The 57,523-nt window shown below is 53.2% G+C and carries 56 protein-coding genes and 1 pseudogene (1 of these 57 cut by a window edge); 48 read left to right on the top strand and 9 right to left on the bottom strand.

The genetic code is table 11. From position 1 onward, the window contains the following. From fliD to AC3WJN_RS14300, 4 genes are all read left to right on the top strand, one after another. Nucleotides 1–252: the 3' portion of a flagellar filament capping protein FliD gene (fliD, locus tag AC3WJN_RS14315; protein ID WP_492329284.1), read on the top strand. 1,302 nt of this gene lie to the left of the window's left edge; only the last 252 of its 1,554 coding nucleotides appear in the window; its start codon lies beyond the left edge, outside the window; its stop codon occupies nt 250–252. A gap of 22 nt (nt 253–274) precedes the next feature. Further along, nucleotides 275–655 (top strand): flagellar export chaperone FliS, encoded by a 381-nt coding sequence (gene fliS / locus AC3WJN_RS14310; RefSeq protein ID WP_005829829.1) that lies wholly within the window; start codon nt 275–277, stop codon nt 653–655. 93 nt (nt 656–748) lie between these two features. Further along, nucleotides 749–1,045: a flagellar protein FliT gene (locus AC3WJN_RS14305; RefSeq protein ID WP_005829831.1), complete on the top strand. Its 297-nt coding sequence runs from the start codon at nt 749–751 to the stop codon at nt 1,043–1,045. A gap of 89 nt (nt 1,046–1,134) precedes the next feature. After that, the gene (locus tag AC3WJN_RS14300) at nt 1,135–1,380 is read left to right on the top strand and encodes a helix-turn-helix domain-containing protein (protein ID WP_429779375.1); all 246 of its coding nucleotides are present in this window, start codon (nt 1,135–1,137) and stop codon (nt 1,378–1,380) included. 54 nt (nt 1,381–1,434) lie between these two features. Here the strand turns inward: AC3WJN_RS14300 and AC3WJN_RS14295 are convergent, their stop codons facing one another. Further along, a complete protein-coding gene (locus tag AC3WJN_RS14295; RefSeq protein ID WP_025844255.1) occupies nt 1,435–1,626 on the bottom strand; it encodes a putative motility protein in 192 nt (63 codons plus the stop codon). A 150-nt stretch (nt 1,627–1,776) separates the two neighbouring features. Here AC3WJN_RS14295 and AC3WJN_RS14290 point away from each other — a divergent pair, with 150 nt between their 5' ends. From AC3WJN_RS14290 to AC3WJN_RS14270, 5 genes are all read left to right on the top strand, one after another. Continuing rightward, entirely contained in the window at nt 1,777–2,586 is an 810-nt protein-coding gene (locus tag AC3WJN_RS14290) for a motility protein A (RefSeq protein WP_007778019.1), read from the top strand. Beyond that, the gene (locus AC3WJN_RS14285) at nt 2,579–3,388 is read left to right on the top strand and encodes an OmpA family protein (protein ID WP_007778016.1); all 810 of its coding nucleotides are present in this window, start codon (nt 2,579–2,581) and stop codon (nt 3,386–3,388) included. The genes AC3WJN_RS14290 and AC3WJN_RS14285 overlap by 8 nt, the downstream gene beginning before the upstream one ends. 303 nt (nt 3,389–3,691) lie before the next feature. After that, nucleotides 3,692–4,513, top strand: coding sequence for a basic amino acid ABC transporter substrate-binding protein (locus AC3WJN_RS14280; protein ID WP_007778013.1), 822 nt, complete (start codon nt 3,692–3,694; stop codon nt 4,511–4,513). A gap of 81 nt (nt 4,514–4,594) precedes the next feature. Continuing rightward, nucleotides 4,595–5,269, top strand: coding sequence for an amino acid ABC transporter permease (locus AC3WJN_RS14275; RefSeq protein ID WP_007778010.1), 675 nt, complete (start codon nt 4,595–4,597; stop codon nt 5,267–5,269). A 92-nt stretch (nt 5,270–5,361) separates the two neighbouring features. Then, the gene (locus AC3WJN_RS14270) at nt 5,362–5,559 is read left to right on the top strand and encodes a cold shock domain-containing protein (protein WP_005829843.1); all 198 of its coding nucleotides are present in this window, start codon (nt 5,362–5,364) and stop codon (nt 5,557–5,559) included. A gap of 59 nt (nt 5,560–5,618) precedes the next feature. Here the strand turns inward: AC3WJN_RS14270 and AC3WJN_RS14265 are convergent, their stop codons facing one another. Continuing rightward, nucleotides 5,619–6,671, bottom strand: coding sequence for an HD-GYP domain-containing protein (locus AC3WJN_RS14265; RefSeq protein ID WP_007778004.1), 1,053 nt, complete (start codon nt 6,669–6,671; stop codon nt 5,619–5,621). A 206-nt stretch (nt 6,672–6,877) separates the two neighbouring features. Here AC3WJN_RS14265 and hpf point away from each other — a divergent pair, with 206 nt between their 5' ends. The 4 genes from hpf to prfB all read left to right on the top strand — a co-directional run bounded on the left by hpf (nt 6,878) and on the right by prfB (nt 12,180). Beyond that, nucleotides 6,878–7,432, top strand: a complete 555-nt coding sequence (hpf, locus tag AC3WJN_RS14260) for a ribosome hibernation-promoting factor, HPF/YfiA family (protein WP_005829846.1) — start codon at nt 6,878–6,880, stop codon at nt 7,430–7,432. A 194-nt stretch (nt 7,433–7,626) separates the two neighbouring features. Next, entirely contained in the window at nt 7,627–10,146 is a 2,520-nt protein-coding gene (secA, locus tag AC3WJN_RS14255; protein ID WP_025844270.1) for a preprotein translocase subunit SecA, read from the top strand. 334 nt (nt 10,147–10,480) lie between these two features. Further along, nucleotides 10,481–10,930: a hypothetical protein gene (locus AC3WJN_RS14250; RefSeq protein ID WP_005829851.1), complete on the top strand. Its 450-nt coding sequence runs from the start codon at nt 10,481–10,483 to the stop codon at nt 10,928–10,930. A 136-nt stretch (nt 10,931–11,066) separates the two neighbouring features. Beyond that, nucleotides 11,067–12,180 (top strand): peptide chain release factor 2 gene (gene prfB / locus AC3WJN_RS14245; RefSeq protein WP_100228543.1). Its coding sequence is split into 2 segments (ribosomal slippage): nt 11,067–11,147 and nt 11,149–12,180, totalling 1,113 coding nucleotides; the frame shifts between segments, so codons are not numbered across the junction. A 6-nt stretch (nt 12,181–12,186) separates the two neighbouring features. On the opposite strand, the gene AC3WJN_RS14240 is transcribed toward prfB, so the two are convergent. The 3 genes and pseudogenes from AC3WJN_RS14240 to AC3WJN_RS14230 all read right to left on the bottom strand — a co-directional run bounded on the left by AC3WJN_RS14240 (nt 12,187) and on the right by AC3WJN_RS14230 (nt 13,182). After that, a complete protein-coding gene (locus AC3WJN_RS14240) occupies nt 12,187–12,471 on the bottom strand; it encodes an ATP-binding protein (protein ID WP_483072923.1) in 285 nt (94 codons plus the stop codon). 139 nt (nt 12,472–12,610) lie between these two features. Further along, nucleotides 12,611–12,991: pseudogene (locus tag AC3WJN_RS14235) on the bottom strand (histidine kinase dimerization/phospho-acceptor domain-containing protein); the annotation flags it as partial. A gap of 38 nt (nt 12,992–13,029) precedes the next feature. Beyond that, nucleotides 13,030–13,182 carry a PAS domain S-box protein gene (locus AC3WJN_RS14230; protein WP_007777994.1) on the bottom strand — a complete coding sequence of 51 codons (153 nt, stop codon included), beginning with the start codon at nt 13,180–13,182 and terminating at the stop codon, nt 13,030–13,032. Nucleotides 13,183–13,321: 139 nt separating this feature from the next. Between AC3WJN_RS14230 and AC3WJN_RS14225 the strand changes: the two genes are divergently transcribed. From AC3WJN_RS14225 to AC3WJN_RS14160, 14 genes are all read left to right on the top strand, one after another. Next, nucleotides 13,322–13,591, top strand: a complete 270-nt coding sequence (locus AC3WJN_RS14225; protein ID WP_005829860.1) for a YciI family protein — start codon at nt 13,322–13,324, stop codon at nt 13,589–13,591. An 81-nt stretch (nt 13,592–13,672) separates the two neighbouring features. Further along, on the top strand, nt 13,673–14,038 hold the full coding sequence (gene cccB / locus AC3WJN_RS14220; RefSeq protein ID WP_005829862.1) for a cytochrome c551: 366 nt from the start codon (nt 13,673–13,675) through the stop codon (nt 14,036–14,038). A gap of 189 nt (nt 14,039–14,227) precedes the next feature. Further along, nucleotides 14,228–15,268 (top strand): N-acetyl-gamma-glutamyl-phosphate reductase, encoded by a 1,041-nt coding sequence (gene argC / locus AC3WJN_RS14215; protein ID WP_007777988.1) that lies wholly within the window; start codon nt 14,228–14,230, stop codon nt 15,266–15,268. 13 nt (nt 15,269–15,281) lie between these two features. Further along, nucleotides 15,282–16,082, top strand: a complete 801-nt coding sequence (argB, locus tag AC3WJN_RS14210) for an acetylglutamate kinase (protein WP_005829867.1) — start codon at nt 15,282–15,284, stop codon at nt 16,080–16,082. 13 nt (nt 16,083–16,095) lie between these two features. Beyond that, nucleotides 16,096–17,277 carry an aspartate aminotransferase family protein gene (locus AC3WJN_RS14205; RefSeq protein WP_327953451.1) on the top strand — a complete coding sequence of 394 codons (1,182 nt, stop codon included), beginning with the start codon at nt 16,096–16,098 and terminating at the stop codon, nt 17,275–17,277. 205 nt (nt 17,278–17,482) lie between these two features. Further along, entirely contained in the window at nt 17,483–18,589 is a 1,107-nt protein-coding gene (locus AC3WJN_RS14200; protein ID WP_005829871.1) for a carbamoyl phosphate synthase small subunit, read from the top strand. Continuing rightward, nucleotides 18,582–21,824: a carbamoyl-phosphate synthase (glutamine-hydrolyzing) large subunit gene (carB, locus tag AC3WJN_RS14195; RefSeq protein ID WP_007777977.1), complete on the top strand. Its 3,243-nt coding sequence runs from the start codon at nt 18,582–18,584 to the stop codon at nt 21,822–21,824. The genes AC3WJN_RS14200 and carB overlap by 8 nt, the downstream gene beginning before the upstream one ends. Continuing rightward, entirely contained in the window at nt 21,769–22,740 is a 972-nt protein-coding gene (gene argF / locus AC3WJN_RS14190) for an ornithine carbamoyltransferase (RefSeq protein WP_005829874.1), read from the top strand. Before carB ends, argF begins: the two co-directional genes overlap by 56 nt. 434 nt (nt 22,741–23,174) lie before the next feature. Beyond that, the gene (locus tag AC3WJN_RS14185; RefSeq protein ID WP_007777975.1) at nt 23,175–23,726 is read left to right on the top strand and encodes a DUF5317 domain-containing protein; all 552 of its coding nucleotides are present in this window, start codon (nt 23,175–23,177) and stop codon (nt 23,724–23,726) included. Continuing rightward, a complete protein-coding gene (locus tag AC3WJN_RS14180; RefSeq protein ID WP_007777973.1) occupies nt 23,710–25,047 on the top strand; it encodes an HD-GYP domain-containing protein in 1,338 nt (445 codons plus the stop codon). Before AC3WJN_RS14185 ends, AC3WJN_RS14180 begins: the two co-directional genes overlap by 17 nt. 114 nt (nt 25,048–25,161) lie before the next feature. After that, nucleotides 25,162–25,458 (top strand): hypothetical protein, encoded by a 297-nt coding sequence (locus AC3WJN_RS14175; RefSeq protein ID WP_141333637.1) that lies wholly within the window; start codon nt 25,162–25,164, stop codon nt 25,456–25,458. Between the two features lie 54 nt (nt 25,459–25,512). Then, the gene (locus AC3WJN_RS14170; RefSeq protein ID WP_005829883.1) at nt 25,513–26,772 is read left to right on the top strand and encodes an argininosuccinate synthase; all 1,260 of its coding nucleotides are present in this window, start codon (nt 25,513–25,515) and stop codon (nt 26,770–26,772) included. Continuing rightward, a complete protein-coding gene (gene argH, locus AC3WJN_RS14165; RefSeq protein ID WP_005829884.1) occupies nt 26,769–28,214 on the top strand; it encodes an argininosuccinate lyase in 1,446 nt (481 codons plus the stop codon). The genes AC3WJN_RS14170 and argH overlap by 4 nt, the downstream gene beginning before the upstream one ends. Nucleotides 28,215–28,381: 167 nt before the next feature. Further along, complete coding sequence (locus tag AC3WJN_RS14160; protein WP_005829885.1) at nt 28,382–29,494, top strand: GerAB/ArcD/ProY family transporter; 1,113 nt, start codon at nt 28,382–28,384, stop codon at nt 29,492–29,494. A 52-nt stretch (nt 29,495–29,546) separates the two neighbouring features. Here AC3WJN_RS14160 and AC3WJN_RS14155 read toward each other — a convergent pair whose 3' ends face one another. After that, the gene (locus AC3WJN_RS14155; protein WP_005829886.1) at nt 29,547–30,704 is read right to left on the bottom strand and encodes an iron-containing alcohol dehydrogenase; all 1,158 of its coding nucleotides are present in this window, start codon (nt 30,702–30,704) and stop codon (nt 29,547–29,549) included. A gap of 349 nt (nt 30,705–31,053) precedes the next feature. Here AC3WJN_RS14155 and ftsE point away from each other — a divergent pair, with 349 nt between their 5' ends. The 6 genes from ftsE to AC3WJN_RS14125 all read left to right on the top strand — a co-directional run bounded on the left by ftsE (nt 31,054) and on the right by AC3WJN_RS14125 (nt 38,648). Further along, nucleotides 31,054–31,740 (top strand): cell division ATP-binding protein FtsE, encoded by a 687-nt coding sequence (gene ftsE / locus AC3WJN_RS14150; protein ID WP_007777963.1) that lies wholly within the window; start codon nt 31,054–31,056, stop codon nt 31,738–31,740. Further along, nucleotides 31,730–32,626, top strand: coding sequence for a permease-like cell division protein FtsX (gene ftsX / locus AC3WJN_RS14145; RefSeq protein ID WP_025844303.1), 897 nt, complete (start codon nt 31,730–31,732; stop codon nt 32,624–32,626). Before ftsE ends, ftsX begins: the two co-directional genes overlap by 11 nt. A gap of 25 nt (nt 32,627–32,651) precedes the next feature. After that, on the top strand, nt 32,652–33,851 hold the full coding sequence (locus AC3WJN_RS14140; protein WP_007777956.1) for a murein hydrolase activator EnvC family protein: 1,200 nt from the start codon (nt 32,652–32,654) through the stop codon (nt 33,849–33,851). A 97-nt stretch (nt 33,852–33,948) separates the two neighbouring features. Beyond that, nucleotides 33,949–35,418 carry a S41 family peptidase gene (locus AC3WJN_RS14135; protein ID WP_007777953.1) on the top strand — a complete coding sequence of 490 codons (1,470 nt, stop codon included), beginning with the start codon at nt 33,949–33,951 and terminating at the stop codon, nt 35,416–35,418. Between the two features lie 110 nt (nt 35,419–35,528). Then, on the top strand, nt 35,529–36,797 hold the full coding sequence (locus AC3WJN_RS14130; protein WP_007777949.1) for a PDZ domain-containing protein: 1,269 nt from the start codon (nt 35,529–35,531) through the stop codon (nt 36,795–36,797). Nucleotides 36,798–36,956: 159 nt separating this feature from the next. After that, complete coding sequence (locus tag AC3WJN_RS14125; RefSeq protein WP_007777947.1) at nt 36,957–38,648, top strand: hypothetical protein; 1,692 nt, start codon at nt 36,957–36,959, stop codon at nt 38,646–38,648. Nucleotides 38,649–38,715: 67 nt separating this feature from the next. Here the strand turns inward: AC3WJN_RS14125 and AC3WJN_RS14120 are convergent, their stop codons facing one another. Then, nucleotides 38,716–39,648 (bottom strand): flagellar hook assembly protein FlgD, encoded by a 933-nt coding sequence (locus tag AC3WJN_RS14120; protein WP_007777943.1) that lies wholly within the window; start codon nt 39,646–39,648, stop codon nt 38,716–38,718. 178 nt (nt 39,649–39,826) lie between these two features. Between AC3WJN_RS14120 and uvrB the strand changes: the two genes are divergently transcribed. The 4 genes from uvrB (at nt 39,827) to AC3WJN_RS14100 (ending at nt 45,858) form a co-directional block, all read left to right on the top strand. Beyond that, nucleotides 39,827–41,803, top strand: a complete 1,977-nt coding sequence (gene uvrB, locus AC3WJN_RS14115; protein WP_005829898.1) for an excinuclease ABC subunit UvrB — start codon at nt 39,827–39,829, stop codon at nt 41,801–41,803. 14 nt (nt 41,804–41,817) lie between these two features. After that, complete coding sequence (uvrA, locus tag AC3WJN_RS14110; RefSeq protein WP_005829900.1) at nt 41,818–44,685, top strand: excinuclease ABC subunit UvrA; 2,868 nt, start codon at nt 41,818–41,820, stop codon at nt 44,683–44,685. Nucleotides 44,686–44,826: 141 nt separating this feature from the next. Further along, the gene (locus AC3WJN_RS14105; RefSeq protein WP_035316758.1) at nt 44,827–45,456 is read left to right on the top strand and encodes an HD domain-containing protein; all 630 of its coding nucleotides are present in this window, start codon (nt 44,827–44,829) and stop codon (nt 45,454–45,456) included. Between the two features lie 33 nt (nt 45,457–45,489). Next, the gene (locus AC3WJN_RS14100) at nt 45,490–45,858 is read left to right on the top strand and encodes a phage holin family protein (RefSeq protein ID WP_005829904.1); all 369 of its coding nucleotides are present in this window, start codon (nt 45,490–45,492) and stop codon (nt 45,856–45,858) included. 213 nt (nt 45,859–46,071) lie between these two features. Here AC3WJN_RS14100 and AC3WJN_RS14095 read toward each other — a convergent pair whose 3' ends face one another. After that, a complete protein-coding gene (locus AC3WJN_RS14095) occupies nt 46,072–46,680 on the bottom strand; it encodes an accessory gene regulator ArgB-like protein (protein WP_005829905.1) in 609 nt (202 codons plus the stop codon). Nucleotides 46,681–46,695: 15 nt separating this feature from the next. After that, nucleotides 46,696–48,039, bottom strand: a complete 1,344-nt coding sequence (locus tag AC3WJN_RS14090; protein WP_005829907.1) for a sensor histidine kinase — start codon at nt 48,037–48,039, stop codon at nt 46,696–46,698. A gap of 250 nt (nt 48,040–48,289) precedes the next feature. Here AC3WJN_RS14090 and hprK point away from each other — a divergent pair, with 250 nt between their 5' ends. From hprK to AC3WJN_RS14035, 11 genes are all read left to right on the top strand, one after another. Next, the gene (gene hprK, locus AC3WJN_RS14085; protein ID WP_005829909.1) at nt 48,290–49,225 is read left to right on the top strand and encodes an HPr(Ser) kinase/phosphatase; all 936 of its coding nucleotides are present in this window, start codon (nt 48,290–48,292) and stop codon (nt 49,223–49,225) included. 15 nt (nt 49,226–49,240) lie between these two features. After that, on the top strand, nt 49,241–49,738 hold the full coding sequence (locus AC3WJN_RS14080) for an acyltransferase (RefSeq protein ID WP_007777925.1): 498 nt from the start codon (nt 49,241–49,243) through the stop codon (nt 49,736–49,738). Between the two features lie 295 nt (nt 49,739–50,033). Beyond that, nucleotides 50,034–51,209, top strand: coding sequence for an ATP phosphoribosyltransferase regulatory subunit (locus AC3WJN_RS14075; protein WP_007777922.1), 1,176 nt, complete (start codon nt 50,034–50,036; stop codon nt 51,207–51,209). A gap of 3 nt (nt 51,210–51,212) precedes the next feature. After that, nucleotides 51,213–51,860: an ATP phosphoribosyltransferase gene (hisG, locus tag AC3WJN_RS14070; RefSeq protein ID WP_005829913.1), complete on the top strand. Its 648-nt coding sequence runs from the start codon at nt 51,213–51,215 to the stop codon at nt 51,858–51,860. 23 nt (nt 51,861–51,883) lie between these two features. Continuing rightward, a complete protein-coding gene (gene hisD, locus AC3WJN_RS14065) occupies nt 51,884–53,179 on the top strand; it encodes a histidinol dehydrogenase (RefSeq protein WP_005829915.1) in 1,296 nt (431 codons plus the stop codon). Beyond that, on the top strand, nt 53,179–53,778 hold the full coding sequence (gene hisB / locus AC3WJN_RS14060; RefSeq protein ID WP_007777917.1) for an imidazoleglycerol-phosphate dehydratase HisB: 600 nt from the start codon (nt 53,179–53,181) through the stop codon (nt 53,776–53,778). Before hisD ends, hisB begins: the two co-directional genes overlap by 1 nt. A gap of 1 nt (nt 53,779) precedes the next feature. Then, on the top strand, nt 53,780–54,394 hold the full coding sequence (hisH, locus tag AC3WJN_RS14055) for an imidazole glycerol phosphate synthase subunit HisH (RefSeq protein WP_007777914.1): 615 nt from the start codon (nt 53,780–53,782) through the stop codon (nt 54,392–54,394). After that, nucleotides 54,391–55,140 (top strand): 1-(5-phosphoribosyl)-5-[(5-phosphoribosylamino)methylideneamino]imidazole-4-carboxamide isomerase, encoded by a 750-nt coding sequence (gene hisA / locus AC3WJN_RS14050; RefSeq protein ID WP_005829919.1) that lies wholly within the window; start codon nt 54,391–54,393, stop codon nt 55,138–55,140. The genes hisH and hisA overlap by 4 nt, the downstream gene beginning before the upstream one ends. Beyond that, nucleotides 55,130–55,888, top strand: coding sequence for an imidazole glycerol phosphate synthase subunit HisF (gene hisF / locus AC3WJN_RS14045; protein WP_007777911.1), 759 nt, complete (start codon nt 55,130–55,132; stop codon nt 55,886–55,888). Before hisA ends, hisF begins: the two co-directional genes overlap by 11 nt. Continuing rightward, complete coding sequence (hisIE, locus tag AC3WJN_RS14040; protein WP_005829923.1) at nt 55,885–56,568, top strand: bifunctional phosphoribosyl-AMP cyclohydrolase/phosphoribosyl-ATP diphosphatase HisIE; 684 nt, start codon at nt 55,885–55,887, stop codon at nt 56,566–56,568. Before hisF ends, hisIE begins: the two co-directional genes overlap by 4 nt. Nucleotides 56,569–56,739: 171 nt before the next feature. Then, on the top strand, nt 56,740–57,300 hold the full coding sequence (locus AC3WJN_RS14035; RefSeq protein WP_007777898.1) for a GNAT family N-acetyltransferase: 561 nt from the start codon (nt 56,740–56,742) through the stop codon (nt 57,298–57,300). Nucleotides 57,301–57,523 lie beyond the last annotated feature (223 nt).

Here is a 57,523-nt window from a genome sequence, read left to right as displayed (position 1 = left end):
TATAACAGTCTGACTGGCATTATGTCTAAAATTACAGACATTGCCGGTTCTTCTTCCATGGGCGATATCTCCGACAGTTACTCCATGGGCCGACAAATGAAAACTCTCACGAAAAACATCAGCACTCTGGAACTGCGCATGAAGAACATGGAAGAGCGCTACTACCGCCAATTCACCGCTATGGAAAAAGCGATGAGCAAGGCAAACTCCCAGAGCAGTTGGCTCGCTCAGCAATTCAGCAGTGGCAGGTAGGATCGAAAAGGAGCTGGATATGATGGCCTATCAACAATCGTTACAGGCATACCAAACGAACTCAGTGAATACAGCCAATCCAGGAGAATTGACGTTGATGCTCTACAACGGAGCGCTGAAATTTCTGAAGCAGTCAAAAGCAGCGATTGCCGAAAAAAAATTCGACAAAGCCAACGAGTACAACAAACGCGTGCAAGACATCGTGGGCGAACTGATGGTTACGCTGGACCAAAAATACCCGATCGCCCAACAAATGATGTCGTTGTACGAATATATGCAAACAAGACTGATTGAAGCCAACCTCAAAAAGGAAACCTCCATTCTGGATGAGGTAGAAGGACTTCTCACCCAATTCCGCGACACATGGAAGCAAGCCATGGTCTTGGCAAAAACGCAAGGGTAGCGGATGGAGATGTCATTTCAACTAACGAAAGAGACAGTCGAGCTGCTATTTCAACAGCTATTGCTTCATTCTCATGATTTGGAGAAAGCCGTCTTGAAGGAAGAAGCAGAGCCGGAGGAATGGCTCGAGCTGTTGGACAAACGCGAAGAGGTACTGGGGCAAATTGCTGATGCAATCGATCGGGGATTTGTTCTGCCGCCAGAATGGAATCTGCAGTACGCCACGCCATTTTTGGAGATTGACCAGCGCTTGCTTCCGGTTATGCAGGAGAAGCAGGACGAACTGTCCGAAAAAATCAACCAGATCCAACGCGGTCGAACGGCTAACAAACAGTACGGAGGCTATAGCGGATCTCCGGCATATGGCGCTTTTTTTGACACCAAGAAATAACGGTCATGATACATTTGGATAGGCTCCCTCTTGACTGAATAGGTGCGTGCGTCAATTAGCCGTACTTGTTCGATTCAGGAGGGATTTTTATGCCTGTAAAAGGCCAGAAATTTACGAGTTACACAACCGAATTCAAGCTGAAAGCGGTAACCATGTACTTGGAAGAAGGAATGGGCTACAACCGGGTGACGAAAGAGCTGAATTTAATCAGTAGCTCTTATATCAGAAGATGGGTCAAAAATTACCGGGAGCATGGGATCGAGGGGCTCACAGAGCGCAGAGGAAAAGCAGCAAGGCTCTCCAATGAAAAACCTCACCCCGAAAGAAAGGGATGAGGTCTGGTTAAAGCCGATGGCGAAGAAGGGATTCTTCGCTTTTTTCTTGCCTAATTACACGCTGATATCAATCTGTTTCCCGAGTGTAGGGTGGGGAGCCTGTGTCGTTGCTTGGGCATTGGTAAAATCCTGGATCATTACCATCGCGCCTGCTGCCTGGGTAGCTTGCGCCATTTTCAGCATGCTCAGGCCTACGGTTTGCTGGAGCTGGCTTACTTGCGCGCCCATAATGGAACTGATATCCATATCGAATTTCCTCCTCTCCTGCCATGTCCATTCTTTACATTTATCGGCAGAGCGAACCTCTGCTATAATAATGGAATTCAAATCAACCGATACACCAATAGAAAACCTCAACCCGCTTTACCAGGAAAGAACGTTAGGAAGGTGACACCATTGTCCACAAAACGCCGCTCACTCGCCTTGATCGGAGCCGTCGTCCTCATTTTCATACACGCGGTTTACATGAACGGCAACCTCGCCGACCTCTTGAACGTGACCGCCATCGAGCTGGTCGCGCTCTCCGTCGTGGTTTCCTACGCGATCAAGCGCAAGCACCTCGACCTGAAAAAAATGATCCGCCTGCTGATTCACGGGCGGGACAGCAACGTCGAGGAGACGATCAAGCGCTTCTACTACTACGCGCTCGTCCAGAAAGAACAGGGATATATCGCGCTCGAACGCGAGTTGCAGCAGGAGCGGGACTCGTTCGTGCAGCGCGGCAGCTTGCTGGCGATCGAGGGTGTGCCTGAGGAAGAACTGCGAATGATCCTGGAGAACGAGCTGAAAGGCGAGCAGTATCGCTACCAACAGGCAGCAGGCTTCTTTCGGCTCATCAGCTTGCTGGCGCCAGGGATGGGGCTGGTCGGGACGCTGCTCGGGATGACAGGGGTGCTCAAATCGCTGGAAGACATGGCACTCACAGGGCACAGCCTGAGCGCAGCCGTTGTCGCCACGCTCTACGGTGCGCTCCTTGCCAACTTGTTCGCGCTGCCGTGCTACTACCGGATGATGGATTTGTATGACCGGGACATGTTTGAAAAACGGCTGTATATCGAGGGCTGCGTCGGTTTGCAGCGGATGGAGACGCCGCGCCTGCTGTTTGAAAAGCTCAACTCGTTTTTGCCAGGCGACCAGAAGCTGGTGCTCGTCAAAGAGCCTGGTAGCATGAAGGGCACGATTGAAAGGCAGGATCGCTATGCATGACGATCGGTTGTACGATGAGAAAGAGCTGGAGAAAAGCTGGCTCATCAGCTACAGCGACTTGATTACGCTACTGTTCGTCATCGTCATTATCATCGCGGCGACGCAAATGACGAAGATTCAGACCCAGCGCGAAGCCGCCAAAAAGGAGCAAGCTGAACAGCAGGCCAATCTGAAGCAGGTGCATGAGAGCCTCGATCTGTTGAATTTGCAAAAGCTGGAGCTGGAACGCGAGATTCATCAACTGGAGGGGCAAAAAAAGGCGCTCACAGGCACCATGGATGAAAAAGGCACACAGGAGCAAGAGCAGGCGCAAAAGAGCGTGCCAAAGCCGCCTGTCGGCATGCCGGACACGGGTGAGCGCGATATGGAGACGGTGCACAACCAGCTCTCGTCCGCTTTGGCCGAGCTGAATCTGGACTACGAGGAGACCGAAGAGGGATTGCGCATCCGCCTTCCGGAGAAAATTTTGTTCGCCAGTGGCTCTGCTGATCTCCAGGAGCAGGGGAAAGAGGTCGTAGGCACTGTAGCACGTGTGTTGCAGCGCTACGAGTACAAAGTGAGGATCGAAGGCTACACAGACGACGTGCCGATCTCGCGCAGCGCATACAAGTCCAACTGGGAGCTGTCCTCTGCCCGCGCTATTGCGGTGATGCGGGAAATGGTTGATGCATATTCCTTGCCGGCGTCGCGCTTTACGGTGGCAGGATTGGGAGAATACAGGCCACTCGTGGACAATTCGAACGAAGAGAACCGCGCGCGCAACCGCCGGGTAGAGGTTATTATTTTGGCGGAAAAAGAATAATTCGTATTTTTCAGATAAATAAATCGTTTTCAGGCAGGATTTTTATATACAGGATAGAAGTATATCCGGTGTATACGAATCCTGCCTTTTTGCTGCTAATTCCAGTTCTATACCAAAACTCGACTCCGTAACCATAGTACCAGAGCCGCAGAACGCGCAGGAAAATAGTTATGCACAGCTTGTGCACAACGTCATGTGGATAATGTGGATAACTTTGTGGAGAACGCAAAAAACACATGATTTCCATGTGGACAGTGCTGGGGAAAAGTAAGCATACACAGAGAGAAACAAGGGGGATTTTTAATGCGTATCGGGAAAAAGTGGTTCAAGTCTCTTGTGCTGGTCGTAGGCGTGGGGCTTTTGGTCTCAGCCTGTGGATCGGGTGGCCAGCAAAGCTCGGGAAGCGGAACTGGCGCGAGCGGCTCAGGGTCAGGCTCCGGCTCGGGTGAAAAAGTGTACGTGGTAGGAACAGATGCAGCTTATCCGCCGTTCCAGATGCTGGAGGCCGACAAAATCAGCGGCCATGACATTGACGTGATGAATGCGATCGCAGAAGCGGGAGGATTCAAGATCGAGTGGAAAAACACAGGCTGGGACCCGCTGTTCGACGGATTGGACAAAGGGACGGTGGACATCGGGATTTCGTCGATCACGATCACGGACAAGCGCAAGGAAAAATACGATTTCTCGGATTCGTACTTCGAAGCGAATCAGCTCATTCTCGTAGCGGAAGACTCTCAGGTGACCAAGCTGGCCGATCTGAAAGGCAAAAAGATCGGGGTACAGGCCGCGACTACAGGGGAAGAAGTGGTCAAAAAGGCGTTTGGCGATACGTATCAAGGCTTGATGGGCTATGACGACATGCCTTCGTCCGTGGACGATTTCTTCAATGGCCGTGTCGATGCAGTTGTCGGGGATAATGGCGTGCTGCAATATTACGTAAATAAAATCAAAGACAAGAAGTTCAAGCTGATAAAAGACGACTCGTTTGAAAAAGAATACTACGGAATCATGGTGAAAAAGGGCAACACGGACGCGCTGAACAAAATCAACGACGGCTTGAAGAAAATCAAGGAAAACGGCAAGCTCCAGGAAATCTACAACCAGTACTTTGGCAGCAATTAGTCATCAGTAGCCGGGTGCGTCGCGGGACGTGCCCGGTGTTTGTGACTCCAGTGCTGACATACACGAAGGGAGGACTTGCCATTGGACTGGAGCGTCATCTATGAATATCGCGAGCTGTTTATCCGAGGCATTATCAATACCATTTTACTAACGGCGGTTGCTACCGTTTGCGGGACCTTTTTGGGGTTGTTTATCAGTTTGGGCAAAATGTCGTCGAACCGCTTTTGGCGGTGGACATGCTCGATCTACGTGGAGCTTTTTCGGGGGACGCCGATGCTGGTGCAAATTTTGCTGATTCACTTCGCCGTCATCCCGTCTATCTGGGGACTGTTTTTTTCGGGAGAGAGCAGTCCGGAAGCGATCTACTCCGGATTCGTGGCGCTGTCGCTCAACGCAGCGGCCTACATCGCCGAGATTTTTCGCGCAGGGATTCAATCGATCGATCCGGGACAGATGGAAGCGGCACGCTCGCTCGGGATGACGAAGGGGCTGGCGATGCGGCTGATTATTTTGCCGCAGGCGTTTACCCGGATGCTTCCTGCCATCGGGAACGAATTTATCGCCCTTTTAAAAGACTCCTCCCTCTGCGCCGTTATTGCGACACCGGAGTTGAATTACGCCGCCATGAACGTGGCGAAGAGCACGTTTGAGCGCTACCCGCCGTATTTGACAGAGGCGGCTGTGTACCTGGTGCTCACGTTGTTCCTGTCGCGGGTAGTCGTAAGAGGATTGGAGAAAAAATATTCAACGAGATAGAAGAATGCAGCTTCTGATTTTGGAGAAACTAGAGGTGTACACACAAAGATTTGTAATCCAAATTTTTACAAGAGAAAGGGTTGTGCTGTTTCATGCAAGGCAAAGTAAAATGGTTTAACGCAGAAAAAGGTTTTGGTTTTATCGAGCGAGAAGGTGGCGACGACGTATTTGTCCACTTTTCCGCGATTCAGTCGGATGGTTTTCGGACATTGGAAGAAGGACAAGCTGTAGAATTTGATATTGTGGAAGGCGACCGCGGGCCGCAAGCAGCCAATGTCGTCAAACTGTAAATCATATCGCTGACAGCAAATCCCCCTGGCCAACATCAGGCTCGGGGGGATTTTTACGTCTAGCTAATCATTCGGGTGATGGTAAGCGCGCGATGCTCGCGCAAATCCAAAAACTCGTCTCCTCGGCGAACGAGTGGACGCATCGGTTCATCGGTATGAATCATAATGATTTCGACGTGGTCTCCATTGCTGAGCAACGCCTGAGAGCCGACGTAGAGCAAAATAATGTACTGGATAAAACGCGAAACGATCAAAGGGTTCAGTTGGCCTTGGCATGCCAGCTCCCACAATACGTTGGCAGCGTGAAAGGGAGAGGTACCGCGGCGGTAGACGCGGTCTGTGCAGATAGCGTCGAACACGTCAGCAACGCTGATGATCTGGCACTCCAGAGGGATGTCTTCCTTTTGGCAGCCATGAGGATAGCCGCTGCCATCCAGGCGCTCGTGATGCATGAGAGCGCACCTGGCGATCCACTCGTCAGCGTCCTCCATCGACAGGAGCAGCTCGCTGCCGTAGAGGGTGTGCAGCTTCATGATCTCGTACTCTTCATCGCTCAAGCGATCGGGTTTGGACAAAATCTCGTCGGGAATCATCATCTTCCCTACGTCATGCAAGAGACCGGCTTGTCCCAAGCGGTAGATTTCGTCCTGGGGTCGTCCTGCGATTTTACCGATCAGGGCAGCTACGATTCCGACATTGAGAGAATGGCGATAGGTGTAATTTTCCGTGCCTTCCTTGATGTAGAGGAACCGGAGGAAGCCCATTCGCTGGAGCACTTGGTCCAGCAGAGGATAAAATGTGCTGTTGAACTGATGCAGGGGAGGAACAGAACCTGTAGCGATCTGTTTGAAAAGGTGCTCGGTTTCTCTGACTGCTGCAATGTACTCGCGGGCAGCTTCTGCCTCGTTCCAATGCAGAATGGGCAAAGGCTGCTCGGGAGCTTCCGACGCAGAAGTGACGTGCACAGCTTGAATGTGGTGTGCCTCCAAAAGTCGAATGTCACTCAGGTGAAGGACTGCCCCGGCGGGCAAAAGAAGCAGGCCGTACTCATTGTAGACGTCTTGCGCGAGCGTAGTACCAATAATGGAATGAGAAGGTTTCACCTCTGCCATGAGGATTCCTCCAGTGCGATGACGACCGCGATATAGGATTGAGTGACTACCCTCTCTATTATAACATAGGGAAACTAGCGAGTATTGGTAAAATTCTGTCGATTATTGCCGGATTGTAAAAATTTCACTAAGATTTTTTTAGCTTGGAGCAGGATTAATTACAGGGGTGCCGAATACCTATATATAGACGGAAGGAGGTTGGAACCATGAAATTTAATATTCGTGGAGAAAACATTCAAGTCACCGCAGCACTGAAAGAGTATGTGGAAAAGAAAGTCGGCCGTCTCGAAAAATATTTCGAAACTACACCTGCAGATGTACAAGTTACCATGCATGTACATCGTGGAGAAGGCACAATCGAGGTAACAATCCCGCTTGCCGGGGTGATTATCCGAGCAGAAGAAACACACGAGGATATGTATGCCGCTATTGACCTGGTGGCAGAAAAGCTGGAGCGTCAAGTTCGCAAGCATAAAACGAAACTGATGCGCAAGCTGCGGGTTGATTCCGCTGCGAAAGTCGGACAGCGCGATAGTCAGCCAGTAGCTGTGATGATACCAGATGTCGATGAGGAAGATGTTGACATTGATATTGTCAGAACGAAGCGTTTTGACCTGAAACCGATGGATGCGCAGGAAGCCGTCATGCAGATGGATATGCTGGGACACAGCTTCTTCGTTTTCCAAAACAGCGATACCAACGACGTCAGCGTGGTGTACCGCCGCAACGATGGACGCTATGGTTTGATTGAACCGAAATAACGAAACTTTACATTTCTTTACTCGTACAAGACTAGGGAGTTGCTTTTGGCAACTCCCTTTACTTGTGTATATGAGCTTCTATTTGTTAAAATAGCTTTTTAGAAAGTATTATTTTCGTAGAATCGGTATCCTTTTTTCTGGCGCGCCAGGTGGTGCGATATTTTTGTCCGGAAGCATATGGAAGGGGTGTCCTCATGTTAGGACTCGTTAAAAAGATATTTGGCGACAGCAATGAACGTGAAGTGAAAAAGATGTTTAAGCGCGTGGAAGCGATCAACGCGCTCGAACCAAGCATAGCAGCGCTTTCCGACGAGCAACTGCGGGAGAAGACCGCAGAGTTCAAAGCCCGGCTGGCCCAAGGGGAGCAGTTGGACAAAATTTTGAACGAAGCATTTGCCGTTGTGCGCGAAGCATCGAAGCGGGTTTTGGGCATGCGCCACTTCGATGTCCAGTTGATTGGCGGTATGGTGTTGCAGGAAGGCCGCATTTCCGAAATGAAAACCGGTGAGGGGAAAACCTTGGTGGCTACCTTGGCGACCTACCTCAACGCTCTACTTGGCAAAGGCGTTCACGTCGTAACAGTGAACGAATACTTGGCAGAGCGCGACTCGCGGATCATGGGCCAACTGTACAACTTCCTCGGTCTGACAGTCGGCCTGAACAAAAACGGACTGAGCCCGGAAGAAAAGCGGGCCGCTTATGCTTGTGACATTACGTATGGTACGAACAACGAGTTCGGCTTTGACTATTTGCGCGACAACATGGTTCTGTACAAGGAACAGATGGTGCAGCGCCCGCTCTTTTTCGCCATCATCGACGAGGTGGACAGCATCCTGATCGACGAGGCGCGGACGCCGCTGATTATTTCCGGATCGGCAAACAAATCGACAGAGCTCTACTACATCTGCTCGCACTTTGTGAAGCGGCTGGAGCCGGAAAAAGACTTTACGATTGACGAAAAGCTGAAGATCGTCAACCTGACAGACGAAGGTGTGGGCAAGGTCGAGAAAGCTTTCAACATCGACAACCTGTACGATACGGCACACATCACCTTGAACCACCACATTACAGCGGCATTGAAAGCCCAGGTCCTGTTCAAGCGCGACGTAGACTACGTGGTGCAAGAGGGCGAGGTTGTGATCGTCGACGAGTTCACGGGCCGTCTGATGGTGGGACGCCGGTACAGCGACGGTTTGCATCAGGCGATTGAAGCCAAGGAAGGTCTGCGCGTGCAGAGCGAGAGCATGACGCTCGCTACGATCACCTTGCAAAACTACTTCCGTATGTATGAAAAGCTTGCCGGTATGACCGGGACGGCGAAAACAGAGGAAGAAGAGTTCAAAAAGATTTACGGTCTGGACGTTGTCGTCATTCCAACGAACAAGCCGGTCATTCGCCAAGACTTGCCGGACCTGGTTTTCAAAACCGAAGCTGCCAAGTACCGTGCGGTTGTGAACGACATCGTCGAACGTCATAAAAAAGGCCAGCCGATTCTCGTCGGTACGATTTCCATTGAAAACTCGGAGCGGCTGTCGCACATGCTGAAGCAAAAAGGCGTTCCGCACAGCGTGTTGAATGCGAAGCATCACGAGCGCGAGGCGGAAATCGTCGCGCGCGCAGGTCAATACGGTGCGGTGACGATTGCTACCAACATGGCCGGTCGCGGTACGGACATCCAGTTGGGCGAAGGCGTAGCGGAATTGGGCGGCCTGCACATTATCGGTACAGAGCGTCACGAGAGCCGCCGGATCGACAACCAGTTGCGCGGTCGTGCCGGGCGTCAAGGGGACCCTGGTTCCTCCCAGTTCTTCCTGTCGATGCAGGATGAGCTGATGCGCCGCTTTGGTGCCGACAATATCATGAACATGATGGATCGTCTGGGCATGGAAGAAGACATGCCGATCGAGAGCCGTCTGGTTACCCGTGCGGTAGAATCTGCGCAAAAACGTGTCGAAGGAGCCAACTTCGATGCACGGAAAGGCGTACTCCAGTACGACGACGTGATGAACCAGCAGCGCCTCGTCGTTTACAAACAGCGCAAAGACATCCTGGAGCAAGAAAACCTCAGCGATGTTGCGCTCAACATGATTTACAGCGTGCTGGAGCGTGCTGTCGAGCAGCATTGCCCAAAAGAAGAGGTACCGGAGGATTGGGACCTGCAAGCATTGGCCGATGCGGCGAACAACGGCTTCCTGCACGATGAAACCATTACCGTCTCCATGCTGAAAGGCAAGGAAGCAGAGGAAATCGTCGAGTTGCTGAAAGCCGAAGTCGTCAAACAGTACAAAGAGCGCGAAGCTCAAATCGGCGAGATGATGCGCGAGTTCGAAAAAGTGGTCATTCTGCGCGCTGTCGACAGCAAATGGATGGATCACATCGACGCGATGGATCAACTGCGCCAAGGGATTCACCTGCGTGCTTACGCGCAAAACGATCCGCTGCGCGAGTACCAGTTCGAAGGCTACGAGATGTATCAAGCGATGCTGGCTTCCGTACAGGAAGAGGTGGCCATGTACATCATGAAGGCCGAAGTGAGCCAAAACCTGGAGCGCCAGGATGTCATCCGCGGCCAGGGCATCGACCCGAACCAACTGCAGACGTCAGGCCCATCCGACCGTCCGGACCCTGAGACGTCTGGCGATGCCGACCCGAAAAACCGCGCGCAGCGCCGTGCCCAGGAGCAGGAGCGCCGTCGCCAAAACAAAAAACAGTAAGGCATAGCCTACATTAGCCAGCAATCAAAGCATTCCTCTGCACAGCGGCCATTTCGCTGCGGGAGGGATGCTTTTTCTTTTCCAATCGACAGCAGATGCTCCGTTGCAGCGCGGTTGCGCCGTTTGTGTAGACCTGCCCAAGAGATTTTCTTACTGTTTCCTGACGCCTAGACAGTATTCGTCCCGATCTGTTCTTCCTCGTCTGTTATGGTCGGTCTATTTGTCTAACACTGGTAAAAGTCATCGAACGATTCAGGTGGAAATGTTCGGAAAAATCCATAGAATCATAAGTACAACACTTTTTACCAAATACACGGGGACGGGGGAATGAACAATGAAAGCGTCAGTCAACGTGATGGGCATACAAACCAAAAACATGATGGAGAGAATCGGGAAGACATTGAAAGCTGTACTGAAAGCGGCAGCGGAGCATAAAAAAGTAAAATGGATTACCAAAGAAGAAAGAGGGGAGGAGCCTAAAGTATTCACAGCCGAAGACCCTGTCTTCTATGAAGAACGACTGAAAACGGAGATACCGGAGCCGAACTGGACGCCAGGCGTGCTGATCTCGCCGAAAGGCATGCTGGATCAGCCGCAGCAAAGTCCGGCGGCTGCAGGGGAGCGGAGGCTCAGGCAAGCGCGAATGAAGCAAAACATCCGCAAGCGTGAGGCGCGGATTCGCCAGTCGCATCTGTCCGTGGTTGCGGCGCCGCAGACGGAGAGCAAACAACCACATGAAATCCGAGACTTGAGATCCTCGCCATCACCGCCAATGGCTACATAGGCGCTACATAGGCAGGACAGATGCCAGGCAAGCGGCGAATCACGCTTTTTACGCACGGCAGGTTGCCAGGTTTGCGGATCTGGCGAATTACGTTACAATAAACTTAGCTTACGTAAAGAGAAGGTGACTCGCAAAAATGGCATTGATCGATATTGCGGACGTCAAACAAGAGATGTCCAGTATGGCTAAACGTTTAGCGGATATCAGGGGGTCTCTTTGACCTCCCTGTAAAACAGGAGCGGATCGGCGAGCTGGAAGAGCGCATGCTGGCTCCGGACTTCTGGGATGACAACGAGGCTGCGCAGAAAACAATCAGCGAGCTGAACGCCATCAAAAGTCTCGTCGAAACGATGAGCAAGCTGGATTCCCAGTACGAAGACCTCCAGTTGATGCTGGAGCTGGTCATCGAAGAAGGTGACTCGTCGCTCATCCAGGACTTGTATGACAGTACCCAGGAGCTGAAAAAGTCGTTTGAACGCTTCGAGCTGGAGCTGCTTTTGAGCGATCAGTACGACAAAAACAATGCGATTCTTGAGCTGCATCCGGGAGCGGGTGGAACCGAATCACAGGACTGGGCTTCCATGCTCTTGCGAATGTACACACGATGGGGGGATGCCAAAGGCTTTAAAGTCGAGACCTTGGACTATTTGCCCGGGGATGAAGCAGGCGTAAAAAGCGTGACCCTCCTGATTAAAGGGTACAACGCCTACGGATATCTGAAATCGGAAAAAGGCGTGCACCGCCTCGTGCGCATTTCTCCATTCGACGCGTCCGGGCGCCGTCATACATCTTTTGTATCATGCAACGTTCTCCCCGAAATCGAGGACGACAATGCCGTAGACATCCGCACGGAAGACCTCAAGATCGACACCTACCGTTCCAGCGGTGCGGGTGGTCAGCATATCAACACGACCGACTCCGCTGTCCGGATTACCCACTTGCCGACGGGCATTGTGGTTACATGCCAAACCGAGCGCTCGCAAATTAAAAACCGGGAGCGAGCCATGAAAATGCTGACGGCTCGGCTGTTCGAGAAAAAGCGGGAGGAACAGGAAAAAACATTGGCTGCCATCCAGGGTGAACAAAAAGATATCGCCTGGGGAAGCCAAATCCGTTCCTACGTCTTCCACCCGTACAGTCTGGTGAAGGATCACCGGACCAACATGGAGGTAGGAAACGTTCAGGCAGTGATGGATGGCGAGATCGACGTCTTCATCGACGCGTATCTGCGCGCGCAGATCAAACGCTAGAGCGGTTTACAGCCCCTCTCTGCTGCAAGGCTTTTGCTTTTGCAAAGAAATGACGACCGTCGTGCCCTCGCCAAGCTCGCTCGTGATGTCGAGCGAGCCGCCGTGGTCGCGAATGATTTTGGTGCTAACCAATAGCCCCAGACCTGTTCCGGTTTCTTTTGTACTGTAAAATAGCTTTCCCAATCGCGGAAGCAGCTCCTCGGGTATCCCGTCGCCTTGATCGGATACCCGAATGAGGACGTTCTGATCGTTCTCGACTACCGCGATCGTGAGAATCCCACCTGACGGCATGGCTTCCATGCCGTTTTTTATGATGTTGATAAACACTTGCTTGATCTGGTATTCCTCGCAAGAAATAAGCGAAGTAGCCGTGGGAAATTCGTTCAATTTCGGAAAGCATAATTTGCAAGTAATGACGGTTGGTAATCGGCTCGCTCTCCATGAGCTGGAGAAACCCTTTCAGCGAGGTGAGCGGATTGCGGATTTCATGCGCGATCCCTGCCGCCAGCTCGCCAAGGGCGGAGAGCTTGTCCGAGTAGCGCAGCAGCTCCTCGGAATGGCGCCGTTCTATAATGTCGCGGGCGACGATCACTGTATTTTTCACTTCGCCATCTGCTCCGATGTCGAGCGTTCCTTTGAACTCGAACAGAAGCATGCGGCCGTCCGGGTGAGGGTAGATGTATTCAGCGTCCAAAGGTGTTTTTTCCACAATCATCTGCAAAAAGTCACGTCTGGCAGCCTCTCTCTGCTCAGGCTGAATCAGGATGGAAAAATGCCGGAGCAAAATATGAGAGGCTGGCAAGCCGAGCACGGATTGGATCGAGGGCGAAGCGTATGTAATGTGGCCGTTCAGATCATGCGCAACAGCTCGGAAGCTGCATAGCCCAGTAATTGCTCGGCTGCGGCGTTGACGCCAGTATGGTTGCCATGCATGTCGATAATGTAAACAGCATCGGGGTTATTCTGGAAGAGAGAAGTGTATAACTGCAACTGTGTACCCATACGTGACCACCTTTCTGTCGCTTCTTGCTTCATTTCAAACGTTCGCTGTAGATCGGAAAAATCCTACCTGTGCCAAAGTCCCGATTGGCAAATATGTTATACTGCAAACAAATACGCAAAATAAGGAGAGGACGCACACATGTTGTATGTCGCTTTGTTGCCGATTGTCGATCAGGAATTGAACGCGAAAATCAGACCGGCTCATTTAGAGTATATCAACGATTTGTACAAGCAAGATAAAGTGTTTATGGCAGGGCCGTTCACGGACAAGCAGGGAGGCATGGTCATCTACAAGGCCGCGTCCCTGGAGGAAGCGCGCAAGCTGGCGGAAGGCGATCCGGTTGTGGTGGAAGGCGCACGGACACTGGAACTGCGGGAGTGGAATCCGCTTGAGCTGCCCTTGACCTAAAATTCGCAGGGCCACAGGAATGAATAGCCTGCTGCGGAGGCATACTGAGCGAAGAATTTCTACAACAAGGAGGGAACCGCTTTGAAACGCATCCCACTGTTTACGGTTGCGGCTGTACTCGCATTCTCGCTCAGTGCCTGTGGCGGCGGCAATCAGCAGACGCAGCCCCCTGCTGAAAAGCCGGCTACGGAGACACCTTCGACAACCGCTCCATCTGGTAGCTATGACGCGGCTACGGCAGAGGCGTTGTTTAAAAACACCTGTGCAGGCTGTCATGGACAATCGCTGGAAGGTGCTGTCGGGCCGAATTTGCAAAAAATTGGCAGCCAACTGAGCAAGGAGCAGATTTTGGAAGTGCTGAATAACGGAAAAGGTTCGATGCCGCCTGGCCTGGTAAAAGGGACAGACGCGGAAAACATCGCTGCTTGGCTGGCCGACAAAAAATAAAGGTGAGTTGGACAAAAGACGCTCGGGTATGGAACCCGGCGTTTTTTTGTATAAAAGGGCCCCTTGCTAGCGACTTCCCGCTTTGCCAAATGAAGCAGAAACAGATTTGCTAGTTGTATTCCGTTTGAATTTTTATTATTATTCATGTATAAAAATACAAACGAATGATGGGAAGAAGGGGAGAGGTGCATGGTTCGGGTCGGAATCGTTGGGGCAACCGGGTACGGCGGTGCGGAGTTGATCCGTCTGCTGGCTGGCCACCCTCAGGTTGAAATAGCGAATGTTTATTCAAGTTCAGCAGATGGAGAGGGGCTGGAGAAAACCTTTCCTCACGTAGCGGGACTGGGACTGCCAAAGCTTTTGCCGATTGACGCTGACAGCATGAGCGCCGCAAATGATCTGATTTTTCTCGCGACGCCTGCTGGCGTAAGTGCCGGGTTGTCTCCGCAACTGGTAGCAAACGGCGTGAAGGTCATTGATCTATCCGGCGATTTTCGCCTGGAAAAAGGCGAGGTGTACAAGGCGTGGTACAAAAAAGAGCCTGCGCCCGCCAACTTTGTCGAACAGGCGGTTTACGGCCTGACGGAATGGAATCAGGAGCAGGTGGCAGGCGCCAGCCTCATTGCCAATCCGGGCTGCTATCCGACAGCGACCTTGCTTGCCTTGATCCCTTTGCTGAAAAGCGGATGGGTGCAACCGAACAGTTGGATCGTCGACGCCAAGTCGGGCGTGTCCGGAGCGGGACGCGGCGTATCGCTTGGCGTGCATTACAGCGAAATCAATGAAAGCATTCACGCATACAAGGTGGGAAGCCATCAGCATACGCCAGAGATTGAGCAGGAGTTGCAAAAGCAGAGCGGCGTGGAGACGGTCGTCCAGTTTACGCCGCATCTGGTGCCGATGACGCGCGGGATTTTGGTCACTGCTTACGGACAGTTGTCCGCAGAGGTGACGCAGGCGCAAATTCAGGAGCTGTATGAAGCGACTTATGCCGACAAGCCGTTTGTCCGTGTGCGCCCAGCCGGAAGCCATCCGCATACAAAAGAGGTTTACGGTTCGAATTACTGCGACATTGCGATTCATGTGGATCAGCGCACTGGCCGCGTTGTTTTGCTGTCGGTGATCGACAACATGATGAAGGGCGCAGCAGGCCAAGCTGTGCAAAACATGAACGTCATGTACGGACTGCCCGAGAAAACGGGGCTGCCGCTCGTTCCGGTATATCCGTAGAGGAGGAGAAGCGATGCAGGGGATAGTAGTCATCAAGTGCGGCGGAAGCACGATGGATCAGTTGCCGGATTCTTTTTTTCAGGCGATCGCGAAGCTGCAGCAGGAAGGCAGGCAGATCGTCATCGTGCACGGAGGCGGACCGGCGATTAACGGCATGCTCGACCGCGTTCAGATTACTCCGCAGTTTGTCGACGGGCTGCGCGTGACTTGCGAGGATACGCTGCGCGTCGTGGAAATGGTTTTGTGCGGCAGCATCAACAAGGTGCTGGTGAGACGGCTGACGCAGGCAGGCGCCAAGGCATGGGGCGTGAGCGGAATTGACGGTCAGACGCTGATCGCGCAGAAAACGGCGAAGCCGCTTGGCTGGGTAGGGGAAATTACGAAAGCAAATACGGCGATACCGCAAGCGATTCTGGCGCAAGGCTACGTCCCGGTGATCGCGCCGCTTTCCGTAAGCGAGGATGGGGCGAATACGTACAACATCAATGCCGATGTGGCCGCAGGAGCGATTGCAGCGGCGCTCGCGGCGGAAAAGCTCATCATGGTCACGGACGTTCCCGGCATTCTGCGCCCGCAAGCAGACGGCACGAAGGCAGTCGTTGCGCAAACGAGCGCAGAGGAGATTCAGGACATGATCCAGTCCGAGATCATTACGGGCGGAATGATTCCGAAGGTTCAGGCCGCGCTGGACGCGCTCGGCCAGGGAGTGGACCAGGTGGTCATTTGCCGGGGGACGGCCGAGGATCTGCTCGGCGTATGCACAGGGGAAGCAGTCGGAACGACCGTCAGAATGAACGTGAATCACGCGAACTAAGGAGGGAATGGACATGAGTATAGTGACAGCGCCTATGCATGTGATGAATAACTATGCGAGATGGCCGATCAGTCTGGTAAAAGGCCAAGGAAATCAGGTGTGGGACGACCAGGGGAAACAGTATCTCGATTTTACTTCAGGGATTGCGGTGACGTCTTTGGGGCATGTCCCGCCAAAAGTGACAGCCAAGCTGCACGAACAGCTCGATACGCTGTGGCACTGCTCCAACCTGGTGCACATTCCGCAGCAGGAGATTTTGGCGGAAAAGCTGAGCCGCTTGTCCGGGCTCGATCAGGCGTTTTTTTGCAACAGCGGGGCGGAAGCCAATGAGGGCCTGATTAAGCTGGCCCGACGCTACGCGCAAAAGGTGAAAGGAGAGGACCGCTTCGAAGTCATCACGTTCGAGCAGTCTTTTCACGGACGGACGCTGGCGACATTGACGGCGACCGGGCAGGAAAAGGTCAAGGATGGCTTCGCGCCGTTGCCGCCGGGCTTTGTCACCGTGCCGTACAACGATCTCGCAGCGGTCAAGTCGGCGATTACAGACAAGACGTGCGCGATCATGCTGGAGCTGGTTCAGGGCGAGGGCGGCGTGCATCCGGCAGAGGAAGCGTGGGTCAAAGCGCTGCGCGACTTGTGCGACGAGCACGGCTTGCTGCTTTTGGTGGACGAAATTCAGACAGGGATTGGCCGCACCGGCACGTGGTTCGCTTTTCAGCAATACGGGGTGAAGCCGGACGCGATCTCGCTGGCAAAAGGATTGGGCAGCGGGTTCCCGATTGGCGCTGTAGTCGCCACGAAGGAAGTGGCCGCAGCCTTTGCGCCAGGGACGCACGGAACGACGTTTGGCGGCAATCCTTTGGCAGCGACCGCGGGAATCGCTACCTTGGCGACAATGGAAGAGGAGCAGATTTTGCAGCAGGTCGCCCATATTCACGACGTGCTGATGCAGGAGCTGGAAAAGCTGCATGCTGAGCATCCCGACAAGGTCGTCGCGGTTCGGGGCAAAGGACTTCTTCTGGGCGTGGAGCTGACGATTCCGGCAGGCGACGTGGTTGCTTATGCACGGGAAAAAGGCGTGATTCTGCTCACGGCTGGTCCGCAAGTAGTGCGCCTGCTGCCATCCTTCGTCACGACGGATGAAGAAGTAAAGCAGGCAATGGCCGTGTTCGGCGAAGCGTTGGCCCAGGCGTAACGGCAAATATTCCATGATTTGTGAAAATGCAACGAGTGCGGAAAGTCAAAAAACTCGTTGCATTTTTATAATGTTGAATGTATATTAATACAAAGAGTTGCATAAATTCTCGGTATGAACGGCATGAACGTGAATGACTTATTCACCTAAACAGATGCGCCAAATGGCGTTGGCTCTTGCCTATTGGAGAGGAGTGGCTTCATAGATGGATAGAGATAAGCAATCGCTGGGAACGGGCTACCTCACGCTGGAGAGCGGGGAGGTATTTGCAGGGCAGCTTTACGGAGCGCCTATTAACGGTTTCGGCGAAGTGGTTTTTCATACAGGCATGACCGGCTATCAGGAAGTAATGACAGACCCTTCCTTTGCAGGTCAGATCGTGACTTTTACTTATCCGTTGATCGGGAACTACGGAATCAACGAAAACGACTACGAGGCGGCAAAGCCGGCTCTGACGGGGATGATCGTCAGCGAGCTGTGCACAGAGCCGAGTCACTACGAATCGACGAAAACATTGGCCCAGGCGGCGGAAGACTTTGGCTTCCCGATTTTGGCCGGAATCGACACCCGAACCATTACGAAGCGAGTTCGCCAAAATGGTCCGGTTTTCGGGGTGATTTCCGATCAGCCTATGCAGGCGGCGGAGGTTGCGTCACTGCGCTACAAGCACGCGAAAAAATCGCTGGTAGCGAATGTATCCACCCAACAGATCGAGCGTTACCCGGGAGCCGGGGAGCATGTCGTCCTGGTCGACCTCGGGATGAAAAAATCGATTCTGGATGCACTTTTGGAGCTGGGCTGCCGTGTGACCGTCGTGCCGTTCGACACTTCTTTTGCGCAAATTAACGCGCTCGCACCGGACGGCCTGCTGTTTTCCAACGGCCCTGGCGACCCGGAGCACCTGCTGGCGTATTGCAGCGAATGGCGAAAAGCGGTTGAGCAGTACCCGACTTTGGGCATCTGTCTGGGACATCAGGTGCTGGCGCTGATGTACGGCGGCAAAACAGAAAAGCTGGCGTACGGTCACCGCGGCAGCAATCACCCGGTGAAAGACCTGGTGACAGGCAAGGTGTACATGACCTCGCAAAACCACGGGTACGTCGTCAAGGAAGAGTCTTTGGACAAACGGCAGCTCGCCGTCTCGTACCGCAATGTAAACGACGGCTCTGTCGAAGGGCTGCGCCATGTGAGCCTGCCCGTTTTCAGCGTGCAGTACCACCCGGAGGCACATCCCGGACCGAGCGATACTTCCCATATATTCCACCAATTCTTGCAATCGATGCGTGTAGTAGGAGCGAAGAGATATGCCTAAATTGCCACACATTCATAAAGTTCTGGTGATCGGCTCCGGCCCGATCGTCATCGGCCAGGCGGCAGAATTTGACTACGCCGGAGCGCAGGCTTGCCTTTCGCTGAAGGAAGCGGGCGTGCAGGTCGTACTGGTGAACAATAACCCGGCGACGATCATGACAGATGAGCAGGTTGCAGACAAAGTTTATCTGGAGCCGCTCACGGTCGAATCCGTGACGGCGATTATCGCCAAAGAGCGTCCCGACGGACTTTTGCCCACGCTTGGCGGGCAGACGGGGCTGAATCTTGCGGTTGCTCTGGCAGAGGCAGGCGTGCTGGAAGCGTACAACGTTCAACTGCTGGGCACGCCGCTTGCTGCCATTCAAAACGGGGAAGACCGTGAGCTGTTCAAGCAGTTGATGCAGCAAATCGGCGAGCCTGTTCCCGAGAGCGATACCGTGGAATCAGTCGAGGCGGCTATCCAGTTCGCCAACACCATCGGCTATCCCGTCATCGTCCGTCCTGCTTACACGCTGGGCGGCGCAGGCGGCGGTATCGCTGAAGACGAGGCAGCCTTGCGCAAGGTCGCGGCAGGCGGAATTGCGGCCAGCCCCATCGGGCAAGTCCTGATCGAGCGCAGCGTAAAAGGCTGGAAAGAGATCGAATACGAAGTCATGCGGGATGCGAACGACACCTGCATCATCGTCTGCAATATGGAAAATCTCGATCCTGTAGGCATTCACACGGGAGACAGCATCGTCGTCGCGCCGTCGCAGACGCTGACAGACCGCCAGTATCAAATGCTGCGCAGCGCCTCGACAAAAGTGATTCGCTCGCTCGGTGTCGTCGGCGGCTGCAACATTCAGTTTGCGCTCGATCCGCACTCAGATCGCTACGTGCTGATCGAAGTCAATCCGCGGGTGAGCCGCTCCAGCGCGTTGGCTTCCAAGGCGACCGGCTATCCGATCGCGCGGATTGCGGCCAAGCTGGCATTGGGCTACGGGCTGGACGAGGTCATCAACCCGATTACAGGCTACACCTACGCCAGCTTTGAGCCGGCTCTGGACTATATCGTGGTGAAAATTCCACGCTTCCCGTTTGACAAATTCCCACATGCCGATCGCAGGCTGGGCACGCAAATGAAGGCGACAGGCGAAGTCATGTCGATTGCCCGCAATCTGGAAGCGGGACTGTTGAAAGCCGTTCGCTCACTGGAGCAGGGCTGCACGCACCTGTCCCGTCCGGAGCTTGCTTCCTGGACGCGCGAGCAGCTTGCGCAGTCGTTGCAGGACGCTACCGACATCCGCCTGTTCGTTTTTGCCGAAGCGATCCGCAAAGGCTTCACAGAAGCAGAGCTGCACAGCCTGACAGGCGTCGATCCGTTTTTCCTGCGCAGCTTGCGCAAAATCGTCGATCTGGAAGCGGAGCTGTCCGCACACGACAGCAGCACGCTATCCAGAGAGCTGCTGCTTGCCGCAAAGCGCAGCGGCTTTGCGGATGAAACGATTGCTTCGCTGGTGGGAACCACTCCGCTTGCCATCAAAAAACAGCGCGAGCAAGCAGGCATCACGCCAACTTACAAAATTGTCGATACGTGCGCAGCCGAATTTGATGCGCAGACTCCATACTACTACTCGGATTGGCAAGGAGTAGACGAAGTAGAGACGCTGGCCGGGCGAAAAGTGCTCGTGCTCGGCTCCGGGCCAATCCGCATCGGGCAAGGAATCGAGTTTGACTACTGCTCCGTGCATGCCGCCAAAGCGCTGCAAGCAAGCGGAATCGCGGCCATCGTGGTGAACAACAACCCGGAAACGGTGAGTACGGACTACGAAACAGCCGACCACCTTTATTTTGAACCGCTGCATGTAGAAGACGTGCTGCATGTCGCCGAGCGCGAACAGGTAGAGGGCGTCATGGTCCAGTTTGGCGGACAGACGGCGATCAATCTGGCGGCAAAGCTGGAGCAGGCCGGACTGAAGGTCATGGGCACGACGCTGACCGCGATTGAGCGGGCAGAGGACCGCGAGCTGTTTTACGCGATGCTGCGCAAGCTGAACATCCCGCATATCCCGGGCAAAGGCGTATCGTCCCTGGAAGATGCGACAGCGATAGCGGAGGAAATCGGCTTCCCGGTTCTGATGCGGCCTTCCTACGTCATCGGCGGGCAAGGCATGGTAGTCGTACACAACATCGAGGAGCTGACAGCGACGATCAACGACTGGCTCCACCACCCGCAGAGCGAAGCGTTTTTCCCGCTTCTCGTGGACAAATACGTCCCGGGCCGGGAAGCAGAGGTCGATGCGGTCTGCGACGGGCAGTCTGTCATTATCCCGGGCATTTTCCAGCACGTGGAGAAAGCGGGCATTCACTCTGGCGACAGCGTGGCGCTGTTCCCGGCTCCGGCGCTGTCGGATGAGATCAAGCACAAAATTGCCAGCTACACAGAAGCGATCGCACGGGAAATGGAAGCGGTCGGCCTAATCAACATTCAGTTTGTCATCGACACCGATACCGTCTATGTGCTGGAGGTTAACCCGCGCGCATCGCGGACAGTGCCGATCACGAGCAAAGTGACGGGCATCCCGATGGTCCAGTTGGCTGTGCGCGCCCAGTTGGGGGAAAAGCTGGCGGACATGGGGTACGGAACCGGGCTGCTGCCTGAGATTCCTTTTGCAGTCGTCAAAGCTCCTGTCTTCTCGACCATCAAGCTGAACGGCGTCGACCCGGTACTCGGACCGGAAATGAAGTCGACCGGAGAAGTGCTCGGACTTGGACGGACGTTTGAGGAAGCGGCCGGAAAAGCGTTTGCCTTCAAAGACAACCTGTACGGCGACTGGAAAAACGGTCAGCTTGTCATGATCTCCCTGGCGGATGCGGACAAGAAGGAAGAGATCGGCCAACTGATCGGGCAGCTTCAGGCAGATGGTGCTACTCTCGCAGCGACGGCGGGCACGGCCAGTTGGTTGGCAGCAGCCGGCGTTGCGGTCAAGCATGTCGTGGAAGATGAAGCAGCCTGGAACCAATTGCTGCAAAAAGAGCGGGCAGCCTTTGCGCTGGTCACCGCAACAAAAGGAAATCAACAGGGCAGAAGAGGGTTTGCCTTGCGCAGCCGGATGGTGCAGCAAGGAATCCCGCTGTTCTGTGCAACGGATACATTCTCGTTATATGTGAAGTCCATTATGATGAAAAGAGGTGGCTCTCATGCAGCCAGTGAAGATATTGGAACACTTTCAAAACTTGCCCCTGCAAAAGCATAAAGGAAAAGATTTTCTGCGTGTCGACGAATTTAACGGCGACGAACTGATGGAGTTGCTCCATCTCGCCGCTCACATCAAGCAACTGCAAAAGCTGGGACAGCCGTTCCAGCCTTTGCAGGGCAAGACGCTGGGAATGATTTTTGACAAGGCGTCGACGCGCACGCGCGTCTCCTTCGAAGTAGGGATGCACCAGCTCGGCGGGCTTGGCATGTTCATGAGCGGAAAAGAGCTGCAACTGGGCCGCGGAGAGCCGATCAGCGACACGGCAAAGGTGTTGTCCCGCTACGTGGACGCGATCATGATCCGCACGTTCTCCCACTCTTATGTGGAAGAGCTGGCCGAGCACGCCTCCATCCCGATCATCAACGGCCTGACCGACCTGTACCATCCATGTCAGGCTTTGGCTGACATGCTGACCATCTGGGAGCACAAAGGCAAGCTCAAAGGCGTCAAGCTCGCCTACGTGGGCGACGGGAACAACGTAGCCAACTCGCTCGTTCTCGCTGCCGTTTTGCTCGGCCTGGAAGTGCGTGTGGCGACGCCTGTCGGCTATGAGATGGATGCTGCCATCGTGGCAAAAGCTGTCGAGTACGCGAAAAAGAGCGGCGGAAAAATGATGGTGACGCATGATCCAAAAGAAGCAGTCGCGGGGGCCGACGCTGTTTACACAGATGTTTGGACCAGCATGGGCTTCGAGGAGGAAAACGAAGTGCGCCTGAAAGCATTCGCGAATTACCAGGTAAACGAGCAACTGGTGGCACAGGCAGACCGCAACTACCTTTTCCTGCACTGCCTGCCGGCGCATCGCGGCGAGGAAGTGACCGCAGGCGTCATCGACGGACCAAGCTCCGTCATTTTCGATCAGGCTGAAAATCGCTTGCATGCCCAGAAGGCGATTCTGGCAGCGCTGGTATGAACAAGGTTCTAGTCAAATAGAACTAACCGGAATTAAATCCAATAGACTATGAAACTGTGATTGCCGAATTTTGTCACTTATGTGTAAAATATAGCTAGGAAAGTCGCAAAGAAGTACAGACTGTATCTGGTCGCTTGGTCTGTATGGAGCCAGTAGCGAATCCGCCCTTCTCGCAACCAGTGCGAAAGGAAAGACGGTGCAGAGGCTGTACCTGGTCGCTTGGCCTCTGATTGAAAACCAGTAGCGAAGCCAGCTTTCTCCACTATGCGCGTAAGGAGGGGAAATCGAGATGAAAAAATGGTTCGCAGCGATCTTGATGGTGGTAGCGATTGTTGCTGCTACTTCTGCAAACTTCCATGTCGGATAATAAATTTTTCGAGGAAACACCGCTTGCTTGAGTGGTGTTTTTTCTTAAATCTTTGGAGGCAAGCGGCATGCTTTTGGATGTAATTTGTTTATCTTTTATTGTTGCTTTAATACGAGGGGGGAGAATAAAGGAATTTCCTAAGTTTAAGAAAGTTGTGTTGCTCGTCATTACGATTGTTCTCCAAGTTTGCGCTGCATTTTTTCCTACAGTGGGAGGCATTTTCGTTTCGATCGCGTATGTATTTATATTAGCGTTCCTGATATGTAACAGAGAGTTCGAAGACATGCGCATATTTTTGATCGGATGGTTTCTAAATGCTATTGCTATTTGGACAAACAATGGAAAAATGCCTATAGATTTGGAGCAAGCAAAAAAGTTACCATATGATTTAGAGCCTGTTATCAACGGAACGAATTTTAAGCACAGTGTCTTGACGGAAAGTTCGAATTTGCCATTTTTAACCGACGTAATTTACATGCCCTTGATTATTCCAAGGGTAATCAGTATTGGGGATATCTTTATTATGTTAGGAGCCTTTTTGCTAGTTCAGCGTTTGATGAATAAACCTATCTCGCTATTACAGCTTCATGAAGGTAAAAGATATGCGACAAAAAATTAATCTCTCTAATCTGATAAAGGGCATTGTAGTGCAGTTTGGCTTTGTTATAGCTGCAATCTGTATTTTTTACAGCTCAATATCGGAATGGGAGCCCAGAGAACATTGGGGAGTATTGTTTACCTATACTCTCCTCACTATCTTTTCCTGTTTTTCGCCTGTGCGAATTTCCAACACTATTTTGACAGTAAATAATGCTGTCATTTTTTCGGGGATCTTGTTATACGGTGTTTGGGTAGGGGTATGGACTGCGTTAATTGAATCGATTATCATTGCTTTTCTGGGAAGGATTCATCCTTTAAAAGCAGCTTTTAACATTGGGCAGCTACTAATGACGATTTGGGTAGTAGCTACTTTGAATGAGTGGATTAACAGTTTCGGTACAATCTCTCCCATCATATCGGATATATTTTTGGCAGTAGTTTACTGGTTTGTAAACCTTATGTTATGTGGATTGGGGATATCTTACTTCTATCAAAACAGTTGGATCCAAACAGTCAAGGCGATGGCCAAGGGGTTCACCTCTACTTATTTATTGCTTATGATTTTAGCAGGCGTAGGTGCCAGGCTGGTAGAGACTTACGGACCACTGACATTGATTCCGATGATGATTGCATTTTATACAATTAGCCATGTCTTTCATCATTACTACGAGAATCTTCAAAGGCTTCAACAAAAGGTTGAAGAGGTCAAATCTTTTAACCACAATTTTCTTACAGCCATGGCAGCCTCCATCGACGCCCGCGATCACTATACCAGCGGACATTCTCAACGGGTTGCTCACTGGGGAAAAGAAATTGCCAAAGAAATCGGATTGCCTGCGGATAAAGTGGAGGAAGTGTATGTTGGAGGCATCCTGCACGATATCGGCAAGATTGGCATCGCAGATGAGATTCTCAATAAAAAAGGAAAATTAACACCTGAGGAATACGATACGATTAAACAGCATACGGTGATAGGATACGAAATTATTTTGCAGGCAGGTATGTTTCATGAGCTTCTGCCTGCGATACGATCACACCATGAACGAATGGACGGCAGAGGATACCCTGATGGTTTGATGGGGGATGAGATCCCGCTCATTGCGAGAATTTTGGCCATATCCGATTCGTTCGATGCGATGGTGGCAGATCGGCCTTATCGAAAAGGGTTGCCGGTCGAGGAAGCCCTTCAGGAAATACGCAGAGGAGCAGGAACGCAGTTCGATCCGGAGCTGGCCAGCCATTTCGTTGCGATAGTGGAAAGACTGCCGCGAGAGGAACTGCAGTGCATTATTGGACAAGAATTAAATCCAAAAAAACAGTTACAGGAGGCAAACAGCTAGCTGCCTCTTGTAACTGTTTTTTGTTTGGACGCTTGCAAAGCAACGGCCAGATTTGGATAGCGGCCATTCAATTTTTGCATAAAAACGTTTCTATGCATGGGACGAGGTACTGGATTGCGCGTTCAATCAATGAAAACCCACTATGATCCTTCCGGGAAAAAGGCTTGCATAAAGGACAATACAGACGGAGAATCAACAGAATTTTGGCTGGCAAACAACGACGCGGAAGCGGTATTGCAAGATCAGCTAAGCCTTGCTACACGCCAAAACCAGCCCCCTTGCAATCAACACGACAACTCGGAAAAGCAAAAGCGCCAGAAGGGATACCGTCCTTTCCTCAGGAAAGCGCTTCCTGATTTTGTCTGCGAAAATATCGCGAATAAACAAGAAAAGTGGTTGTATTTTTATTAACTCGTTTGTATAATTACTCACATGAGAGATACTTCGAAACGGGGAGAGAGAATGATGGCAAAAGATAAAATTGTGTTGGCCTATTCTGGCGGTTTAGATACATCGGTAGCAATTAAATGGTTGCAAGACACCTACAATTTCGACGTAATCGCAGTTGCGCTCGATGTAGGCGAAGGGAAAGACCTGGATTTCGTCCAGAAAAAAGCGTTGCAAGTAGGCGCGCTCAAATCGATCGTCGTCGATGCCAAGGAAGCTTTTGCAGAAGAATTCGTTCTGCCAGCCCTGAAAGCAAACGCGATGTACGAAGGCAAATACCCGCTCGTATCGGCTTTGTCGCGTTACCTGATTTCCCGCGTGCTGGTTGAGATCGCGGAAAAAGAAGGCGCGGTAGCGGTAGCGCACGGTTGCACAGGAAAAGGAAACGACCAGGTGCGCTTCGACGTGTCCTTCACAGCGCTCAATCCGAACCTGAAAATCGTAGCGCCTGTTCGCGAATGGGGCTGGACTCGCGACGAAGAGATCGAGTATGCGAAAAAGAACAATATCCCGATCCCGATTGATCTGGACAACCCATACAGCATTGACCAAAACCTGTGGGGCAGAAGCTGCGAGTGCGGCGTTCTGGAAGATCCGTGGGCAGCGCCGCCAGAAGGCGCGTACGATCTGACGAAGTCGATTGCAGATGCGCCGGACGAAGCAGAAGAAATCGAAATCACGTTTGTCCAAGGCAAGCCGACTGCCCTGAACGGCGAAGAGCTGCCTTTGTCCGAGCTGATTTTGAAGCTGAACAAAATCGCTGGAAACCACGGCGTAGGCCGCATCGACCACGTGGAAAACCGCCTGGTGGGGATCAAATCCCGTGAAGTGTACGAGACGCCTGCTGCCACAACCCTGATTCTGGCGCACCGCGAGCTGGAATTTTTGACACAGCCTCGTGAGGTAGCTCAGTTCAAGCCGATCATCGAGCAAAAAATGTCCCAGGTGATCTACGAAGGCCTGTGGTACTCGCCAATTCGCAACGCGATTCAGGCGTTCATCGAAGAGACGCAAAAACACGTGACTGGCGTCGTGCGCGTGAAGCTGCACAAAGGCCATGCAATCGTAGTGGGCCGCAAGTCCGCATCTTCGCTCTACAGCCATGAGCTGGCGACTTACAACGCTGGCGACCAGTTCGACCATAAAGCAGCGCTCGGCTTCATCAAGCTGTGGGGCTTGCCAACAAAAGTGTACGCAGAAGTGAACGAAGGCGTACTGCATGAGAACAAAAACACCGCGATCAAGATTTTGGATGAAAAGGATGCGATCACGCAATGAAACTGTGGGGAGGACGCTTCACGAAGCCGACGAATCAGCTCGTAGAAGAATATACAGCTTCTATCTCTTTTGACCAGAAGATGTGGCGGCAGGACATCGTCGGCAGCCTGGCTCATGTTGCCATGCTGGGCAAGTGCGGCATCCTGCCGATGGAGGAAGTACGTCAAATCATCGCGGGCTTGAAAAAAGTCAAAGACAAAATCGAGCGCGGGCAAGCGGAGTTTTTGGTTGCTCACGAAGATGTTCATATGAATATCGAAAAAATGCTGATTGAAGAGATCGGTCCGGTGGGGGGCAAGCTTCACACCGGACGGAGCCGCAACGACCAGGTCGCACTCGATATGCACCTGTACTTGAGAGAAAAGCTGATGGAGATCATCCAGTTGGCCATGTATTTGCAGGAAGCGCTGCTTGAGCAGGCCAGTCAGCATCTCGATACGGTTATGCCTGGCTATACGCATCTGCAGCGTGCGCAGCCGGTTTTGTTCGGCTACCACCTGATGGCGTATGTCTCCATGCTGCAGCGCGATATCGAGCGGATGACAGAAACGTGGAAACGGGTGAATGTGCTGCCGCTTGGCGCTGGTGCGCTGGCGGGCACGACCTTCCCGATCGACCGGACGTTTGTCGCGGAGATGCTGCAATTCGACGGCATTTATCAAAACAGCATGGACGCGGTGAGCGATCGCGATTTCATCGTGGAGTTTTTGGCGGACGCTTCCTTGCTGATGACGCATTTGTCCCGTCTGTGTGAGGAACTGGTCATCTGGAGCAGCCAGGAGTTTTCTTTTGTAGAACTGGACGATGCGTTCTGCACAGGCTCCAGCATCATGCCGCAAAAGAAAAATCCGGACGTCGCCGAGCTGGTGCGCGGAAAAACGGGCCGTGTCTACGGCAACCTGTTCGGTCTTTTGACAGTGCTCAAAGGCTTGCCGCTCGCGTACAACAAGGACATGCAGGAAGACAAGGAAGGCATGTTCGATACGGTGGCGACGATCCACGGCGCTCTCGCTTTGCTGACGCCGATGATTAAGACGATGCAGGTGCGGACGGAGCGCATGCGCCAGGCTGTCACCAACGATTTTTCCAATGCGACCGATTTGGCGGACTACCTGGTGCGCAAAAACATGCCGTTCCGCCAGGCTCACGAGGTCGTCGGCAGAACTGTTCTGTACTGCATTGAGCAGCAAAAATATTTGCTGGATTTGACGCTGGAGGAGTTCCAAAGCTTCTCGGGAGTCATCGGGGCAGATGTGTACGACGCGCTGGCAGTGGAAACCGTCGTGAACGCCCGCAACGTGCTGGGCGGAACCGCGCGCAATCAGGTCGAAGCCCAAATTGCCTGGTATCAGGAAAAATGGAAAGAGACACAAGTCTGGGTCGATAAAAACAGCCAGAAAGTGATGATCGAGTCGCTGATTGATGTAGGATCGCCAGCGTAACCGATTAGACGGCAGAAAATGAGTACGGATAGGCATACCAGCCTGTCCGTTTTTTTTGTGCAAAAATTTTTTGGCGTGGCACGAGAGGCTTTCTTGGCGTTTAGCTCGGTTGGTCTGGGGCAATAATTGTGAAAAGGTCATAGGGTCGAAAGCGGGCAAAAAACACCATGCTAGAGAATTACAAAATCAGTCCCCGACAATTTATGATGCTGGTTACCCTTGTCACGATTGGCGATTCCGTGCTCGTCCTGCCCGCCATTGCGGCGGAGCTCGCCAAACAGGACGCCTGGATTTCGGTGACGGTCGGGCTGCTGATCGGACTGGGCAATGTTCTTTTGATGATCGCAGTAGGCAAGTGCTATCCGAATGAAAGCTTCTTTTCTTTTATAGATAACATGTTTGGGCGAGTGTTGGGCACGGTGATTACACTTTCCTTTGTTTGGTACACATTTTTTTCGGCTGCGGCACACGTCCTGGAGACAGGCGATTTTGTCGGGACGTATTTGTTGAATGACACGCCGAGCATAGCCATTCAACTGCTGCTCGTCAGTCTCATCATGTTCGGAGTGCGCCTGGGGCTGCAAACTGTCGCTGATTCCGCGCAAATTTACTTTTACGGGTTCTTTTGCTTTTTCGTGTTGCTGATGCTTTGTCTGATTCCCCAGGCAGACGTAGCCAGACTGCAGCCGGTGCTGGAAAATGGCTGGAAGCCTGTTTTGGCAGGCGCGATTCCGTCCATTGCTTTTCCGTTTTCGGAGCTGGTTATTTTTTTGGCGATTTTGCCGTACGTATCCCCGATTCAGAGGCGAATGCGGTATTTTTTGAAAGGCGCATTTTTAGGCGGGCTTGTGCTCGTACTCGTCATTTTAATGTGCATTCTCGTCCTGGGGGCAGACATGACAGCAAGACACGGGTACCCTTCGTATGTGCTCGCCAAGCAAATGAAGATCGGGCTGTTCATCCAACGGCTGGAAGCGATTTTGGCCGTAGTCTGGTTCATCGCTGTCAACGTCAAGATCATGATTTACAGCGTGTTTTTTCAACTGGGGCTGCGGCATGTGTTTCGGATTCGGGAAATGTCTGTACTGACCTTGCCGTACATGGTGATGCTGCTGGTGATGGCGAACATTTTCACGCCGAACATGGTCGTGTACGTGCACATCATCTCGCAGTACTGGCCGTTTTACGATTTTACCTACTCGATTGCCCTGTTGCTTTTGCTCCTGATCGTTCACAAGTTGAGAAGCAAGTATGGTGATCGGAAAAGAAGCCCATCCTAAAAAACGCCGCGACTCTCATGGGAAGAGTGCGGCGTTTTTGCTTTTACAACTTTTACAAAGCCATGCGCAAAATTTCGCGGACATCTTCTTTGGTCAATGTTTTGAACTGACCAATCGGACCAAACGGCGTCGCTTTTTCCGCCATTTCTTCCAAATACTCGTCTGTAATTTGGTAGTCCGCCAAACGGGTCGGCGCTCCGATGCGGGCAAAGAACGCTTCTGTCGCTGCAATGCCTTCCAACGCCACTTCCTCGTCGGTTTTGCCGGCGGGATCGACATTCCACACCTCCACGGCGAAGCGGACGAAGCGGGCGACGTTTTCGCGATAGACGTAGCGCATCCATTTCGGGAAGATGATCGCCAGGCCGCCGCCATGCGGAATGTCGTACACGGCGCTGACGGCGTGCTCGATGGAGTGGGTAGCCCAGTCGGTTGTCACGCCGACAGGCAGCGTGCCGTTGAGCGCCATCGTTCCGCAGTACAGGATGTTGGCGCGGGCATCGTAGTCGTGCGGGTTTTCCAGGACGCGCTCGGCGTTTTCAATGACGGTTTTCATGATCGACTCGGCGAAGCGCGTCTGGAGCGGAATCTCGGTTGTATGCGTGAAATACTGTTCGAAAACGTGCGACAAAATATCGCTGATTCCGTAGATCGTCTGATCGCGCGGGACGCTGAACGTATTTTCCGGATCGAGGATGGAGAAGGTCGGGAAGGTGGTGCCAGCCCCGTGCTTTTCTTTTGTTTCCCAGTTCGTAACGACGCTGCCTCTGTTCATTTCCGAGCCTGTTGCGGCCAGCGTCAGAACGGTGCCGAGCGGCAAGGCTTTTTCGGCCACTGCTTTGCGCGAGTAAAAATCCCACACATCCCCTTCGTAGGGGACGCCGACAGCTACTGCCTTGGCCGCGTCAATCACGCTTCCGCCGCCAACGGCGAGAATCCAGTCGACCCCTTCTGTCCGGCACAGATCAATCCCTTTTTTCACCGTGCTAAGACGAGGGTTCGGCTCGACGCCAGGCAACTCCAATACGCGGCAGCCCGCAGCTTGCAGAAGCGCTGTGACCTTGTCGTAAAGACCGGAGCGCTTGATGCTGCCGCCGCCGTACACAAGCAATACCGTGTTGCCGAGCTGCTTGGCTTTTTCCTCCAGTTGGGCCAACTGTCCCCGGCCGAAAATAAGTTGTGTCGGGTTGTAGTACACGAAGTTTTCCATCTTGCCAGCTCCTCTCATACTCATGCATACATTCATTGTAGCGGACTGCCCTGACCCGTGCCAGCGAGCGATGTGCTGCTGTAATTTTTTGGACATTTCATGTCGGATGGAAGAGAAACGAGGCGGTTTCGACAAGAAATGAGAGATTTAGTGGATACCATCCGCGAAACAGGGTGGTATAATAAATAAGATGGGTAACCTCGCTGTTTTTCAACAAGGTATGGCAACGGTTGCCCGAGGGAAGAGGGGTTTTGTCGATTTTGCCTGAAAAAGCAGCATTTCGGCGGAAAAACAAAAAATCAGGATCAAGAGAATATAGAAGGATCTGACAATGTAGGATGTGATTTGCTTGATCGAGATGTTTGATGTTTGGAAAACGTACCCGAATGGCACGAATGCTTTGAAGGGTATCAACATTCGGATTGAAAAAGGCGAATTTGTGTATGTGGTTGGGCCGAGCGGCGCGGGAAAATCCACGTTCATCAAGCTCATGTACCGCGAAGAGAAGCCGACCAAGGGCCAAATTTTTCTCGGCGGATTCAATGTCAGCCGGATCAAGGAACGGCAAATTCCGCTCGTTCGCCGCAGCATCGGGGTTGTCTTCCAGGATTTCAAACTGTTGCCGACACTCACTGTATTCGAAAATGTCGCATTTGCGATGGAGGTAATCGAGAGTAGCCCGAAGCAGATCAAGCCGCGCGTCATGGACGTGCTGGGATTGGTCAAATTGAAGCACAAGGCGAAAATGCTGCCAAACGAGCTGTCTGGTGGCGAGCAGCAACGGGTGGCACTCGCGCGGGCGCTGGTGAACAACCCGGGTATTATTATCGCGGACGAGCCGACGGGTAACCTCGACCCGGAGACGTCCTGGGAGATCATGAAGCTGTTTGAGGAAATCAACCAGCGCGGCACGACTGTCGTCATGGCGACGCACAACCGGGAGATTGTCAACACGATGAGAAAGCGGGTCATTGCCATCGAGGCAGGACAGATCGCCCGTGATGAGCAGAGAGGGGATTACGGTTATGAAGATTAGAACGCTGGGACGCCATGTCCGTGAAGGGGTCAAAAACCTCGGCCGGAACGGCTGGATGTCGTTCGCGTCGGTCAGTGCCGTTACGATCACCCTTTTCATTTTGGGCGTGTTCCTCATCTTGGCAATGAACGTCAACTACTTTGCCAAATCAGTCGAAAAACAAGTGGAAATCAGAGTCTTCATGGCGGACCTTACCCCCAAGGAAGACTTGCAAAAATTCGAACAGAGCGTGCGCAACATGCCGACGGTGGAGTCCGTCGAGTTCATTTCCAAGGACGAAGGCTTGAAGCAGTTCAAGGAAAGCATGGGCGACAAGGCGTACCTTTTTGACGGCTTGGAAAAGGGAAATCCGCTTCCCGATTCTTTTGTGGTCAAGACGAAGCTGCCGCAAGATACGCCGGCAGTCGCCAATCAAATCAAGCAAATGAAATCGGTCAGAAGCTTGAACTACGGGGAGGGGACGGTTGAAAAGCTGTTCGCTGCCACTGACACTGTGCGAAACGTCGGGATCGGCTTCATCGTCGGCCTGGGCTTTACCGCCATGTTTTTGATTGCCAACACGATCAAGCTGACGATTGTCGCGAGACGCCGAGAGATCGAGATCATGAAGCTGGTTGGCGCGACAAACTGGTTTATCCGCTGGCCGTTTTTTGTAGAAGGACTGCTGATGGGAGTGTCCGGGGCGCTGATCCCGATCATCATGCTGACAGTTGGCTACTACTACCTGCTGGATGCTATCAATACCAGCTTCGAAGCTTCCCAACTGTTCAAACTGTTGCCATTGTACCCATTGGTATATCAGGTAGCCCTCGCTTTGCTGGCGATTGGCGCGTTTATCGGAATCTGGGGAAGCTTGGTGTCTGTGCGCCGCTTCTTGCGAGTTTAACATTGGAAAACGTGGGAGGAGTATCATGAGAAAGAGGATCCTATACACACTCTTAATCACCGGCCTCTTGGCTGGTTCTGCGATCCCGACTAACGTGAGCTGGGCAGCCAGCAAAGCATCTTTGGACAAGATCAATCGCGAGTTGAAGGAAATACAGCAAAAGAAGAAACAACAGCAGCAACAATTGAAGCAAACCGAGCAGCAGATCAGTGTCGTGCAAAAGGAACAGCAAGATTTGCAGACGCAACTGATGACGATCGACCTGCGCCGCAACGAGGCGCAAAACAAGCTGGACAAGCTCGAAAAGCAAATGAATGAAACAAAGGAAAAAGCTGCCGAGGCGCAAGATCAACTGGACGAGGCGAAGGATCGGGTAGCGAAGCGGGAAACGCTGCTGAAAACCCGGGTAAAATCCATGTATGAACGGGGAAATGTCTCGTACCTGGACGTGCTGCTCGGATCGTCCGACTTTGGCGATTTTCTGACCCGCATGGAGGGTTTGCAGTTGATCCTTGAGCAGGATACGCGTATCCTAGAAGACAATATTCGCGACAAAGAAACGATCGAGACGAAGAAGAAAGAAATCGAGCATCAACTGACCGTTTACGCGGGAATGCTCGACGAGGCGGAAGCGCTCAAGGCTGAACTGGACAAGCAGTACAAGCAAAGTCTCGTGGTCAAGGCCGAACTGAAGAAAAAAGAGGCCGCACTGGAAGAAGACCTGGAGCAGTACGGACAGCAACTGATCGAAATCACACGTCAGGAAGCCGCCAAATATGCGGAGCGTGTGCGCGCGATGAGCGCGTCCAGCACAGGGTACAAGGGCGGCAAGCTCGGTTTGCCGATCGCGGACGGACAGTTTCGCTTCAGTTCAGGCTTCGGTGTGCGTAAAGACCCGTTTACAGGCCGTTCTGCTGGGCATAATGGTGTAGACATGGCAGCACACAAAGGAACGCCGATCTTGGCTGCGGCTGACGGGGTCGTCATTTTCGCAGGGTATTCCAACGGCTTCGGGAATACGGTAATGATTAAACACAGTGCGGAGATCACCACGCTCTACGGACACATTCGCGAGGGTGGCATCAAGGTTTCTGTGGGACAATCCGTATCGAGAGGCCAAAAAATCGCCGAAGTAGGCTCTACTGGCCGCTCTACCGGAAATCACCTTCATTTTACCGTCTACAAAAACGACGTTGCCGTCAACCCTATGCCGTACCTGAAATAGTCAAGCAACGGGCAGCCAGACAAATATTGCTAACGGCAAATGCATACACTAGCAGCATATCTTTTTGCCGGTAGCACAAAGGATGGTGACGTGAGTAGTGAGATGGAAAGGACGTACCGTATTAGCGCTTGTGCTCATCTCGATGGTGGCCAGCAGCTTTTTGACCATAGCGATGATGAAGACATCAGCCAGCGCGAACGCAACTCAGAATGGGGCGCTGACTGCGTCCACAGGCGCGGTGTTTTCGGGAGGCTCGGAATATCCCCAGGAGTTCAAGAAGCTGTATGAAGCGTTTACAGCGATTAAAAAAGACTACATTCAAACGGTTACGAATGAACAGTTGGTAGAAGGCGCAATCGGCGGGATGGTCGGAGCTTTGGAAGATCCGTACAGCGATTACATGGACCCGAAATCAGCCGAAGAGTTTACCTCGACGCTGCATTCGACTTTCCAGGGAATCGGCACAGAGGTCACGATGCAAAACGGACGGGTTACCGTCGTCTCGCCGTTCAAAGGTTCTCCGGCCGAGCGTGCGGGTCTTAGACCGAACGACCAGATTTTGAGCGTCAACGGAGAATCGCTGGAAGGCTTGGATCTGCATCAGGCCGTGACCAAAATTCGCGGGCCAAAAGGAACGAAAGCCGTTCTGAAGGTCGTGCGCGCAGGAGTGGCAGAGCCGCTCAACATCGTGTGCATTCGTGACGATATTCCAATCGAAACGGTGAATAGCCAAATTATCGAGAAAAACGGCGTAAAGGTCGGCGTGATCGGCATTACCCAGTTCTCGACGGAAACAGCCAAGCACTTCAAGGAGCAGCTTGCTTCCCTGGAGAAAACGGGAATCGGCGGCCTCGTCATCGACGTGCGCGGCAATCCGGGCGGCTATTTGCTGGCTGTCAAAGAAATCGGAGAAGTGCTCGTGCCGAAAAAAGGCGTCATCGTCGCCATTGAGTACGGTGCTGGCGGGCAGCAAAAAGAAGAGTACCGCTCGACAACGGATGCTGCCAAACCGTATCCGATTGCGGTCCTGATTAACGGCGGAAGTGCCAGTGCCTCGGAAATTTTGGCCGGGGCGATGCGCGACAGCGGCAACTACAAGCTGGTCGGCGAAAAGAGCTTCGGAAAAGGCACTGTCCAAAGCACGATGGAAATGACGGACAAGAGCCAGCTCAAGCTGACCATCGCCAAATGGGTCACCCCAAGCGGCGAATGGATTCACAAAAAAGGAATCGAGCCGGACTTCAAGGTCGCGCAGCCTGATTATTTCAATGCGACGCAGTTGCCAGCCGACAAGGAGCTGGCCCGCGACATGGCAGGCGCTGACGTGAAGAACCTGCAACTGATCCTGACCGGACTGAAATTGTCGCCAGGCCGCGATGACGGCTACTTTGACGAAAAGACCGAACAGGCGATCAAGCAGTTCCAGACGGCGAAAAAGCTGCCTGTAACCGGAAAAGTGGACGCGGCGACCCGCAGTCAGCTCGAAGAAAGCTTGCGCGAAACGATGCGCAAGCCTGAGAACGATCTGCAATTGCAGAAGGCGCTGGATGTCGTTACCGGCAAATAGGAAAAATAATCAAGAACAGGGAAGCAGGGAAATTCCGCTTTTCCGTAGAAATGATAACCACGGCAAATCACATGTCGTGGTTTTCTTTTTTTCCATTTGAGGTGAGGCAATTGGCGATTCAGGCAGATATGCTTTCCATTGCATATGGCTTTGCCGCATTTTTTCTCAATCCCGTTTTTTACCTCTTTCTCGGCTTCATTTACTTGCACTATCGCAGACAGATGAAGCTGGAAAGGCAGCTCTTTGCCGCACGCATGCAGTCTCCGCTCCTTTCGACAATCCGCGCAGTAGGGATGGGCGTGGCAGGGGGATTGTGCATCTCTCTTCTCGCCGCAGGACTGGGAGTCGTCGTGCAGGCGCAGGATTTGTGGATTTTATGGGCATTGGCCCTTCTTTTGGCGCTGGTTCGCTTGCGTTTTCTCTGCTTTGCTTATGCGGCGGGTCTGCTGACGGTTTTCCATGTAATTGCCCAACTGTTTCCGGGTTTGCAGGACGTTCCTGGTCTGGGCAGTGTGTGGACAATGCTGCTGCAGGCGAAGCCGATTCCGCTCCTTGCCCTGGTAGCCATCATGCACTTGATCGAAGCGATGCTCGTCCGCTGGAACGGGGGCAGGGACGCTTCTCCGCTGTTTGTCGAAGGACAGCGCGGACGAATCGTCGGGGCTTACTTGTTGCATTCTTTTTGGCTGACTCCGCTTGCCCTGTTCGTCCAGGTGGAGCCGGGGACGATCAGTGGCGCGCTTTATCCGGGTTGGCCGTTTTTTTCAGGCGAGCTTGCTTCCTTCGGACTGATGCTGCTGCCGACGGTTACGGGTTTTTCGGATATGACCCAGACGATGACACCATTGGAAAAGGTCAAGCAAATTTCCAAAAACCTTACCTGGTACGCAGTCGGGCTTTTGGCGCTTTGCGCCCTGTCCGTCTTGTTTGCCCCGCTCGTTTTGCTCGCTGCCCTGTTTGCGTTGTTCGGGCATGAAGCGTTGTTTTTCTGGAGCCAGTGGAAAGAAAGGAAGCGTTCTCCTTACTACATCCAGTCTTCACGCGGCATCAAGGTCATGGGAGTCATCCCGGGCACGCGGGCAGAGGAGATCGGGATTGTGACAGGAGAAATCATCGTGAAGGTCAACGGCATTCCGGTGCGGGACAAGGAAGACTTGTACCCGGCGTTGCAGGCCAATCCGGCTTTTTGCAAAATGGAAGTGCTCACGCGCGAAGGCGAGATGAAGTTTGTGCAGTGCGCTGTCTACGCGGGCAATCACCATCAGTTGGGAATCATCGTGGTGCCGGACGCAACGACTCGCGTATTTGTCGATTTGAAACGATCCAGCGTCGTCGAGCTTATCAAGCAGAAGCTGGAAAAACTGAATGTCGGAGCTTGATGTATCGAACGAGAGAAGGGGAGAAGGTATGCGCCAACGGTTGCGTGCCTTCTTTTTTTTGGATAGACAGGTTCGATAAAAACATTTTTCTGAAAAGCTCGTCTGTTCGTAAAACTTACGCCTGGCTGGCGCGTCTACCTTTACGAGGAAATGAAGGGAGTGAGTCATTTGTCCGATCTGAAAAAAACGGTCTTGTGCGTTTTGACTGGGGCGTTAACGGCGACAAGCATAATGGTTGCGCCATTTGCCGGAGCAAGCGCAGAAAAATCGGCCAGTTCTGTACTCGCAGCGAATGCCGAGAGCGCAGTCCCTGCACCTGTTGCCAAAGGGGTGCAAAAATTGGTTCGGCTGTTGCCGGAACTGTCTTCGCGCAAGGTCGTTTACGGTGGCGATGTGGATGGACCAGGTGTCAGCGGCGTAAAAGTGTCTTTTGTGCGGGCGGCCACCGGAACAGCTCAGGGGGAGGACAGCGCGATTTTTGACCGAGCCACAGGGAATTTGCTCCAGTTGGACCTCGTTCCCGCCAAAATGGCAAAGCCAGCATTTCCGACTGACCAGCAAGCGAAAACGCGAGCGCAGACTTTCCTGACAGGCTTGCTTGCTGGAAATACGTATCAGGCGAGAGAAGTGAAGAAGGAAGAAGGCAAGCTGACGGTCAGAATGGTTCGCAAAGTGAACAATGTGGTGTTCGACGATGCGTATGACAGCTTTGTCAGCTTCGACGCCGCGGGGCGGCTTGTCGGGTTGCGGATGTTTGACGGGCGATTGTATGAAACCGTGAATCTGGCGGTACTCCCTTCGCCGCAGCGCGTCATTTCCGCAGCGCAAGCAGTGGGCAAGTGGAAGGGACAACGCCCGCTGGAGCTGGTGTACTTGCTGCCGGAGCAGGAGCAAAACAATCAGACGGCAGCGCGTCTCGCCTATATTGTCAAGGATGGAGTCATTTCGCAGGAGCATACCGGCAGTGCCTTGGACGCGTTCAGCGGAAAAAGGCTGGCAGCACCAGTCCAGCAGGCACAAATTTTGAACGTGACCGGGACAGGGGAAAAGTGGAGCGCGCAGACCGAGAACGAGGCCCGCAATTTGCTGCGCATGCTGTTCAAGCTCGAATCCGCTAATTTGCCGCTTGCCGTATTGGACGAGAAGTACGATGACGGCCAGGAGCGCCGTTTCTTTATTTGGGGTTACTTCCCGGAGAGTGTCGCCGATGCGGACAAGAAATACCACATCGGAAGTTTTCCGGTAGGGATCAGCCAGGCCCAAAAGCACCATATTATGCTCGAAACCGATGCCAAGACAGGGCGGCTGATTCGTTTTGTCTACAAGCAGGCAGATGAGCAGTGGTCCACCGCCAAAACAGACAAGAGCCGGGATCGCAAAGGGGCGGAAGCGTTGTTGCGAAGACTCGTGCCTTCCGGAAGCAACCAGTTGAGGCTTGCCGATGTCGGCACCGACAAATATACGACGCTGGTGGCCGACCCGCTTATCGGCGGCGTTCCTGTCTACCGGATCGGGCAGATGAAAGAAGAAGGGATGTACACGATTACCGCAAATGCGTGGACGGGCAAGGTCGAGGAAGTTATCGTACAGCGCCCGGACAACATGGTCTTCCCCGCTCGCGCCAAGGCGATCAATGAACAGGGAGCGATGGAGCGATTGCTGCAAGCCATGCCGCTTGAACTGACCTACATTCACCAAAAGGATCGGCAAACAGGCGCGATGAGCTGGAAGCTTGGCTATGACCTGTCCTTCCGCCAGACCCGCTCGCACTGTTTTTGCGGGGGCGATGTGAAGATAGATACGACGTTGTATGTCGATGCGCTTACGGGACAGACGGTCGTAAAAGAATAGGGACAAGTAAAAAGAAAAAGCCGCACGCTCCAGAGAGAGCAAGTGCGGCTTTTTCGCATAGAAAGGACTAGGCGCTCGCTTCAAACCCGGTGATTTGATTCAGCGCAATTTTTTTGTCATCGGTCAAGACGAACTCCACGACGCCGTTTTTCATGCTGACGGCTTTAATGACACCGTTCAGGCTGTTGTCCGTGGTCGAGCCGTCTGTATTGGTTTGCTTTTCCGTATAGGTGATGTTGAAGCCGATCATTTGGGCGTACTGCAGCGAATTGCTCATGACGCTGCTGTCCGGCCTGACGCTCATGCCCACGACCTGATCGAGCTTGACGGTCATGCCGTTATCGAGCGTAAACTGCGTGGCGCCGTCTTTCATGGAGAAGCCTGTGACGACTGCGTTGGCGATTTCATCTACTTTGGTGATGTCGTCTGTGGTCGCCGGATTGCCGTCTTTGTCTACTTCCTTGGTCGTCTTGTACGAGATTTCCTTGCCGATCATGTTCATGAACTTCACGCTGCTATCCAGCGCATTTCCGGTCATGCCCTGCGATTCCAGACCTTTGATGTCCGCGAGCGGAATCGGGGTAGACTCTCCGGCGATGCGGAAGTAAATCTTGCCGCTGTCCATGTAAACGGCTTCGAGCACGCCTTCCTTCGTCTCTGTCGCAGTTTCTCCCGTCACCTCGTCTTTGGTCGTGAGGGAGTAGGTGGCGGTGCGCCCGATCAGCGACTCGTACTTTTCCAGCGTCAGCATGCTGTTGTTCGATTGCTCCATCAGCGTCGCCATCTTGGTGATTTTTTCCACCATGGTCATCATGCTCGTTTGCTGGATGAACTGGGAGTTGTCCATCGGGGACATCGGGTCCTGATGCTTCAACTGTTCCAGCAGCAGCTTCATGAAGGCGTTGTTGTCAAGCTCTGTGGTGAACTCCTTTTTACCTTGATAGCTCATATGTGGTTGAATATAAGGATTATTTTTAACGGTGGTTCCGATATCTGACATGTCGATCCTCCCTGAAGGTGGCGAGTCTAACCGTACGTGCTTGTACACTACTACTTATTATCGGTATAATGTGTCGAAGGATGAAGACAAACATTTGTTCGAATTTCGGCTTATCATAGCCGGAATTGTGTTATAATGGAAATAGAAACAGTTATGCAACGAGGAGATGAACGAGGGAATGGACCGTTTTGAATTGGTATCGGAGTATCAACCGTCCGGTGACCAGCCGACCGCGATCGCCGAACTGGTAGCGGGGCTTCAGGCAGGCAAGCGGCACCAGACGTTGCTCGGGGCCACTGGTACGGGAAAAACCTATACGGCCGCCCAGGTGATTGCCCAGGTGAACAAGCCGACACTGGTGATGGCGCACAACAAGACATTGGCTGCCCAGCTATGCGCAGAGTTCAAGGAGTTTTTCCCGAATAACGCGGTGGAATACTTCGTCAGCTACTATGACTACTACCAGCCGGAAGCGTACATTCCCCAATCGGATACGTTTATTGAAAAAGACTCCAGCATCAACGACGAGATTGACAAGCTGCGTCACTCGGCGACCAGTGCCCTGTTTGAGCGGCGCGACGTCATTATTGTGGCGTCGGTATCGTGCATCTACGGCTTGGGTTCGCCGGAAGAATACAAGGAGCTGCTGCTGTCGCTGCGCGTCGGCATGGAAAAAGGACGAGACGAGATTTTGCATCGGCTGGTCGACATCCAGTACACGCGCAACGACATCAACTTTACGCGGGGGACCTTCCGGGTGCGCGGAGACGTCGTGGAGATTTTTCCGGCGTCACAGAGCGAGCAGGCGATTCGCGTGGAGTTTTTCGGAGACGAAATTGAGCGGATCACCTCCATTGACGTGCTGACCGGAGAGATTTTAGGGCAGCGCGACCACGTAGCGATTTTCCCTGCGTCCCACTATGTCACCCGCGAAGAAAAAATGAAGCTGGCCGTCCAAAGCATCGAGGCGGAGCTGGAAGAGCGGCTGGCAGAGCTGCGCGCAGCCGGGAAGCTGCTGGAAGCGCAGCGGCTGGAGCAGCGGACGCGCTACGATATTGAGATGATGCTGGAGATGGGCTTTTGCTCCGGGATCGAAAACTACTCGCGCCATCTGACGGGGCTTCCGGCAGGGCACGCTCCGTACACGCTGATGGATTACTTTCCAGAGGACTACCTGCTGTTGATTGACGAGTCGCACATGACCTTGCCGCAGGTGCGGGGGATGTACAACGGCGACCAGGCGCGCAAGAACGTACTGGTCGAGCATGGATTCCGCCTGCCGTCTGCGAAGGATAACCGCCCGCTGCGATTCGAGGAGTTTGAGCAAAAAATCAACCAGGCGATATACATCTCGGCAACGCCCGGCCCGTATGAGCTGGAGCACTGCCCGGAACTGGTGCAGCAGGTCATTCGCCCGACAGGACTGGTCGATCCGACGATCTCGGTGCGCCCGATCAAAGGGCAAATTGACGATCTCATCGGGGAAATCCAGGCTACGATTGCCAAAAACGAACGCGTCCTCGTCACGACATTGACGAAAAAAATGTCGGAGGACCTGACCGATTACTTGAAAGAGATCGGGATCAAGGTCCGCTACTTGCACTCCGACATCAAGACGATCGAGCGGATGCAGATTTTGCGTTCCTTGCGATTGGGCGAATTTGACGTGCTGATCGGGATCAACCTGTTGCGGGAAGGTCTGGACTTGCCCGAGGTTTCGCTTGTCGCTATTTTGGACGCCGACAAGGAAGGCTTCCTGCGCAACGAGCGCTCCCTGATCCAGACGATCGGGCGGGCAGCCCGGAACGCCGAAGGGCGCGTGATTATGTACGCGGACAAGATGACGGACTCGATGAACTCGGCGATTCGCGAGACGGAGCGCCGCCGCGCCATCCAGCTCGCCTACAACGAGAAGCACGGCATCACCCCGCAGACGGTGAAAAAAGCTGTGCGCGAAGTGATTGAGGCGACAAAGGTGGCCGAGGAAAAAGCGGACTATTTGCCACACGCCGATTTCAAGAAGATGCCGAAGAAAGATCGACTGGCTGTCATCGAACGCATGGAAGAAGAAATGAAGGAAGCGGCGCGCAACCTCATGTTCGAGCGTGCGGCCGAACTGCGTGATTTGATTCTGGAGCTGAAGGCGGAACTCTAAGGAGAGGTTTTTTCATGCCATTGGAACATATTGTCGTCAAGGGCGCGCGTGCCCACAATCTGAAAAACATTGATGTAGTGATTCCGAGGGACAAATTCGTCGTATTGACGGGTTTGTCCGGCTCGGGAAAGTCTTCCCTTGCTTTTGACACGATTTACGCAGAGGGACAGCGGCGCTACGTGGAGTCTCTCTCTGCCTATGCCCGCCAGTTCCTCGGGCAGATGGACAAGCCGGATGTGGATTCGATTGAAGGGCTGTCGCCCGCTATTTCCATCGACCAGAAGACGACGAGCCGCAACCCGCGCTCCACAGTCGGCACGGTGACGGAAATCTACGACTATTTGCGTCTTTTGTATGCGCGTGTGGGCAGAGCGATCTGTCCAGAGCACGGCATCGAAATTCAGTCCCAGACGATCGAGCAGATGGTAGATCGCCTGATGGAGTACCCGGAGCGCACGAGAATGCAAATCCTCGCGCCCATGGTACAGGGACGCAAGGGAGAGCACGTCAAGCTGCTGGAGGACATTCGCAAGCAGGGCTTCGTGCGCGTGCGTGTGAACGGCGAAATTACCGATTTGTCCGAGGACATCAAGCTGGAAAAAAACAAAAAGCACAACATCGAAGTCGTGGTGGATCGCGTCGTCGTGAAGCCGGATGTGCAGTCGCGTCTCGCGGACTCTTTGGAGACGGCTTTGCGCCTCGCGGACGGCAAGGTGATCGTCGACGTGATGGAGCAGGAGGAGCTGTTGTTCAGCGAGAAGCACGCCTGCCCGATTTGCGGATTTTCCATCGGCGAGCTGGAGCCGCGAATTTTCTCTTTCAACAGTCCGTTTGGCGCGTGTCCGGAGTGCGACGGTTTGGGCGTAAAGCTGGAGGTAGACCCGGACATGGTCGTTCCGGATGCGACCAAGACGTTGCATGACGGCGCGATTGGCGCCTGGGAGCCGAAGTCGTCGACTTACTATCAGCAGTTGCTGGAATCGGCTTGCCGCCACTTTAACATTCGCATGGACATTCCATACGAGGAGCTGCCCTCGGAGCAAGTGCAGATTTTGATGTACGGCAGCGAAGGGGAGAAAATCCAGTTCCGCTATGAAAATGAGTTCGGGCAAGTCAGGGAAGCGGTTGTGCCGTTTGAAGGCGTCATTCCGAATCTGCAACGCCGTCATCTGGAAACCAGCTCGGACTACATTCGCGAGCAAATCGAAGGCTTCATGAGCCAAAAACCTTGCCCTGTCTGCAAAGGGCACCGTTTGCGTCAGGAGAGCCTCGCTGTGAAGGTTGGAGAGCGCAGCATTTCCGAGCTGACGACGCTGTCGATTCTCGATGCACACCAGTTCATTAATGAACTGGAGTTGACCGAGCGGGAAGCGAAGATTGCCAACCTGATCGTGAAGGAAATCAAGGCACGGCTCAACTTTTTGATCGACGTCGGGCTGGATTACTTGACTCTGAGCCGGGCGGCCGGGACATTGTCCGGGGGCGAGGCGCAGCGGATCAGGCTGGCTACCCAGATCGGCTCCAGCCTGATGGGCGTCCTCTACATCCTCGACGAGCCGAGCATCGGTCTGCACCAGCGGGATAACGCCCGCCTGATTAAGACCCTGGAGCATATGACCAAGCTGGGGAACACGCTGATCGTCGTCGAGCATGACGAAGATACGATGATGGCTTGCGACTACATTATCGACATCGGGCCTGGTGCGGGTATTCACGGTGGCCAGGTAGTGTCTGCGGGCACGCCGGAAGAAGTGATGAAGGATGAAAACTCGCTCACAGGCGCCTATTTGAGCGGTCGCAAGTTCATTCCGGTCCCGCTGGAGCGCAGAAAGCCTACAGACAAATGGATCAAAATCGAGGGCGCGAAGGAAAACAACCTGAAAAACGTCACAGCGAAAATTCCGCTGGGATTGTTCGTCGCTGTGACAGGTGTATCAGGCTCCGGGAAAAGTACGCTCATCAACGAGATTTTGCAAAAGGCGCTGTCGCGCGATCTGAACGGCGCCAAAGTAAAGCCGGGCGAACACCGCCGCATCGTGGGACTGGAGCATCTGGACAAAGTCATTGATATCGACCAATCCCCAATTGGCCGGACGCCGCGCTCCAATCCGGCGACGTACACAGGCGTCTTTGACGACATTCGCGATCTGTTTGCCTCGACGAACGAAGCGAAGGTGCGCGGTTACAAAAAAGGTCGCTTCAGCTTCAACGTCAAAGGCGGGCGCTGTGAGGCGTGCAGCGGCGACGGGATTATCAAAATCGAGATGCACTTTTTGCCGGACGTGTACGTGCCTTGCGAGGTGTGCCACGGCAAGCGCTACAACCGGGAGACGCTCGATGTAAAATACAAGGGCAAGAGCATCGCTGACGTGCTGGAAATGACGATTGAGGATGCGGTGGAGTTTTTCCGCAATCTGCCGAAGATCGAGCGCAAGCTGCAAACGATTGTGGACGTCGGCCTTGGCTACATGAAGCTGGGACAGCCTGCAACGACTCTCTCCGGCGGGGAAGCGCAGCGCGTCAAGCTGGCCTCCGAGCTGTATCGCCGCAGCACAGGGCGCACGCTGTACATTTTGGATGAGCCGACAACAGGCTTGCATACGGATGACATCGACCGTCTGCTCAAGGTGTTGCAGCGCCTGGTGGAAAACGGCGACACAGTACTCGTCATCGAGCACAATCTGGATGTCATCAAAACGGTCGATTACATCGTCGATTTGGGGCCAGAAGGCGGTACCCGCGGCGGACAGATTGTCGGCACAGGTACGCCGGAAGAAGTGGCGCAATTGGAAGGCTCGTACACGGGAACGTACTTGAAGCCGATTTTGGAAAGAGATAGAGCGAGAACCATGGCCAAGCTGGAACAGTTGGTATCGAAGTAAACAAAGATGGCCTCCCTGGCAAAAGCAGGGGGGCGTCTTTTTCTGTCCAAAACAAGCCGGGCAAGAAAAAGGGAACCGCTAAAAGCGTGGCGAGGCTGCGCCATGCCATGCTCATGCTGGCAAGAGACGGGGGAGAAGAACATGGAATACGTGGCAAAAGCGCTGGCGGCCCTCCCCACCGATCTGGTGGAGGAAGCGAAAAGATGCTTTGACGGACAAGACTCTGCACACGATTGGCAGCATAATTTGCGCGTGCTGGCGATGTGCGAGCGGATCGGCGGCGAGGAAGGGGCGGACATGCAGGTGCTGCGCCTCGCTGCTTTGCTGCACGATGTCGGGAGAGCGGAGGAGCGGCAGACCGGGGAGTGTCACGCGGAAATCAGCGCGCGAATGGCAGGAAAATGGCTGCGGGAGCGCGGCATGGAAGAAGAACTGATCGCGCGGGTACAGTCCGTGATCCTCGCCCATCGCTTTCGCAAGGAGCGTCCGCCTGTAAGCCTGGAAGAAAAAATCTTGTTCGATGCGGACAAGCTCGATTCGATTGGCGCTATTGGAGTTGCCAGAGTTTTTGCTTATACTGGGGTTATTGGAGGGCCTATCCAATCCGACGACCCGCAGCAGCATACTCCGTTCAAGGAGTACGACTGGAAGCTGCAGCGCATCAAAGACAGGCTGTTCACCAAGACGGCCCAAGCGATTGCGCAGGAACGGCACGCGTTCATGGTCCGCTTTTTTGCGCAGTGGGAGCGGGAAGTGAAAGGACTCCAGTAGACGCTGGGGAAACTGGCGGAAGGAGGAATGAGGATGATCCGCTGGATAATCAAAATGCTCCTGAACGGAGCTGCCTTGCTTTTCATTAGCAAATGGTTTGCGTCCATTTATGTTGCGAATTTCACCGTGGCATTGTGGGCCATTCTGATTTTGGGTGTCGTGAACACGTTGATTCGTCCGGTGCTGATGTTTTTTACTTTGCCGCTGACGATCCTGACGTTGGGGCTTTTCTGGTTTGTCATCAACGCTGTGACGTTTGCCCTGACAGCCTACTTCATTGACGGATTCGAAGTGGGACCGTGGCCGGACAATATCGGCATCGTCATCGTGGCTGCCGCGCTGATGAGTATTTTTGGCTGGTTGATCGAAATGGTTGTCGGCATGAAAAAAGAGAAAAGGTAGAAAGCATCAAAAAAAACCCGCGGACTCTTTCGGGAGAGTTCGCGGGTTTGCTATTGTGGCGGGATTATGCTTGATTGTTAGATTTCTCTTCGTTTCGCATGTGAGGCGGGAGTGGTTCGTACAAGAAACCGACTTTCATAACACCTGCGACGCTCAAAACAGACAGGGCGCCAAAGAAACTGCAAACAGTGGAAAGCACTTTCTTCATGGGTATCATCCTCTCGAAAATGTTTTTTCTAGGAAAGATACAAAGCGAAACGAAACAGGCATGAGAAGCAGAGACTGATAGATAATTGCTAGTATGTAAGTCATAGGTAGCTTATAGGAATATCTTACCAAGAAAAGTGAGAGAATGCAACCAATAACTATCAGTAGAATAGCGATTTTTCGATGCTTTTTCTGGACAGTTGGGTTGTCTGGCATGTATGTATGTTTAGCTGGAGCGTATGTATAATTGATAAATGTTCCTGCCCCTGCAACGAGAAGGATGAGGAGCGGCATGACAGCAACAGAAGCCAGAGAAACATACTTGATAATAGCACCGCCAATAAGTAAGAGCAGGAGTGTCGCTACTAGACAGGACCATGGATTTTTAAAATGAACGCCGCCCGTGAAAAAACGGAGTAGAAAAAAGAAACAAAGGAGAGGGAAGACTTCTCCTAATAAGTTGAATACCGCAGAAACGAGTACGATGAAGAAAAGATTGATGACATTTAGCAAAAAGAGTTCAATTCCATGCGCCAATTGTCCCACGGTGTATGGCGAATCTTCTGTCTTAATCGACCGGGCAATTTTTCCTGACAATTTTTCTGTCCAGGTCATTCGGTTGCCTCCCTGCTAGCGGTTTGCAAAAGAAATGCAAAAACTGGTGATACCATCGGCAGATTTGACTTGAATGTTGCCGTTGTAGCGTTCCGCCACGTTTTTGACGATGGCTAGTCCAAGTCCGCCTTCTCCATTTTTCTTCGTGGTATAGCCCATTTGGAAGATTTCCTGAAGTTGACATTCCGGGATTGTCGGACCGCTATTTTCGATATACAGGAAGTGCTCGTTTTCTGTTTGTCCCCATTCAAGGCGTATGTAGCGATTTTCCTCCAGTTCGTAAGAGGTTGCACGTATGGCGTTGTCCAGCAGATTGCCCAAGATTTTGATTAAATCATATGTTTTGTAGTGCGAGAACTGGCTGATCTCCTTGATTTCCAACGTGAGCGAGATACGCTCAGCCAGACAAACTACCATTTTGGATTGCAGCAAGGAAGCAACGGCAGGATTTTTGATACGCTCCAATACTTGCGAACTGGAATCAGCGGATCTTTCAATCAGGACCGTTTCCTTTAACAGTTGCTCTACGTATTCTTTGGCGTGGCTATGCAGTTCTTTTTTCAAGAATCCATTGATTGCTGTGTAATGGTTCAAAGAATCGTGCTTGATGGAGCGAACGGCGGTAAAGAGATCCTGAATGCTGTTCAAATAAGGCGTTCCGGTTTCTTCTTCTACACGATTGATCGTCAAATTAAGATAAATCCGGAACAAAACCACAATCACGATGAACAAAGCCAAAATGGCTAACTGAAAGAACATTTGAAACTGCGGAGTATACAGCGCAAGAATGGCCGAGTTGTTCTCTCTCAGAAAAAACGACGTGTTCATAAATAGAATGAGCAAAAACTCGACGCTTCCCAGAAGAATTAACAGGAACAAGTAACGATTTAAACGGTTGTGCTGAAATAGCTGATGAATGTCAAATTTGGTTGTTCGCAATACGATAGCGATGGTTAGAAATACGCCTAGATAAAATAAACGGGCAAACACTGCTAGCATCGTAGTAGACAATATTTCTTCCAGGAATAACTGCTGACTGTTAAAAATGGCGAGAATAATTGATTCGGCAAGAATCATGACGACCAGTGCGATCGTTCCCATAAATACCGATTTGAGAATGTTAAACCGATATAACAGGATCAGGTACGCAGTCATGCATAAAAACATCAATATCACTTTCGGTTGATAAAGCACTTCCAGCAAAGTTAGCAGCTCGCCTGTTAGTGCAAATAGCAGGCTAAATAGAATGGCTTGTTTCTTCTTTTCGAACACCGACAGGTTGAATAAAGCCAAACTAATCGTCAGTAGCAAGAAGGCTTCGGGTATGTCTACGAGTAAGAAGCGAAGTAAAAAATCCAAGGTGTTGCCTCCTCTTTTTGTCCGACATTCGGAGTAAAGCAGTCTATATTTGCACTTTAACTCAGATTTCGCCTGATACCAACCTCATTTTATATCTTATGAAATAACGCGAAAAATGTAAATGATACGACAAATTGCAAGCTTAGGCAAGTTGGGGGTCGAGAGGCAAAGGTTGTCGGAGGCAAGATGGTTTCGATACAATAGAGGCACACAACCGGGGACGGATATCCCAGATAAGGGGGAAGCTTTCATGCGCAAGACAAATGTGAGCCACCTTGTGGATCATTTCAATATGACGATTTTAAGCGGAGAAGAGGGGCTGGGGCGCGAGATTACGGTGACGGATTTGAGCCGTCCGGGCTTGCAGCTTGCAGGCTACTACTCCTACTACGCCGAGGAACGGATTCAACTGTTTGGCTTGACGGAAATCAACTTTTTCCAGACGCTGAACAGGGATGAGCGATTGGAGCGCATGAATTTTTTGATGCAGGGGCAGACGCCGTGTTTTTGTGTGACGCGCAACCAGCCTGTCCCGGAGGAAATGATCGAGGCCTCGAACAACTGGGGCGTGCCTGTGCTGCAATCGCCTTTGGCGACGACGACCTTGGTGGGCAAAATGACCAACTTCCTGGAGAACCGCCTGGCGCCTACTACCACGATTCATGGCGTGCTGACGGATATTTACGGGGTCGGCGTCCTGATTATGGGATCGAGCGGAATCGGGAAAAGCGAAGCCGCTTTGGAACTGGTCAAACGCGGGCATCGACTGGTGGCGGATGATGCTGTCGAAATTCGCCAGACGCAGGCAGGCCAGCTAAGCGGCAGCGCACCTGAGCTGATCCAGCATTTGCTGGAGATTCGCGGCGTGGGGATCATCAATGTCATGACCATGTTCGGAGCAGGGGCTGTCCGCAACGTGAAAAATATTGAGATGGTCGTGCAACTGGAGCTGTGGGAGCCGCACAAAATGTATGAGCGGCTTGGACTGGACGAAGAGACGCTGAAAATCATGGACACGGACATCCCGATCATTACCGTACCCGTGCGACCAGGGCGAAATCTGGCCGTCATCATCGAGGTGGCAGCGATGAACTTCCGCCTGAAGCGGATGGGCTACAATGCGGCGATGCATTTCTCGCGCAAGCAGTCGAACGCCATTCTGGAAGATGCCGATTCAGACTTGTAGGACGGAGAGTGGCGTATGAGGAAGACAACACGTTATCCGGTCCAGGGGCCAAACCCGCTCTGGCAAATGTACCGCACGGTCAGCTTCTGGAAAGTCATGAAAAACTTCATCGTCATCCAGCTTGCCCGCTACACGCCTTTTCCGTCATGGAAAAACTGGATGTACCGCACCTTTTTGCGGATGGAGGTCGGGCAGGAAACGGCAGTGGCGCTGATGGTCATGATGGACACGATGTTTCCGGAGTTGATAAAAATCGGCAAAAACAGTGTGATTGGCTACAATACGACCATTCTCGCCCACGAGTATCTCGTGGAGGAATACCGGCTGGGAGAAGTGCGCATTGGTGACAGGGTGCTGATTGGAGCCAACTCGACGATTTTGCCGGGGGTGACGATTGGGGACGGGGCGATCGTGGCTGCGGGAACGGTGGTCCACAAGGACGTGGCGCCCGGGTCTTTTGTCGGCGGCAACCCGATGCAAGTGATTCGGCCGGGAGGGCTTGAGGAAAAATAGGCTCGCGCGCCGCTGGTCAGGCTTTTGCGGGAGAAAGAAAGAATAAAGGAACGGAGTCCGTTTTGGCGGGCTCTTTTTTATTGGCTTGCAGAGGCGGGGCTGCTGATGAAGCCATTGTAAATGAGAGGTGCTTGCAAGCGTTGTTCGGGGCGCCTATAACCTATAATCAAGAATTTTTCGACTATTCTTATCTCCGTTGACCGTGAGCGGTCTTCGTGGTAATCTTCATCATAACACTTTAGTTTGTTACCATATTAGCAGAGTAAAGCGAAACGGAGCAATGGAGGGAATGACGATGGCGAAGCCGTTGGGATTTGAAAAACCGCTGGGGATGCGGGACATATTACCGGAATCACTGGCGAAGCAACGGCATTTGGAGCGGGCGCTGCGGCATTGTATCGAACGGTGGGGGTACGAGGAAATTTCCACACCGTCGCTGGAGTATTACGATACCGTGGGAATGGCGAGCGCAACGCTGACAGATCGAATGTTTCGCCTGTTGGATAAACAGGGGCATACCGTTGTGCTGCGGCCGGACATGACGACGCCAATCGCTCGCGTTGTTTCTTCTTTATATAAAGATGTACCGCTGCCGATCCGCCTGTTTTATCAGGCCAACGTGTTTCGCGCCCAGGAGAAGGAAGCTGGCCGAAATGCGGAGTTTTTCCAGACGGGGATCGAGCTGATTGGCGACGGCTCTGTGGATGCGGATGCGGAGGCGATCGCGCTGGCAGTTTTTTGTTTGCGGGCGGCAGGCGTGGAGACGTTCCGAATCGCGATCGGGCACGTCGATTTTGTAGACGGGCTGCTGGAGGACGTGGTCGCCGAAGCGGATGTGCGCCAGCAATTCCGCCAGTATTTGCACGAGCGCGATTTTGTCGGCTTCCGCCAATTGCTGGAGACGGTTGCGATTGACTCTGCGGGGAAAAAACGGCTGGACGCCTTGCTTCGTTTGCGCGGCGGAAAAAGCAAAATCGCGGAGGCGCGGGAGCTTGCGGGTGACGGAAAAGCAGGGCGGGCGGTAGAAACGATTGCTTCCTTGTGGGAATCGCTGGAGGCATACGGGGTTACCGAGGATTTGCTGTTGGACTTCAATCTGATTATCAATCTGAACTACTATACAGGCGTTGTCTTTGAAGGCTACGCCGCCGATCTCGGCTCTCCGCTGTTGGGCGGCGGGCGTTACGATCAGCTTTTGGCCCAGTTCGGGCGCTCTGCACCTGCCACCGGGTTTGCGATCAAAATGGATCGGCTGCTGACGGTCACGCCGTCGCTGCGAGGTCAAGCGCCAGAACGCATTTTGCTGCTTTATACAGAAGATCGGCGGCCGGAAGCATTGGCAAAGGCGCAGCAGTTGCGCGCGGACTTCCAGGTGGTCGTGACCCGGCTCGTAACGGGAAAAGCGGAGATAGCGGCAGAGAGCGGGCAAGGCTACAGCAAGGTGATCTGCATGACGGAACAGGAGGAGTAGGAGATGGCGTTTTTCGCAAATGAGCAAAAGCTGACGATTGCCATGCCCAAAGGGCGAATTTTTGAAGAGGCTGTGCACTTTTTGCAGCAGGCGGGTCTGGAGGTAACGGCTGAACTGCAGGATTCACGCAAGCTTGTCATCCCTGTGGAAAATGCCAGGCTCGAATTTATTTTGGCAAAGCCTACCGATGTCCCGACTTATGTGGAATACGGAGTTGCGGACGTAGGCGTGGTCGGCAAGGATGTTTTGCTCGAAGAAGAACGGGATGTCTACGAGCTGTTGGACCTGCAGATCGGCTACTGCCGGATGATGGTCGCCGGATTGCCGGACTGGAAGCCGACAGAAGCGCCGAGAGTGGCGACCAAATATCCGAAGATCGCTTCCCGCTATTTTCGCGAGCAGGGGCAGCAGGTGGAGGTCATCAAGCTGAACGGCTCGGTGGAGCTGGCGCCGATGATCGGGCTTGCGGACAGGATTGTGGATATCGTCTCTACTGGCCGGACGTTAAAAGAAAATGGCCTGGTGGAGCTGGAACATATTTGCGAGATTACGACGCGGCTGATTGCCAACCGCGCGAGCTACCGGATGAAAAGCGAAGCGGTCGATGATATTGCCGGAAAGTTTCTGGAGGTTATTCCAGGCAGAAAATAGAGAGAAGGAGGGGGAGAAGGACCATGCGGATTATGGAAGCGAGTCAGTTTGACGGAAAGCGGTCGGTGGAGTCGGGGACGAGAGAGCAGCAGGAAGCCGTCAGGGCCATTCTCGCCGCTGTCCGGGAGCGAAAAGACGAAGCTTTGCGGGAATATACAGAGAGGTTTGACCGGGTGCGGCTGGAGACGTTTCGGGTGAGCGCAGCGGAGTTTGCCGAAGCGAGCGAGCAAGTCTCCCCGCAGGTCAAAGCGGCTTTGCAGGAGGCGGCGGAAAACATACGCGATTACCATAGCCGCCAGGTGCGCCAGTCGTGGTTTGTGACGAAGGAGAGCGGCACGATGCTGGGACAGTTGATTCGCCCTTTGCAGCGCGCGGGACTGTATGTGCCAGGGGGCACGGCCGCCTATCCTTCCAGCGTCCTGATGAACGCGATCCCGGCCAAAATCGCAGGCGTCCCCGAGGTGGTCATCACTACCCCGCCGGGAGCGGACGGCAAGGTCAATCCGGCGATTCTCGTAGCGGCGCAGATCGCGGGGGTGACGGAGATTTACAAAGTGGGCGGAGCGCAAGCCATCGCGGCGCTCACCTATGGCACGGAACAGATCAAGGCGGTAGACAAGATCGTCGGGCCGGGCAATATTTTTGTCGCATTGGCAAAGCGCGAGGTGTTCGGGCTGGTCAGCATTGACATGGTAGCCGGGCCAAGCGAAATTGCCGTGCTGGCTGATGACACCGCCAATGCGCGTTATGTCGCTGCCGATTTGCTGTCGCAGGCGGAGCATGATCCGATGTCGGCCGCGATTTTGGTCACGCCTTCGCGGGAGTTGGCCGAGCAGGTGGCGCTGGAGGTAGAGCGGCAGCTTGCCGAACTGCCGCGCCAGTCGATTGCTGCAGCGGCGATTCGGGATTACGGGGCGATTTTGCTCGTGGAAAATTTGGACGAAGGGTTCGCCGTCATCAACCGGATCGCTCCCGAGCATTTGGAGATCATGATTGCAGAGCCTTTCGCACAGTTGGGCAAGGTGCAAAACGCCGGGGCGATTTTCCTCGGGCCGTACAGCTCAGAGCCTGTCGGCGATTATTTTGCCGGAACCAACCATGTGATTCCGACTAACGGCACGGCGCGTTTTTCCTCGCCGCTGTCGGTGGATGACTTTATCAAAAAATCCAGTGTCATCTCTTACAGCAAGGATGACCTGGTGAAAAACGGGCCGAAAATCGTGACCCTGGCCGAGCAGGAAGGGCTGGCGGGGCATGGACGCGCCATAACCGAGAGACTGCGCGACTTTGATCGCGAGAAGCAGGAGTGTGACCAGTGATGAGTGATCGTACAATCCGCACAGCAGCTATTGAGCGCAATACAAATGAGACGCAGATCGCCCTTTCTTTTGGCGTAGATGGAGCAGGCGAAAGCAAGCAGGAGTCGGGAGTGCCTTTTTTGGACCACATGCTTGACCTGTTCACCCGGCACGGGCATTTTGATCTGACGGTAAAAGCAAAAGGAGACATCGAAATCGACTACCACCACACGGTAGAGGACATCGGCATCTGTCTCGGGCATTGCATCCGCGAGGCACTGGGCGACAAAAAAGGAATCAAGCGCTACGGGAACGCCTTTGTTCCGATGGATGACGCGCTGGCGCAGGTTGTGATCGACATTAGCAACCGGCCGCATCTGGAGTATCGGGCCGCTTATCCTACGAACATGGTCGGCCAGTTTCCGACTGAGCTTGTGCATGAATTTCTGTGGAAGCTGGCGCTCGAAGCGCGGATCAATCTGCATGTGATCTTGCACTACGGCCACAATACGCACCACATGATCGAGGCTATTTTCAAAGCGCTGGGCCGTGCTCTGGACGAAGCGACGACGATCGATCCGCGTGTAAAAGGGGTCCCGTCTACCAAAGGGGTTTTGTAGGATGATAGGCATCATTGATTACGGCATGGGCAATTTGTACAGCTTGAGCAAGGCTTTGGAGCGGCTCGGCTATTCGTATGAGTTCGTTTCTGCGCCTGATCGGCTGCAGGAGTACAGCGGGCTGATTTTGCCGGGGGTAGGCGCTTTTGGCGACGCGATTGCAAACATCAGGGAGCTGGGCCTGGATCGGGCGATTGACGCATACGTCGCTTCCGAACGGCCGATCTTGGGCATTTGCCTGGGGATGCAGCTTTTGTTTGACAAAAGCGAGGAGCACGGGGAAAACGCCGGACTCGGCCTGATTCGCGGTGAAGTGGTCCGTTTTTGCGGCGACTACAAAGTGCCGCACATGGGCTGGAACCAGTTGCGTCTCCGGCGGGAGCATCCGCTTCTGGAGGGAGTGCGCGAAGGCGAGTACGTTTATTTTGTTCACTCTTACCATGTGCTGTGCAAGCCGGATGTGCTGCTGGCGACGAGCGACTATCATCAGGAGGTCACGGCGATTGTCGGACGTGGCCAGGTGTACGGGATGCAGTTCCATCCGGAAAAGAGCGGAGAGACGGGAATGCGGCTGCTGCGCAATTTTGCCGTTCAATGCGAGGGGGTTTTGGCGTGAGTTTTATCATTTATCCAGCTATTGATATTCGCGGCGGAAAATGTGTGCGGCTGTTTCAAGGGGATTACGCCCAGGAGACGGTGTATGCGGATTCGCCTGTTGCCATGGCAAAGCGTTGGGTAGAGCAGGGGGCCGAGTGGGTGCACCTCGTTGATCTGGACGGGGCCAAGGAAGGAAAGCCGGCCAATGCGTCCATCATCAAGGAAATCGCCCGCACAGTGTCCGTCCCCGTGCAGGTTGGCGGCGGCATTCGGACGGAAGCGCAGATCAAGGACTATTTGGATGCAGGCGTGGCGCGGGTGATTGTCGGCACCGCCGCGATTGAAGACGAGCCTTTTACGAAACGCATTTTGCAGGCGTACGGCGACAAAATCGCGATTGGACTCGACTGCCGCAATGGCCTGGTCGCTACGCGCGGCTGGCTGGAGACAACGGACGTCGCGGCGACAGAGCTGGCAAAGCGGCTGGTGGCATACGGCGCGGAAACGTTTATTTATACCGATATTGCCCGCGACGGCACGATGACAGGGCCGAATGTCGAGGAAATCGCAGCACTCGCGATAGCGACAGGCAAGTCGGTCATTGCCTCTGGAGGCGTGAGTCGGCTTGATGACCTGCTCGTTTTGGCAGGGCATGCAGCAGACGGAGTGTCCGGCGCGATTGTCGGAAAAGCTCTTTACACGGACGCTTTCACGCTGGAAGAAGCGCTGACTCGCATGGAGGGACGTGAGCAGGATGTTGGCTAAAAGAATCATCCCGTGTCTCGATGTCAAAGACGGGCGGGTTGTAAAAGGAGTCCAGTTTGTGGGGCTGCGCGACGCCGGAGATCCGGTCGAGCTGGCGAAGAAGTACAGTGAAGAGCGTGCGGACGAGCTGGTGTTCCTGGATATTTCCGCCTCCCACGAAGGGCGCAAGACGATGGTGGATGTCATCGAGCGGACGGCGGCCAACATTACGATTCCGTTTACCGTTGGCGGCGGCATCAACAGCGTGGAGGACATGAAGCGGATTTTGCGCGCCGGAGCGGACAAAATTTCGCTGAACACAGCCGCTGTGCTGCGTCCCGAGCTTGTTCGCGAGGGGGCGAATGTGTTCGGCTCCCAGTGCATCGTAGTTGCGATTGACGCCAGGTCGGTAGGGGAAGGGCGCTGGGAAGTGTACACGCACGGCGGACGCAACGCTGCCGGCAAAGATGTCGTTAGCTGGGCGCAAGAAGTGGAAGCGCTGGGAGCAGGCGAAATTCTTTTGACCAGCATGGATGATGACGGCGAGAAAAAGGGCTTTGGGATCGAATTGACCAGACGCGTCTCGGAAGCGGTAAACATTCCGGTGATTGCTTCTGGTGGGGCAGGCTCGAAGGAAGACTTTTACGACGTGCTGACAGCGGGGCGGGCAGATGCCGCTCTGGCAGCTTCTATTTTCCATTACGATGAGACGTCCATTCACTCGGTGAAAGAGTATCTCCAGACCAAAGGAGTTGTCGTGCGGCCATGACAGTAGAGCTTCTTACAGCAGAAAACGTGCGCTTTGACGAAAAAGGACTGATTCCTGTCATTGTACAGGATGCGGTGAGCAAGGCTGTTTTGACGCTTGCCTATATGAACGAGGAGTCGTTGCAGCGATCGCTTGAGACGAAAGAAACGTGGTTTTGGAGCCGCTCGAGACAGGAGCTGTGGCACAAAGGGGCGACGTCCGGGAATACACAGCGGATTGTTTCCATTCAGGTGGATTGCGACGGGGATGCGCTCGTCGTGCAAGTCGTGCCGAATGGACCAGCCTGCCATACAGGTGCCTATAGCTGTTTTGCCGGGGAGCTTTTGGCAGGGGGACAGGAGCGGGAGACAGCAGAGGGCAGCGAGAAAGCCGTCACAGCCGTGACGAGCGCGACAGTCGACCGATTTGCGATTCTGGGCGAACTGGAAGCGTTGATCGCTGCTCGCGAGGCCGAGCGCCCGGAAGGCTCGTACACGACCTATTTGTTCGAGAAAGGCGTCGACAAGATTTTGAAAAAAGTCGGGGAAGAGGCCGCCGAGGTGATTATCGCCGCGAAAAATCGCAGCCACGAAGAACTGCGCTACGAGGCTTCCGACTTGATTTTCCACCTGCTTGTCCTGCTGCGGGAGCAGAAGCTGCCGCTGGATGATGTGCTGACTGAGTTGCAAAGGCGGCGGTGAGGCGCTGGTGTTGCTTGCGAGAAAACCACTCTGTGTACAGTAGAGTGGTTTTTTGTTATGATTCCAGTATCTGTCTTTTGAAAGGTGTGGTGTCCATGAAAAAAGGAATCATGAAACTCGACAAAACCGATGATCGATTGGCCAATCACCAATGGAAAGGCAGGAAACAAATTGCTCAAAGGAACGGTAGTGGAACTGTGCCCTGTTGTGGCGGAGGATATGGAGAGGCTGTATCTGTGGCGTAATGACGAAGAAGCGGCGACCTTGGCTGCTGGCTCATCAATGGTCGTGTACAGCAATATTTCGCTTGATTCCCTTCGCACGATGTATGAGGAAAACGTGCGGACGGCTCGATTGGATGACAAGTACAACCGTGCTGTTTTCTCGATCTATACGCTTGATGGCGTGCATATTGGCAATTGCGACTATCGGGATGTGAATCCGGTTACGCGTACGGCGACCATTGGCATCGCGATTTTGGCTAAAGAGTACTGGAGCAAAGGATATGGCACGGACACGCTGAAAGTTTTGCTGCGCTTTCTTTTTCTACGCTTGAATCTGAAGCGGGTGCAGTTGGATACATGGAGCGGCAACACGCGGGCGATTCGCGCTTATGAGAAATGCGGATTTGTCGTCGAAGGGCGGCTCCGCCAAAACGAGTACGTGAACGGGCAGTATTACGATACGATTGTAATGGGGCTTTTGCGTGAAGAGTTTGCTTTGGCCGATTAAGTGAAAAGGAGCCGTTCCCCGCTGTTTTCAGGGGAGCGGCTCCTTTGTTTACCTTCGGGGCAGCGCTGATGGAGTCGACAGCAGAGGTGTCAAAATTCGACTGGAAGATAAAACTTTTAAAATTAGCTATTGATTTCGTATTTTAAATGTGATAGATTATTCCTTGTCGCCAAGAACGACGACAAAACACGAGAAAAGATAACAACTTTCGATAAAAAAGTTC

It is taken from the genome of Brevibacillus sp. FW306-2-1A-C05A (assembly GCF_058781555.1).
This window is presented reverse-complemented; position numbering and strand designations above follow the sequence as displayed.

Coding starts and splice junctions, on each gene's coding strand:
- AC3WJN_RS14200 (WP_005829871.1), top strand. CDS start 17,483: ATGGATAGAGATAAGCAATCGCTGGGAACGGGCTACCTCACGCTGGAG.
- AC3WJN_RS14155 (WP_005829886.1), bottom strand. CDS start 30,704: ATGGAAAACTTCGTGTACTACAACCCGACACAACTTATTTTCGGCCGG.
- fliS (WP_005829829.1), top strand. CDS start 275: ATGGCCTATCAACAATCGTTACAGGCATACCAAACGAACTCAGTGAAT.
- AC3WJN_RS14080 (WP_007777925.1), top strand. CDS start 49,241: ATGAGGAAGACAACACGTTATCCGGTCCAGGGGCCAAACCCGCTCTGG.
- hisD (WP_005829915.1), top strand. CDS start 51,884: ATGCGGATTATGGAAGCGAGTCAGTTTGACGGAAAGCGGTCGGTGGAG.
- uvrB (WP_005829898.1), top strand. CDS start 39,827: ATGGACCGTTTTGAATTGGTATCGGAGTATCAACCGTCCGGTGACCAG.
- argB (WP_005829867.1), top strand. CDS start 15,282: ATGCAGGGGATAGTAGTCATCAAGTGCGGCGGAAGCACGATGGATCAG.
- hisB (WP_007777917.1), top strand. CDS start 53,179: ATGAGTGATCGTACAATCCGCACAGCAGCTATTGAGCGCAATACAAAT.
- AC3WJN_RS14295 (WP_025844255.1), bottom strand. CDS start 1,626: ATGGATATCAGTTCCATTATGGGCGCGCAAGTAAGCCAGCTCCAGCAA.
- carB (WP_007777977.1), top strand. CDS start 18,582: ATGCCTAAATTGCCACACATTCATAAAGTTCTGGTGATCGGCTCCGGC.
- hpf (WP_005829846.1), top strand. CDS start 6,878: ATGAAATTTAATATTCGTGGAGAAAACATTCAAGTCACCGCAGCACTG.
- AC3WJN_RS14140 (WP_007777956.1), top strand. CDS start 32,652: ATGAGAAAGAGGATCCTATACACACTCTTAATCACCGGCCTCTTGGCT.
- hisG (WP_005829913.1), top strand. CDS start 51,213: ATGGCGTTTTTCGCAAATGAGCAAAAGCTGACGATTGCCATGCCCAAA.
- hisH (WP_007777914.1), top strand. CDS start 53,780: ATGATAGGCATCATTGATTACGGCATGGGCAATTTGTACAGCTTGAGC.
- secA (WP_025844270.1), top strand. CDS start 7,627: ATGTTAGGACTCGTTAAAAAGATATTTGGCGACAGCAATGAACGTGAA.
- AC3WJN_RS14225 (WP_005829860.1), top strand. CDS start 13,322: ATGTTGTATGTCGCTTTGTTGCCGATTGTCGATCAGGAATTGAACGCG.
- AC3WJN_RS14105 (WP_035316758.1), top strand. CDS start 44,827: ATGGAATACGTGGCAAAAGCGCTGGCGGCCCTCCCCACCGATCTGGTG.
- AC3WJN_RS14075 (WP_007777922.1), top strand. CDS start 50,034: ATGGCGAAGCCGTTGGGATTTGAAAAACCGCTGGGGATGCGGGACATA.
- hisIE (WP_005829923.1), top strand. CDS start 55,885: ATGACAGTAGAGCTTCTTACAGCAGAAAACGTGCGCTTTGACGAAAAA.
- AC3WJN_RS14160 (WP_005829885.1), top strand. CDS start 28,382: ATGCTAGAGAATTACAAAATCAGTCCCCGACAATTTATGATGCTGGTT.
- AC3WJN_RS14185 (WP_007777975.1), top strand. CDS start 23,175: ATGCTTTTGGATGTAATTTGTTTATCTTTTATTGTTGCTTTAATACGA.
- AC3WJN_RS14180 (WP_007777973.1), top strand. CDS start 23,710: ATGCGACAAAAAATTAATCTCTCTAATCTGATAAAGGGCATTGTAGTG.
- AC3WJN_RS14170 (WP_005829883.1), top strand. CDS start 25,513: ATGGCAAAAGATAAAATTGTGTTGGCCTATTCTGGCGGTTTAGATACA.
- AC3WJN_RS14280 (WP_007778013.1), top strand. CDS start 3,692: ATGCGTATCGGGAAAAAGTGGTTCAAGTCTCTTGTGCTGGTCGTAGGC.
- AC3WJN_RS14265 (WP_007778004.1), bottom strand. CDS start 6,671: ATGGCAGAGGTGAAACCTTCTCATTCCATTATTGGTACTACGCTCGCG.
- uvrA (WP_005829900.1), top strand. CDS start 41,818: ATGCCATTGGAACATATTGTCGTCAAGGGCGCGCGTGCCCACAATCTG.
- AC3WJN_RS14300 (WP_429779375.1), top strand. CDS start 1,135: ATGCCTGTAAAAGGCCAGAAATTTACGAGTTACACAACCGAATTCAAG.
- AC3WJN_RS14120 (WP_007777943.1), bottom strand. CDS start 39,648: ATGTCAGATATCGGAACCACCGTTAAAAATAATCCTTATATTCAACCA.
- hisF (WP_007777911.1), top strand. CDS start 55,130: ATGTTGGCTAAAAGAATCATCCCGTGTCTCGATGTCAAAGACGGGCGG.
- argH (WP_005829884.1), top strand. CDS start 26,769: ATGAAACTGTGGGGAGGACGCTTCACGAAGCCGACGAATCAGCTCGTA.
- argC (WP_007777988.1), top strand. CDS start 14,228: ATGGTTCGGGTCGGAATCGTTGGGGCAACCGGGTACGGCGGTGCGGAG.
- ftsX (WP_025844303.1), top strand. CDS start 31,730: ATGAAGATTAGAACGCTGGGACGCCATGTCCGTGAAGGGGTCAAAAAC.
- AC3WJN_RS14205 (WP_327953451.1), top strand. CDS start 16,096: ATGAGTATAGTGACAGCGCCTATGCATGTGATGAATAACTATGCGAGA.
- AC3WJN_RS14095 (WP_005829905.1), bottom strand. CDS start 46,680: ATGACCTGGACAGAAAAATTGTCAGGAAAAATTGCCCGGTCGATTAAG.
- AC3WJN_RS14270 (WP_005829843.1), top strand. CDS start 5,362: ATGCAAGGCAAAGTAAAATGGTTTAACGCAGAAAAAGGTTTTGGTTTT.
- hprK (WP_005829909.1), top strand. CDS start 48,290: ATGCGCAAGACAAATGTGAGCCACCTTGTGGATCATTTCAATATGACG.
- argF (WP_005829874.1), top strand. CDS start 21,769: ATGCAGCCAGTGAAGATATTGGAACACTTTCAAAACTTGCCCCTGCAA.
- AC3WJN_RS14240 (WP_483072923.1), bottom strand. CDS start 12,471: ATGCCGTCAGGTGGGATTCTCACGATCGCGGTAGTCGAGAACGATCAG.
- AC3WJN_RS14250 (WP_005829851.1), top strand. CDS start 10,481: ATGAAAGCGTCAGTCAACGTGATGGGCATACAAACCAAAAACATGATG.
- AC3WJN_RS14285 (WP_007778016.1), top strand. CDS start 2,579: ATGCATGACGATCGGTTGTACGATGAGAAAGAGCTGGAGAAAAGCTGG.
- AC3WJN_RS14100 (WP_005829904.1), top strand. CDS start 45,490: ATGATCCGCTGGATAATCAAAATGCTCCTGAACGGAGCTGCCTTGCTT.
- AC3WJN_RS14230 (WP_007777994.1), bottom strand. CDS start 13,182: ATGGGTACACAGTTGCAGTTATACACTTCTCTCTTCCAGAATAACCCC.